Here is a 57,362-nt window from a genome sequence, read left to right as displayed (position 1 = left end):
TGCCAGCACGACGGCGAACCCGGCTGCGCGATCGAGGCGGCGGTGGCGGACGGGACCTTGGACGCCGACCGGTTGGCCTCGTGGCGCTCCCATGAACGCGAGGCCGCCCGGCAACGGGCACGGATGAGCGGGCGCCTCGCGCAGGAGATCAAGGCGCAGGGCAGGCAGCACGCGCGCCGGGTGCGCGACCTCAAGCGCGTCGGGAAGTTCCGCCGCTAGAGCCTTCGCGAGGTGGTTCTGCAGGTACCGCGAGGTGGTTCTGCAGGTACCGCGAGGTGGTTCTGCAGGTACCGCGAGGTGGTTCTGCAGGCCGCTGCTCCCCCTGGAACGTCCTCGTGGTGCGGGCGCAACGGCCTCGCGGTGTCAGGAGGCGGGGGTGGCGCTCTGGCTGATCATCTGGGCCTGCTTGCGCAGGTCCGCCGAGGCCGGCCCGTCGCCGTGCGGGAACAGCGCGGCCCGGTAGTAGCGCAGCTCATCGATGCTCTCGGCGATGTCCGCCAGCGCCCGGTGTCCGCCGTTCTTCTTGGGCGAGGCGTAGTAGGCGCGCGGGTACCAGCGCCGGGCGAGTTCCTTGATCGAGGAGACGTCGATGATCCGATAGTGCAGGTGCTCGATCACGGCGGGCATGTCCCGGTCCAGGAACACCTTGTCGGTGCCGACGGAGTTGCCGGCCAACGGCGCCTTCCCGGCCTCCGGCACGAACTCCCGCAGGTAGTCCAGCACCTGATCGGCGGCCTCGGCCATCGTCACGCCGTCCGGGAGCTCCTCCAGGAGCCCGGAGAGCGTGTGCATCTCCCGGACCACGTCGTTCATCCGCTCCACCGCGCCCTCCGGCGGTGCGATCACCACATCGAGTCCCGGTGCCACTGGCGTGAGTTCGGAGTCGGTGACGATCACCGCCACCTCGATGAGCGCGTCGTTGACGAAGTCGAGCCCCGTCATCTCGCAGTCGATCCACACGATGGGATCGGATGTTCGTGCAGCCACGTGTCTCTCTCGGGTCGGCGTTCGCTGGGGTATCAGGCGCCGGAGTCGTTGTTCGCGTCGGCGCCGTAGGCGACCTCGCGCAGCACCGCGCTCGCGAGGCGGTCCAGGGCGCCGGGTGCCAGGGCCGGGTAGAGCGCGGGCTCCACCGCCTCGAGTTCCATCAGCAGCGGCGGGCGCTCGCCGCGGACCACCAGGTCCACGCGCACGTACAGCAGGGGGCGCGACCCCATCGATCGCCCGGGGATGAGGCGCCGGACCTCGGAGACGAACCGCTGGGCGGTGTCGATCTCGAGCTGCGAGGGCTGCCAGGGCTCCATGACCTCCTTGACGTAGGCCTCGCCGTCGCCGGTGTCCTCGCTCTCCAGCATCCCGCCCTTGTGCACGGCGTGGGAGTACTGCCCGTGCAGGAAGACCAGGCCGGACTCACCGTAGGTGTCGATCTCCGGCATGTAGCGCTGCACCATCACCGAACGGCCCGCGCTCAGCAGCCGGTGAGCGTGCTTGATGGCCAGGCGGCGGGAGTCGGCGTCGGTGGCGGTGTAGCGACCGGTGTCCGCGGAGCCCGCGGAGACGGCGGGCTTGACCACGAAGTCCTCGCGAGCCGGGAAGCGATTGTGCAGGTCGCGCTTGTCGTAGGTGCGGTCAGGCTCGAGCCACTGGGTCTCGACCACGGGCAGACCGGCCTTGGCGAGCTCGGCGAGGTAGTGCTTGTCGCTGTTCCAGCGCACCACATTCGCGGGGTTGCGCAGGGTGGGGACCGTGGCGGCCCACGCCAGGAACTCCTCGCGGCGGGTGCTGTAGTCCCAGACGCTACGCAGCATCACGAGGTCGTAGGCGTGCCAGTCCACGCTCGGGTCGTCCCACACCGCGAAGTCGACCTGCGCGCCTCGCTCGGCGAGCGCGACCGCGAGCGCGCGATCGTCCGGCTCCCCACCGGCGAGTTCGGAGGAGGTCACGAGCGCAATGCGAGGTCCGGCGTTGGTCACGGGGACCACCGTAGCCCACCACCGCGTTGCAGTCGGAAGATCACGCGTGCGGACCCGGCACGTGCGAAGGCCCCGACGCTCCCGGGAATTTCCGGGCCTGTCGGGGCCTTCGGTGTCTGTACACCCCCTGGGACTCGAACCCAGAACCCACTGATTAAGAGTCAGTTGCTCTGCCAATTGAGCTAGAGGTGCATGCCAGCGGCGAGAAGAGACTCTAGCACTCTGCGCCGGTGACTCCAAACTCGGGCGGGCGGGGGCACCATGGGGTGATGAGCACCACATCGCTGTACACCTCGGGCCTGCCCGCGATCCTCGCGCACCGCGGCGGCGGGGATGAGGCCCCGGAGAACAGCCGCGAGGCGATCCGGGGCATGCTCGGCCACGGGGTGCGGGTGATGGAGACCGATGTCCGCCCCACGCGCGACGGCGTAGCCGTCCTCGCGCACGACCCCACACTGCAGCGCCGCTTCGGCGATCCCCGGCCGATCTCGGAGGTGACCTGGGCCGAGCTCGAGACGATGCGGGATGTGGACGGCGCCGCAGCGCTCACGCTTGCCGGCGCCCTGGAGGAGTTCCCACAGGTCGCCTTCAATCTCGATGCGAAGACCGACTCGATCATGCGGGAGGTCCTGCGTGCGGTGCGGGCCGCGGGTGCCGCCGATCGGGTGTGCCTGACGGCATTCGACTGCGGGCGGATCGACACGATGGCGCGGGTGACTCGTGCACGCACCGCGCTGGGCATGGGTATGCGCGACGTCGCAGCCCTGCGCGTGCGTTCCCTCGCGCCCCGGGCGGCGCGCGGTGCCGGGGCTGGGGCCCGTGCCGGAGTCGCCGCGGACGATCGCGCCCGCCCTGCGGCGGTGCCGCCCGGCCGCGCCGTGCAGGTCCCGCTGAGTTTTCGCGGGCTCCCGATCGTGACCCCCACCTTCCTGCGCCGCGCGCATGCGGAGGGTCACGTGGTCCATGTGTGGACCGTGAACGAGGCGGCGCAGATGCACCGCCTCCTGGACATGGGGGTCGACGGCGTGGTGACTGACGTGCCCTCGGTTGCGGCGGCCGTGTGGCGCGAGCGGGGGATCCCGCTCGGGTGAGTGCCGCACCCGGCGCGGGAGCGGGGCGCCCCGCACTCTCGGGTGCCGGCCCCACGCCAGGGCCGAAGGTCCCGCGACGGTGTGGGATAGCCCACACGACACACCAGATGTAGTGCCGTGACGGCGAGTGAACCCCTACATAGTGTGGTTGGTGTTCCGTACCCCCGACGCGGGCCCGAGCCCGTAGGAGACAGCCATGCCGCACGTCGACCCCGTCAGCACCATCCGCGAGTACCTCCAGCGCACCGACTGGAGGGTGAACGCGAACGCGAACCAGGGCTACTCGCTCGGCGGCATGATCTTGAACACCTCCGGGAAGATGGTCGCCAACTACTGGCTCGATGAGGTGTACGCCCCCGAGGCGGGCGAGGCGCACCGCAGCGGCGCCCTGCACATCCACGATCTCGACATGCTCGCCGGCTACTGCGCCGGCTGGAGCCTGCGCACCCTGATCGAGGAGGGTTTCGGTGGCGTGCCGGGCGCCATCTCCTCCCGACCCCCGCGCCACCTGTCCAGCGCCTGTGGCCAGATCGTCAACTTCCTCGGCACCCTGCAGAACGAGTGGGCCGGTGCCCAGGCCTTCAGCTCCTTCGACACCTACCTCGCGCCGTTCGTGCGCCTGGACACGATGACCTACGACCAGGTCCACCAGGTGCTGCAGGAGATGATCCACAACCTCAACGTCCCCTCCCGGTGGGGCACCCAGACCCCGTTCACCAACCTCACCTTCGACTGGACCGTGCCCGCCGACCTCGCCGAGCAGCACCCTCTGATCGCCGGGGAGGTCATGGAGTTCACCTACGGCGACCTGCAGGCCGAGATGGACCTCATCAACCGCGCCTACATCGACGTGATGACCCAGGGCGATGCGGACGGCCGGGTGTTCACCTTCCCCATCCCCACCTACAACATCACCGCCGACTTCCCCTGGGAGAGCGAGAACGCCGAGCGACTGTTCGCGATGACCGCGAAGTACGGACTGCCCTACTTCCAGAACTTCATCAACTCCGAGCTCGACCCCGGGATGATCCGCTCCATGTGCTGCCGCCTGCAACTGGACCTGCGGGAACTGCTCAAGCGCGGCAACGGGCTGTTCGGCTCCGCGGAGCAGACCGGTTCCATCGGCGTGGTCACGATCAACACCGCACGCCTGGGCTACCTGCACGCCCGGGACGAGCGTGGGCTGATCGCCGAGCTCGACGCCCTCCTGGAGATCGGACGGGACACGCTGGAGGCCAAGCGCGCCGTGGTCGCCGAGTTGCTGGAGGCCGGCCTGTACCCCTGGACCCGCCGCTACCTCGCCACGCTGGACAACCACTTCGCCACGCTCGGCGTCAACGGCATGAACGAGATGGTGCGCAACTTCTTCCCCAGCGGAGAGGGGGAGTCGGAGGAGGACATCACCACCCCGGCCGGGCGGGCGCTGGTGCTGCGGGTGCTCACCCACGTGCGCGAGCGTCTCGTGGAGTTCCAGGAGACCACCGGGCACCTGTACAACCTGGAGGCCACACCCGCGGAAGGGGCGACCTACCGGTTCGCGAAGGAGGACCGCCGCCGCTACCCAGGGATCCTGCAGGCCGGCACCGAGGCCAACCCGTACTACACCAACTCCTCCCAGCTGCCCGTGGACCACACCGCCGACCCGTTCGAGGCGCTGCAGGCGCAGGAGGAGATGCAGCGGCAGTACACCGGCGGCACCGTGCTGCACCTGTACCTGGGGGAGCAGGTGAGCTCCGCCGTCGCCTGCCGGGAACTCGTGCGGCGCTCGCTGACCCGGTTCTCCCTGCCCTACCTCACGATCACCCCGACTTTCTCCATCTGCCCCACGCACGGCTACCTGGCCGGGGAGCAGGTCACCTGCCCGCGGTGCGCCGGCGCCGGGCGGGAGCAGGAGTGCGAGGTGTGGACCCGGGTGATGGGCTACCACCGTCCCGTCAGCTCCTTCAACATCGGCAAGCGGGGCGAGTACGCGCAGCGGACGCCCTTCGTGGCGCCGGCCCCGGTGTGATGCCTACCGCTGCCACGCGCGATCCCGCCGATCCCGCCGGCCTCGTGATCGCGGGCATCGTGCCGTTCTCCACGGTCGACTGGCCCGGGCACCTGGTCGCGACGGTGTTCCTGCAGGGTTGCCCCTGGCGATGCTCCTACTGCCACAACCCCGACCTGCAGGAGGCCCGCGCGCCCGGTTCGCACACCTGGCAGGAGGTCCTGGCCCTGCTGCGCTCCCGGTCCGGCATGCTCGACGGCGTGGTCCTGACCGGCGGTGAGCCCACTCGTCAGGCCGCCGCGCTCGAGGCGGTGCGGTGGATCCGCGCGGCGGGGTTCGCCGTCGGCCTGCACACCGCGGGGGCCTACCCGGCGCGGCTGGCCGCGCTGCTGCCGCACCTGGACTGGGTGGGGCTGGACATGAAGGCCTCGGCCGGCTGCTACGACCGGGTGGCCGGGGCGGCGAACGCGGCGCGGCGGGCGACGGCGTCCCTCACCCTGGTCCTGCAGGCGGCCGCTGCGGGGCTCGACTACGAGGTGCGCACCACCGTGGCGCCAGGCATGGCAGAGGACACCTTGGAGCTCGCGCGGGAACTGCACGCCGCGGGGGTGCGCCACTACGCGCTGCAGCAGGCTCGCGCCGAGGGCACCCTGCACCTGCGCGAGGCCCACCCGCCGGGGTGGGACGAGGAGTTCGCGGCGCTCGCGGAGCAGGTCGGGGCGCTGGGCTTCGAGAAGTTCACCGTGCGATGAGCCCGTGGTGCCGCATGCGGTGAGCGACGCCACGGTCGCTGTCGGCGCGTCGGAGCGCGGCGTGTATCACGGGCGCGCCTCGCCCCTCCTGTGCGGGTGATGGGGATCGGCCCCTGGCGTCGTGACGGCGCTCCGGTCCCCGCGGGGAGAGGATCATGGCAACGACGCACGACGACCTCGAGACCACGCCGCTGGAGGACCAGCAGGTCCCCGATGGCGTGATACTCGAGTCCGGGGAGGACGACGGCCCCGATGACGACCAGGCCCTGAGCAACGTGGGCCACGCGCTGGCGGCCCCCGAGCTCGCCGAGACGGAGTCCTTCTCCGGGATGGAGCCGGACGACGGCGCCGCCGACCAGGTGGAAATCGGCAGCCCTCCCGTGACGGAGGTGGGAGCCGAGGTCAGCACGGGGATGGAGAGCACCCTGGTGGACCTGGACACCCTGCCGGACATCGCGTGGGCCAGCTACGGCGAGCCCGACACGGTGGGAGCGGAGAGCATTCAGGGCTCCGATGACCGGGTACAGATCACGAACACCGCCAGCTACCCGTGGCGGGTGCACTGCAGCCTGCTGATCACCGCCCGCGACGGGTCCAGGTGGATCGGGACCGGGTGGTTCATCGGCCCCAAGACGGTGATGACGGCCGGGCACTGCGTGTTCATCCGCTCCAGCAACCCGGCCCGTCACGGCTGGGTGCGCTCGGTGGAGGTGATCCCCGGCCAAAACGGTGCCGTGCGCCCCTACGGGTCGGTGACCAGTTCCAACCTGCGCAGCGTGACCGGGTGGGTCAACTCCGGCCGGCGGCGCTCGGACTACGGGGCAATCATCCTGCCCACCGAGCTCGGCAACTCCACCGGGTGGCTCGGATTCGGCAACTTCTCGTTGCCGACGATCATGTCGAGCACGGCGAACCTGTCCGGGTACCCGGGAGACAAGCCGGCCGGGACGCAGTGGTACCACGGCTCGAGCGTGGTGTTCGTCTCGCCCTTCCGGGTGTTCTACCGCACGGACACGATGGGTGGCCAGAGCGGCTCCGCCGTCTACCGCCTGCGCAACGGGGCACGACACGCGTTCGCAATCCACGCCTACGGCGGCACCGGCAGCAACAGTGGCGCACGGATCACCAAGGGTGTCTTCGACATCATGAAGTCCTGGAAGAACGTCTGAGATGAGTGCCGGCGCAACACCACGGATCCGCGGCCACGTCCATGCCCCGGGCGGAGGGCCGACGGCGGAGGCCAGCGTGATGGTAACACAGGCCCCGGCGCCGACTCCCGATGTGGCAGCGATGACGTCCCCGGAGGGCGCCTTCGAGTTGGAGACCGTGGGCCGCGGCTCCTACCGCGTGCTGGTGACCGACGGGCATTCTCGGGTCGAGGTGCCCGTCCAGGTCGAGGACGAGGACGTGGAGGTGGAGGTCGAGTTGCCGCAGGACGCATGAGGCGAGGCCGCGGCCCATTCGGTGATCCAGTGGCGGTGTCCGTCATCCGGGACGGGCGCCGCCGCTCGGCGTTGCCCCGCGCCGTCGCCTAGCCTGGGAGCGGATCGCACGACCACCCGCACGACCACCCGCACCGCCACCCGCAAGGAGCATCATGCCCGTCGCCGTCGATGGCAGCCAGGCGAAGTTCGCCGAGTACGCCCACCCGGAGCGATTGGTCAGCACCGCGTGGCTGGCCGAGCACCTGGAGGATCCCGGCCTGGTGGTGGTGGAGTCGGATGAGGACGTGCTGCTGTACGAGACCGGGCACATCCCCGGCGCCGTGAAAGTGGACTGGCACCTGGACCTGAACGACCCGGTGGTGCGCGACTACGTGGGGGGCGCCGCGTTCGCCCGGCTCATGGGAGCCAAGGGCATCAGCCGGGACAGCACGATCGTGGTCTACGGCGACAAGTCGAACTGGTGGGCCGCCTACGCGCTGTGGGTCTTCAGACTCTTCGGGCACGAGGACGTGCGCCTGCTGGACGGCGGCCGGGACAAGTGGATCGCCGAGGACCGGCCGCTCACGACCGATCATCCGACCCCCACCCCGGTGGACTACCCCGTGGTGGAGCGGGACGACTCCGGCATCCGGGCCTTCAAGGAGGACGTGCTCGCCCACATCGGCAAGCCCCTGATCGACATCCGCTCCCCGCAGGAGTACACGGGCGAGCGCCTGCACATGCCGGACTACCCCGAGGAGGGGGCGCTGCGAGGCGGGCACATCCCCACCGCCCGGAACGTGCCGTGGGCGCGCTCGGTCTGCGAGGACGGCTCCTTCCGCCCGCGTGCGGAGCTCGAGGCGATCTACGGGTCCGACGGCGTGGGGCTGCGCCCCGAGGACGAGGTCGTCACCTACTGCCGCATCGGGGAGCGCAGCAGCCACACCTGGTTCGTGCTGACCTACCTGCTCGGCTACGACGCGGTGCGCAACTACGACGGTTCCTGGACCGAGTGGGGCAACGCGGTGCGGGTGCCGATCGTGGCGGGGCCGGAGCCGGGGATGGCCGCCGTTCCCGCCTGAGCCCCCCCTGCTCGCCGGGTCGTGGGTTCAGGCTGGCAGGATGGAGGGCATGAGCGATGCCACCCCCGCCGACCTGCCCGAGACCCTCGCCGGGATCCGGGAGGACTTCGTGGCCCTGAGCGTGGCGGACCGGCTGCAGCTGCTGCTGGAGTTCGCCAACGACCTGCCCGATCTGCCGGCGCGGTACGCCGACCACCCCGAGCTCCTCGAGCCGGTTCCGGAGTGTCAGGCGCCGATCGCGTTCTTCACCGAGGTGACGCCCGACGACGAGGGCACGCCCCGGGTGCAGTTCTTCGCCTCGGCGCCGCCCAGCGCCCCGACCTCGCGCGGCTTCGCGGGGATCCTCGCCGAGGGACTGGCGAACCTGACCCCCGAGCAGGTGGCCGCCGTTCCGGGCGACTACCCGATGACCCTGGGTCTGGCGGAGGCGGTCTCCGCGCTGCGGTTGCGGGGGATGAGTGCGCTGCTCGCCCGGGCGAAGGCGCAGGTGGAGCAGCACTCGCGAGCCCGGTGACGCCTCGGCGTGGCGCACATGTCGACGTGATCTGAGTACGCTGACGCTTGCGCTCGTCCGGGCGTCAGTTCTTCGTGCCGAAAGGGACCGTCGTGCCTGCTGACGTCGTCGTCTCGCTCTCCCTCGTCGTCCTCATTGCGGTGATGGCCCCGATCCTCACCTCGCGGCTGCGGATGGTGCCCGAGGTGGTGCTGCTGCTGGTCGGCGGCATGGTGATCGGCCCCCACGTGATGGGCATCGCCACGGACGGCGAGGCGATCGACCTGCTCTCCGAACTGGGCCTGGGGATGCTCTTCCTCATCGCCGGCTACGAGATCGAAGTTCCCGAACTCACGGGGCGCCGGGGCAAGCGCGCCTGGGTGGCCTGGCTGGTCAGCCTGGCGCTGGCCATCGGGCTGGTGTCCGTGCTCGGCGTGATGGGCGATTCCGGCACCGCCGGACTCTCGGTCGCGATCGCGATGACCGCCACGGCGCTGGGGACCCTCCTGCCGATCCTGCACGAGGCCGGGCTGAAGAACACCGCCGTGGGCAGGTCCGTCACTGTGCACGGCGCCGTGGGGGAGCTGGGGCCGGTGCTGGCCATGGCGCTGCTGATCGGGACGCGCAACACCCTTGTCTCGCTCCTGGTCCTGCTGGCGTTCGCCGCCGTGGCCGTGGTCGCCGCCGTGATCCCGTTGCGCCTGCAGCGGGTGTCCACGCGGCTGAAGGAGCTCATCAGGTACAAGTCGGAGACCACCTCCCAGCTCGGCGTGCGCATCACCCTCCTGCTGCTGATCCTGCTGATCACGGTCGCCGCCTTGATGGACCTGGACATCATCCTGGGGGCCTTCGCCGCCGGCTTCATCCTGCGCCGTCTCCTGCCCCAGGGCGACGAGCGACTGGAGATGAAGCTCGATGCGATCGGATACGGGTTCCTCATCCCGATCTTCTTCGTGATCTCCGGCATGAGCATCTCCCCGGCGAGCGTGGCGGCCGACCCGACGCTGCTGATCGGCTTCCTCGTGGTGATGATCGTGGTGCGCGGCGTGCCGGTCTGGGTCGAGCTGCGGCTGGACCGGCGCAGCGATCTCACCCCGAACGGGAGGCTTCAGGTCGCGACCTACTCCGCGACCAGCCTGCCGATGATCGTGGCTGTGATGAGCGTGGCGGTCGCCGCCGAGGCCGTGCCCTCCGACATCGCGGGCGTGTTGGTGGCCGCCGGCGCGCTCAGCGTTCTCGTGATGCCGCTGATGGCGCAGGCCGTAGGGGCCTACGGCCGCCGCAACGGACTGCCGGACGAGGTGCCGGCCGAGAGGGGATAGCGCATGGCCGGGGGACTAGCCGCACTGCTGGACGACGTCGCGGCGATCGCGAAGATCGCCGCCGCCTCGGTGGACGACATCGGGGCCGCCGCGGGTCGCGCGAGCGCGAAGGCGGTCGGGGTGGTCGTCGACGACGCCGCCGTCACGCCGCGATTCGTGCACGGCGCGAAGCCGAACCGCGAGCTGCCGATCATCAGGAAGATCGCCATCGGATCGATCCGCAACAAGCTGCTGATCATTCTGCCGGCCGCGCTGCTGCTGAGTGAGTTCCTGCCCTGGCTGCTCACCCCGATCCTCATGCTGGGCGGCACCTACCTCGCCTACGAGGGCGCGGAGAAGATCTGGGAGAGGCTCGCCCACCACGAGACCACCCACCGCCCCGCCGTGGAGCAGGGGCCGGAGGCGGAGAAGGTGATGATCTCCGGGGCCATCCGCACCGACCTCGTGCTCTCCGCGGAGATCATGGTGATCTCACTCAACGAGGTCGCCGCGGAGACGTTCTGGATGCGCGCCGTCGTGCTTGTCGTGGTCGCGTTCGCCATCACCGCCCTGGTGTACGGGGTCGTGGCGCTGATCGTGAAGATGGACGACGTCGGGCTGCGGCTCGCGCAACGGGAGAACCAGGCCGTGGCTCGCCTGGGAGTGGGCCTGGTGCGTGCGATGCCCGCCGTGCTGGCAGCGCTGGCCACCGTGGGGATCGCCGCGATGCTGTGGGTCGGCGGGCACATCCTGCTGGTCGGCGCGGATGAACTCGGCTGGCACGCCCCCTACGAGCTGGTGCACCACACCGAGGAGTGGGTGCTGCACGCCACGGGCGCCCTCGGGGGCTTCCTCGGATGGCTGACCAACACGATCGGCTCCGCGATCGCCGGCGTGGTGGTGGGCGCCGTGGTGGTGGCCGTGGTCACCGGTATCGGCCGGCTGCGCCACGGCCCGGGGCACACCCCTCAGGCGTCGGCTGGGTCTGCTGGGTCGGCCGACCCGCCCGAGGAACCCTCGCCGTCGAACGGCTCGTAGCAGTCGTAGGTCTCGATCTGCGCGATCGCCCCGTCCCGGATGGTGACGAACTGCGCGAGGTGCGCCGTCAGGCGCTGACCGGCGCGGAAGGGCCCGGCGTCCACGGCGATCTCGGCGTTCCAGGTGGCCCGCGCGATCGCCGTCGGGCCGCTCTCGATCACGTCCCAGGTGCGGTACCGCTGCCAGGCCAGCAGGCCTGCGCCGGCGGCCGAGGCCGCCAGCATCGCCTCCAGCGGCGTGGTCGCCCCGCGGGGGTTGAGCAGGTTCGGGCGTTCCAGGGTCTGGGCATCGGGGGTGAACAGGTGGCGCAGTTGTTCACCGTGGTCGCCGGACTCCAGCGCGCGGTGCAGTTCGTGAAGGTGCTCTGCGGGTGTGCGGCTCATGCCCACGATGGTAGGGAAGACGACCCGGTACTCGCAGTACCGGGTACCGTGGGCGCGTGAACTCCCCGCAGCGCGCCCGGGTCGTGATGCCCGTGAGATGGTCCGACATCGACCTGTTCGGCCACGTGAACAATGCCGCGTTCCTGCGCTTCCTGGACGATGCGCGCTTCACCGCCTTCCCCTCGATGGGTGTGGACGCCGCCGGTCGCATCACCGACCGGGTGCTCGTGGTGGTCAAGCACGAGATCGACTACCAGGCCGCGATCCCCTTCACCGCAGACCCGGTGGCCGTGGAGGTGTGGGTCACCCGGATCGGGAGCTCCTCGGTCGACCTCGGCTACGAAGTCTCCTCCACCGGCGGCGACCGCACCTACCTGGTGGCGCGCTCCCGCATGGTGCAGGTGAACCAGGGCACCGGGCGCTCGCAGCCGTTCGACGACGCGGAGCGTGCCGAGTTCGAGCAGTACCTCGGCGAGGTCCCCGCGCTGCGCGGCTGGTAGCGCCGCGCAGCGCGGTCCTCGTCACCTCACAGGCGGGGATCCACCAGGATCTTCACCGCGGTCTCGTTGCGGTTGATGAGGGTGTCGAAACCCTTCTCCACGAGGTCGTCCAGCCCGATCGTGGCGGTGATGAACGGCTTGAGGTCCACCTTGCCGGACTTCACCAGAGCGATCGTCTCCGGGTGAGAGTTGACGTAGGCGATCGTGCCGCGCAGATCGACCTCCTTCAGCACCAGGTGCTGCATGTCCAGCGTGGCCGGCTTGCCCCAGATGGACACGACGACGATCACCCCGGTGGGCTTGACCGCCTCGAAGAGGGTGTCGAGCGCGGGCTGCACCGAGGTGCACTCGAAGGCGATGTCGGCGCCCCGACCGGTGAGCTCGCGGACCTTCGCCACGACGTCGACCTCGCGCGGGTCGAACACGTGGTCGGCCACGCCCGTCTCCAGCGCCTTGCTGCGGCGGAGCGGACTCGGTTCGGAGATCGCGACCGTGATGCCCTCGGCCTTCAGGACGGCGGCGGTCAGCAGGCCGATCGGCCCCGCGCCGGTGATCAGGGCGACGTCACCGGCCTTGCCGCCCGAGCGCTTGAAGGCGTGGTAGCCGACCGAGAGGGGCTCGATCAGTGCCGCCTCGTCCAGGGGGATGTCGCCCACCGGGTGGACCCAGCGTCGCTTCACCACGATCTTCTCCGACAGGCCGCCGCCTCCGCCGCCCAGGCCGATGAAGGTCATGTTCGGCGAGAGGTGGTAGGCATCGTTCTCGGTGCTGGTGTCGACGTCCTCGCCGAGAATGTAGGGCTCGACCACGACGCGGTCACCCACCGCGAGATCCGTCACACCCTCTCCGACGGCGTTGACCACACCGGACATCTCGTGGCCCATGGTCACCGGCGCCGACTCACCGGAGATCGGGTGCGGGTGACCCGCGGGCGGCACGAAGATCGGGCCCTCCAGGTACTCGTGCAGGTCGGAGCCGCAGATGCCGCAGTAGGCGATGTCGATGCCCACGGTGCCGGGCTCGAGTGTGGGCTCGGGGATGTCCTCGATGCGGATGTCGCCGCGGTCGTAGTATCGAGCAGCCTTCATGATCGCTCCTTCACGCGAGGGGCGAGGCAGGCGGTGTCTCGCCCGAACGGCCGATGGTGGACCCATCTCCTTCGACCGTAGGAGACCACTTTCTGCGCGGCGTGGGACGTTGGGCCCTTCCATCCGCGACAACGTGTGCCCCGTGCCGGTACCGTCGCACAGCATGAGCCCTCCTGGACGGATGTGGCATTTCACCAGCGCCTGGCCGCTGCCGGTGGACACCACCCGCGCCTGGGAGGTGCTCACCGACACCCCGTCCTGGCCCCACTGGTGGCCGGGGCTGCGCGTCGTCCCGATCCGCACCACCGAGCACGGCTGGATCGGTGCCCGCTCCGCGCTGGACTTCCGGGCACCCGGCTACCGGCTGCGGCTCGGGCTGGAGGTGAGCGAGGCCCAGCCACCGCAGCGCCCGGGGGAACCAGCCGCGGTGGTGCTGCGCGCCGTCGGGGACCTGCGGGGCGTGGCCCGTGCCCGCATCGAGCCCACCGGCGTTGCTGGGGCGGCTGCGCCGTCCTGCCTGGTCCGCATCGATTGGCGGGTGCGGACCGTGCGTCCGGCCCTGCGCGTGGGGGAGCGGCTTGCGCCCTGGGCACTCGCGGCCAGTCACGCCCACGTGATGAGCGCGGGGGAGCGCGGGCTGCGGACCTACCTTGAGACCCCCGGGCGCCCAACGAGGTGACCGGGCGCCCCGACCCTAGACTCGCCTGCGTGAGTGTCACCGCATCCGCGCCCCCGCAGCCCCTGCACCCGCTGGACATCGCGCCGTTCCCGCGCCCGGAGCGCTCGCGGGCGCTGCTGGCGGCGATGGCCACCCGGGTGGTGGTCGCCGACGGCGCGATGGGCACGATGATCCAGCGGCACGACCCGACGCTGGCGGACTACGCCGACCTGGAGGGCTGCAACGAGATCCTCACCCTCACCCGGCCCGACATCATCGCCGCCGTGCACGATTCCTTCCTCGCGGCCGGGTCGGACTGCATCGAGTCGAACACCTTCGGCGCGAACTACTCCAACCTCTCCGACTACGGCATCGCCGAGCGCATCACCGAACTGGCCCGCGCGGGCGCTGCCCTGGCGCGCGAACGCGTGGAGGCGGCGGCCGCCGAGGACGGCCGGATGCGGTGGGTGCTCGGCTCGATGGGTCCCGGCACCAAGCTGCCGAGCCTCGGGCACATCTCCTACGCCCAACTGCGGGACACCTTCGCCGAGGCCGCCACCGGACTGATCGAGGGCGGCGCCGACGCGTTCCTCGTGGAGACCTCCCAGGACCTGCTGCAGACGAAGGCCGCGGTGAACGGCTGCAAGGCCGCGATCGTGGCGGCGGGGGTGCGGCTGCCCATCTTCGTGGAGGTCACCGTGGAGACCACCGGCACCATGCTCGTGGGCTCGGAGATCACGGCCGCGCTGACCGCCCTGGAGGCCCTCGGAGTGGATGCCATCGGGCTGAACTGCGCGACCGGGCCCGCGGAGATGAGCGAGCACCTGCGGCAGCTCTCCCAGCGCTCCCGGGTGCCGATCGTGTGCATGCCGAACGCCGGACTGCCGGTGCTCGGCAAGGACGGCGCCGAGTACCCCCTGACCCCGGCCGAGCTCGCCAGCGCGCACGAGCAGTTCGTCAAGGAGTTCGGGATCTCCCTGGTGGGCGGATGCTGCGGCACCACGCCGGAGCACCTCGCGGCCGTGGTGGAGCGGGTGCGGGACCTGCCCCTGCCCGAGCGCACCCCCACCCCCGAGCCCGGGGTGGCGAGCCTGTACCAACACGTCCCCTTCGCCCAGGACGCCTCCTACCTCGCGATCGGGGAGCGCACCAACGCCAACGGCTCCAAGGCCTTCCGCGAGGCGATGCTGGAGGGCAACTGGGAGGAGTGCGTGCAGATCGCGCGCAACCAGATCCGGGTGGGTGCCCACCTGCTGGACGTGTGCGTGGACTACGTGGGGCGTGACGGCGTGGCGGACGTCAGCGAGGTCGTCGCCCGGTTCGCCTCGGCCTCCACCCTGCCGCTGGTGGTGGACTCCACCGAGCCGGCGGTGCTCGCCGCGGGGCTGGAGCGGATCGGCGGTCGGCCCGTGGTGAACTCCGTCAACTACGAGGACGGCGACGGCGAGGGCTCCCGGTTTGCACGCATCATGCCGCTGGTGCGCGAACACGGGGCGGCCGTGGTCGCCCTCACCATCGACGAGGAGGGGCAGGCCCGCACCGCCGAGCACAAGGTCGCGATCGCCACCCGGCTGATCACCGAGCTCACCCAGACCTGGGGGCTGGAGGTCTCCGACATCATCGTGGACTGCCTCACCTTCCCGATCGCCACCGGTCAGGAGGAGACCCGGCGGGACGCGATCGAGACCATCGAGGCGATCCGGCGCGTCACCGAGGCCTTCCCCGGCGTGCACACCACGCTCGGTGTCTCCAACGTCTCCTTCGGCCTCAACCCGGCCGCCCGCAGTGTACTGAACTCCGTGTTCCTGCACGAGGCCGTGCAGGCGGGCCTGGACTCCGCGATCGTGGACGCCGCGAAGATCGTGCCGCTGGCCTCCCTCACCCCCGAGCAGCGCGAGACGGCGCTGGACCTGGTGTGGGACCGACGCCGCTACGACGAGGATGGCACCCTGGTGGACGACCCGTTGACCCGGATGCTGGACCTGTTCGCGGGGGTGAACGCCCAGGCGCTGCGCGATGCCCGCGCCGCCGAGCTCGCCTCCCTGCCGGTCGGGGAGCGGCTGCAGCGCCGCATCATCGACGGCGAGTCCAAGGGGCTGGCCGACGACCTGACCGAGGCGATGGCCGGGGGCCTCTCGGCGCTGGACATCGTCAACGAGCACCTGCTGGCCGGCATGAAGGTGGTGGGGGAGCGGTTCGGCGCCGGGGAGATGCAGCTGCCGTTCGTGCTCACCAGCGCCGAGGTGATGAAGAGCGCCGTCGCACTCCTGGAACCCCACATGGAGCGCACCGACGAGGCCGGTAAGGGCACCATCGTGCTGGCGACCGTGCGCGGCGACGTGCACGACATCGGCAAGAACCTCGTGGACATCATCCTGACCAACAACGGCTACACCGTGGTCAACCTCGGCATCAAGCAGCCCATCGCGGACATCATCGCCGCCGCCGAGGAGCACCGGGCGGACGTGATCGGGATGTCCGGCCTGCTGGTCAAGTCGACCATGGTGATGAAGGAGAACCTCGCCGAGCTCACCGCCCGCGGCCTGGCCGAGCGCTGGCCCGTGCTGCTGGGCGGCGCCGCCCTGACCCGCCCCTTCGTGGAGGACGACCTGCAGGGGGAGTTCCCCGGCGTGGTGCGCTACGCCCGGGACGCCTTCGAGGGCCTCGCCCTCATGGAGCCGCTCGTGGCGATCGCCCGCGGCGCGGATGCGGACTCCGTGGGCCTGCCCGCGCTGCGCAAGCGCCGCACCGCCCGCAGCACCCTGAGCGTCACCGAACCCGAGGCGATGCCGCAGCGCTCCGACGTGGCCACCGACAACGCCGTACCCGCGCCCCCGTTCTGGGGCACCCGGATCGTGCGCGGGGTGCCACTGGCGGAGTTCTCCGCCTTCCTGGACGAGCGCGCCACCTTCATGGGGCAGTGGGGCCTCAAGCCCGGGCGCGGGGAGGGCGGCGCCTCCTACGAGGAGCTGGTCGCCACCGAGGGGAAGCCCCGGCTGCGGTACTGGCTGGACCGGATCCTCGCCGAGGGGATGCTGGATGCCTCGGTGGCCTACGGGTACTTCCCCGTGTACAGCGCGGGGAGCGAGGTGGTGGTGCTCCACCACGGCGACGACCCCACCGGCGTGCTCGGCACACCCGGGCTGCTCGCGCCCGACGGCGGCAGCGGCGGCGGGCTCGGGCTCGACGCCGAGCGGCTGCGCTTCACCTTCCCGCGTCAGCGCCGCGACCGGCACCTGTGCCTGGCGGACTTCGTGCGCTCCCGGGAGGCGGTGGAGGCGCAGGGGCGGGTGGACGTGCTGCCCATCCAGCTCGTCACGGCCGGGGCCCACGTGGATGAGGTGACGGCGCAGATGTTCGCGCAGGACTCCTATCGCGACTACCTCGAACTCAACGGCCTCGTGATGCAGCTGACCGAGGCGCTCGCGGAGTACTGGCACGCGCGCATCCGCGCCGACCTCGGCTTCGGCGACGAGGAGCCGGCGCAGAAGGAGGGCCTGTTCAAGCTGGAGTACCGCGGGGCGCGGTTCTCCCTGGGCTATCCCGCCTGCCCGGACATGGCCGACCGCCGCAAGGTGGTGGAACTGCTGCGCCCGGAGCGGATGGGCGTGCAGTTGAGCGAGGAGCTCCAGCTGCACCCCGAGCAGTCCACGGACGCGTTCGTGTTCCACCACCCGGAGGCCAAGTACTTCAGCGTCTGACCCTCCGCGAGGCACTCCCGTCCCGTCCGCGAGGCAGTTCTGCAGGCACCTCGAGGTGGTTCTGCAGGCACCAGCGTGGGCGGGTTCAGCCCAGGCGCGCCCGTCGCAGGGCCGCCAGCACCGCCGGTCCGGCGAGACACACCCCGACCACGGTGGTCACCGCGCGCACGAGGTCCCAGGTGAGGGTCGAGGTGACCAGGGAGTACGCCAGGAACGAGGCGAGGTTCGTGCCCAGGCCCGCATCGCCGTCGTAGCTGATGCTCGCCCCGGACCCGATCGCGAACGGCCAGAACCACAGGTTCATCGCCAGCCCGAAGCCGAAGGAGGCGAGCGCGCCGTAGGCCGCCAGCGCCGCGATCTCCGCGCGTCCGCGCAGGCGAGCGGGCAGGAGCCCCGCGCCAGCCCCCACCCATGCGCACGCCATCATCTGGAACGGTGTCCACGGCCCGAACCCGCTGACCAGCGAGGACACCGCGATCACCAGCACCCCCAGCAGGTAGGCGAAGCGCGCACCATAGGCCCGCCCGGCGAGGATCAGCACGATGAACACCAGCTCCACCCCGCCGGCGCCCGTGCCCGCGATCCGCACCGCCGCCCCCACCGCGGTCAGCGTGCCGAGCATGGCCAGGGTCCGGGCCGAGCGCAGAGAACCGTCCAGCATCACCACGGCGAGCAGCACCAGCAGCGGCACCAGCGCCAGGGCGGCGTAGGGGACGGCGGCGCGGGCCTGGGAGGGGGCGGCCGGCGCCAGTAGCGGCCACGCGAACGCGAGTGCCGCGATCAGGTTCGTCGTCGCGAGCGCCAGCACACCCGGCCATCGGCGGGCGCTGGCGCCCTGCGACGGCGCGGCCGGTGCGCTCGGCGCGCTCGGTGCGCTCACGCCGGCACCCCCGCGCGCAGCGACCCGTCCCGGATCCCGATCACCCGGTCGGCCAGCGCGACGAACACGGGATCGTGGCCGGCCAGGAGCACCCCGGTGCCCGACTCCGCCATTTCCCGCAGCGCCCGCCGCATCGCCGTGCTCGTGTGCGGATCCAGCCCGCGCCCCGGTTCGTCGATCAGCAGCACGCGGGGGCGCGCCGCGAGCTGGAGCGCGAGTGCCAGCACCCGGCGCTGCCCGTGCGAGAGGTCCCGGGGGTGCCGCTGCGCCACATCGGCGCCCAGCCAGGCCGTCAGGCGCTGCAACGTCTCCCCGGGCGTTCGCCGCCACCGCCGGTCGGCCCGCGCGCACTCCGCCGCCACGGTGAGGTGGAAGAACAGGTCCTCGCACGCATCGGGCACCAGGGCGATCGCGCGGGGGCGATCCCGGCCCGACGGCGCCGGCTCACCCTCGATGCTCACCGGCACCTCCCCGAGGGCGAGGGCCAGCAGCAGGCTGGTCTTGCCTGACCCGACCGCGCCGGTGAGCGCCACTATCTCCTGCCCGACGGCGATTCGGCCGCCGCGGATCACGCTCACGGTGCCGCGGGTCACCTCGAGCGCGGGCGCCACGAGGATCGGGGCGTCGGGCTCGCCCGAGTTCGCGGTCGGGGTCGCGGCGGGGTCCACGCTCGGCGCGGCGGCGCACCGAGCCGAAGCGTCCGCGCCGTCGTCCGTGCCGTCGTCCGTGCCGTCGTCCGTGCCGTCGTCAGTGCCGTCGTCCGCGTGCACGGAGCCGTCCGCGATGGCCAGCATGTGCACGCCCGGGCGGACCAGGGGCCCGGGCCGGTGCTCGGCCACGAGGACCGCGGTGCCGGAGGCGGCCACCGCGCGCAGCGCCGCCGCGACGCGCTCGGCGCTCGCGGCGTCCAGGTCCGCCAGCGGCTCATCGGCGAGCAGCAGTGCCGGACCGTGTGCGCTCGCCGCGGCGATCGCGACGAGCTGGGCCTGCCCGGCGGAGAGGCTCGCGGTGCGGCGGGGGAGCAGGGCGGTGATGGCGAGGGCCTGCGCGATCCTTGCCACGCGGCGATCGAGGTCGCCCGCGCCCAGGGTGCGTGAGGCCAGGCCGATCTCCTCCGCCACCGTCTCGGTCGCGAAGGACAACCGGGGCTCCTGCGCCACGTACCCGATCAGGCCGGTGGCGGTCTCGGCCGGCACGCCCGCGATCCGCACCACGGAGGCGGACTCGGCCTCGGTGGCGAGGCTCCCATCGCTCGGGGCGAGGCCGGCGGCCGCGCGCAGCAGCGTGGTCTTCCCGGAGCCGGTCGGGCCCGTCAGCACGGCGAACCCACCCGGCGGCAGGTCGAGGTCGGCCCGCAGGTGCCAGTGGTCGTAGGCCAGGTCGGCGTGCAGCGACAGGGCGGGCGCCGCCGTGTCAGCGGCGGCGACGGCGCGCCCCCCGAAACCGCGCAGGTGCATGGAGGTGCCGAGCGTCACCGCCCGTTCCACGGTGCGTTCCAGCACCGGCACGAGCAGGGCCGCCGGCCCGCCCTCACCACGCAGCCGGCGGGCGCGGGAGACCTCCCGCACGCTGTGCGCGAGCGCGGGTGCCGTGGCCCACGCGATCACGAGGGCCTGGGCCACCCCGCCGAAGGGTCCACGCCCGCTGAGGCGGGCGCACACCGCCGGCACGTCCACTACGGCGGCGACCGCGCCGAACGCGAGGATCAGCCCGGCGATCGGGAGCGCCGAGGTTGCTGCCGCCGTCACGCCGTCGAGCGTCACGTCGCCCAGCAGCACCACGTGGTCCACCGGTGAGGGCAGCCGCACCTGCGGGAGGGACAGCAGGAGCGGCCCCTCGCCGTCGAGCCCCGCGAAGATTCCCCGGTAGACCACCCGCAGCAGCACGAAGGCCACGGCCGCCAGTGCGGCGGCCAGCAGCGGTGCGGGGCGGAACCGGATCACTCGCTAGAGGCTCTCGGGCTGCCCGTTCAGCACGAACAGCAGGCCGAGGGCGGAACCGGGCTCGACCTGCAGGGTGTCCACACCCTCCGGGGCGTACTCCCATGCGCCATCCGTCTGCAGCCACAGCGACCAGTACGCATCAGCCGAGGGCATGCCCTCGCAGGTCTCCACGATCTCGCTGCCGTCGTCGGCGAGCAGGGTGGTGTCCTCGGCCGGGACGCCGTTGACCCGGCAGACCACGGCGTCGCCGAACTCCTGGGTGCCCTCCGTCTCGACGCCCGCCTGCGCGAGCACCTCGGTGGCGGCGATCGCGGCGTCCGCCTCGATGCACCAGGTGCCCGCGACGCCCGTGTCGGGCATGTCGCCGGTGTCGACCACGAGGGCGACCCCGCTGCACTCGGCGGGGTCCGCTGTCGCGATGTCGGAGGAGGTGGCGGAGTCCGTCGAGTCGGCGTCGCCGTCGGAGTCGGCTCCGCTGCACGCGGTGAGCAGCGGCAGAGCGAGCAGGGCGGGCGCGAGGGAACGGGTCCAGGTCATGGGCACAAGGGTGCCACGCGGGCACGACGGCGCAGGCTGCCAAACGCTGCCGTCTCACCGCACAGGACGGCAGGTGGGCCCGGGCGATACCGGGGGCGTGAGCCGCGCCACGCGCGGGTCGGGACCTTCTCCCCGCGAATCGCGGGCCCACCCTCGGGAGGATCGTGGGGTGCTCACCCTCCCCGCGACCGTCGATGTCCAGCTCGAGCAGGCCCGCCACAAGGTGGCCGGCACCCACAGGCCGCTGCGCTACCTCGTGTCCGCGATGCTCGCGGGGATGTTCATCGGGGTGGGGGTGGTCCTCATGGTCTCCACCGCCGGGCCCTTCCTCGCGGACGGCGATCCGGCGGCGAAGCTCGTCTCCGGGGCGGTGTTCAGCGTGGCTCTCACCCTGGTGGTGTTCTGCGGGGGCGAGTTGGTCACCAGCGCCATGATGATCCTCACCCAGGGCGCCGTGACGCGCCGGATCGGTGCGCTCGCGGCCTTGGGCACGCTGGTCTTCTGCTTCCTGGGGAACCTGCTCGGCTCGATGGCCTTCGGCTGGGCGGTGGTGCACTCCGGCGTGCTGCACTCCAACGCCGCGGCGGGGGGCATGGTGGCGGACATGCTCGCCGCGAAGGCGGGGGAGGGTGCGGGTGAACTGTTCCTGCGCGGCGTGCTGTGCAACGTGCTGGTGTGCCTGGCGATCTGGGGAGCGAACCGGCTGCGCAGCGAGGCCGGCAAGGCGATCGTGATCTTCTGGGCGATCTTCGCGTTCATCTCCAGCGGCTTCGAGCACGTGGTGGCGAACATGACCACGTTCTCCCTGGGTCTGTTCTCCGGGGAGGAACTCACCACGTGGGGCGAGTTCGGGCGCAACATGCTGTTCGTCGGCACCGGGAACCTGGTGGGCGGCGCGGTGGTGGTGGGCCTGGGGTACCTCGTGGCCTCGGGGTGGTTCTCCTCGCCGTCGGCGGTGGCCGCGGGAGTCGGCGTGCGTGGTGGCGCGGACGAGGGCGGTGCTGACCGGGGGCGCGCCGGCGGTGACGGCGGTGTCACGCGCGCGGGCGCCGAGGAGCCGGGTTCGCCAGTCCCGGCGCCCGAGGCAGATGAAGCGCACGAGCGCGTGACCGCGCCGCGCTGACCTGCGCTGACCTGCGTCAGGCTGCGCTGACCCGCGACGGGCGTGCCGGCGGACCGCCGCGAGCGGCGCGAGGCGCCGGGCCGGCCACGACCCGGGGCGGGGGACCCGGCGAGCTGGCGTCCGCACGCGCCCGGGCGACCGCAGCGCTCTCCGCGGGCGGTGGAAGCGATACCAAACCGTTATCCCCCGGGCGCCCCGTGTGATTGACGGCACATGGGAGCGCGGCCATACTGGAACCACATTGGGAGCGCTTCCACACCCGAGCAACGACGTCCGGGTCCCCCCGGGCGATCACCGTAGGTCACGAGCAAGACCTCGGGACGCGCAGTGTGGAAGCGGTTCCACTCGGCGGCTCAAGGATGGTCCGCCACCAGGGTCGGGTACCCCCAACCAGCCCGATCGCGACGAAGGAGTCATTGTGCGCACGAACACCAGAAGGGGCGCGGTCTTCGCGGCCGGCGTCGTCTCGCTGTCCATGGTCCTGGCCGCCTGCGGGAGCGATTCCTCCAGCGACACGGAGTCGGAGGACGCCGGCAGCGACACCTCCGAGGAGACCGAGGGCTCGGACGAGGCGGCCTCCGACGAGCAGATCGAGCTCACCGTCACCGTCTTCGGTAACGGCGGCTACGAGGGCGACGCGGACGGGAACAACAACCTCTTCCGTCTCTACGAGGAGACCCACCCCAACGTCACCATCAAGGAGACCAACGCCGGTCAGGGCGGCGACGCGCTGACCGCGCTCCTGAACGCCATCGGCGCCGGCGGCGTGGGCCTCCCGGACGTCCAGATGATCGAGGAGGGCTGGCGCGGCCAGATGGACGAGCTCAGCGGCTCGTTCGTCGACCTGACCGAGTACGGCGCCGAGGACATCAAGGACCGCTGGGTCGACTGGAAGTTCGAGCAGGCCGTCTCCTCCGACGGCAAGGTCTGGGGCTACGGCACCGACATCGGCCCGCAGGGCCTGTGCTACGACGCCACCCTGCTGGAGGAGTCCGGCATCGCCAGCAGCCGCGAGGAGTTCGCTGAGGCCCTCGGCGGCGCCGACGCCACCTGGGACGACTTCTGGAGCGTGGGTGAGGAGTTCACCTCCGCGACCGGTGTGCCGTGGCTCGGGGTCTCCTCCTTCGCGATGAACTCCTTCGTGAACCAGCAGGAGGAGGGCTACTACACCGCCGACGGTGAGCTCAACACGGACAACCCGGAGATCCAGGCGTTCCTCACCCAGATCGTGAACGCCACCAACGACGGGCTGACCGCGAAGATCGACGCCTGGACCTGGAACAACGAGGACTTCCACGGCAACTTCGGCGTGCACGTGTGCCCGGGCTGGATGCTCGGCGCGATCACCGAGGCCGTGAGCACCGGTGACCACCAGTGGGACTTCGCTGACGTGTTCCCCGGCGGCGCGACCAACTGGGGCGGATCCTTCTTCGGCGTGACCACCGAGGCGGAGAACCCCACCGCCGCGGCCGAGCTCGCCGACTGGCTGACCGCTCCGGAGCAGCAGATCATCGCCTTCCAGAACGCCGGTGCCTACCCGAGCCAGGTGGAGGCGCAGACCGACGTGGCCGTCACCGAGCTGACCAACGAGGTCTTCAACGAGGCTCCGGTCGGTGAGATCCTCTCCAGCCGCGCCGAGGGTGTGGTGGCCCAATACAAGGGCCCGCAGGACTCGGTCATCCAGGACACCGTGATGGGTGGCGTGATCTCCGAGCTCAACGCCGGTCAGATCTCCACTCCCGAGGAGGCCTGGGAGCGGTTCCAGGCGCTGCTGGCGGAGAACGGGATCGAGTGATCGAACCCCCCTCCCCATCAGCCCCACGCTGACGGAGGTGTCGGCCGTCGGTGCGCAGCCCCCCGCGCATCGGCGGCCGGCCCCGCCGCCACCCAGGAAGTGAGACCCATGACCGACCTCGCAACGCGCGACGGCGAGAGCACCGCCACCCCGGATGCTCTGCGGGAGGAGCGTCGCCGCCGGATGAGCCCGCGCGACAAGTGGCGGCGCTTCACCTACCGCTTCACGCCGTACCTGTACATCTCCCCGTTCTTCATCATCTTCGCCGTCGTGGGCCTCTTCCCCCTGGCGTTCACCGCATTCGTCTCCTTCTACGACTGGCGGCTGACCACCCAGAGCGTGGACGACGCCACGTTCATCGGCCTGCAGAACTACTCCGACGTGCTCTTTGGCAACGCGGTGTTCTGGACCTCCCTGGCCAACACGTTCTCGATCTTCCTGATCTCCACCATCCCGCAGATCATCATCGCGACCTTCATCGCGGTGATGCTGGACCGCAACCTGCGCGCCAAGACGTTCTGGCGGATGGGTGTGCTGCTGCCCTACGTGGTGGCGCCCGTGGCCATTGCCATCATCTTCTCCGCGATCTTCCGTGATCCCACGCAGGGCGGACTGATGAACTCCCTGCTGGAGTTGGTGGGCCTGGACCCGGTGAACTGGAAATCGGACCGCATCCCCTCGCACATCGCGATCGCCCTCATGGTGAACTTCCGCTGGACGGGCTACAACGCCCTGATCCTGCTGGCCGCCATGCAGGCTGTGCCGCGCGACCTGTACGAGGCCGCAGCCCTGGACGGCGCGGGAGCCATGCGACGGTTCTTCAGCGTCACGCTGCCCTCCATCCGCGGCACGATGATCTTCGTGGTCATCACCGCCACCATGGGCGGACTGCGCATCTTCGACGAGGTGCGGATGTACGACCCCCGCCCCGGGTCCGTGGGCGGCCCCGGCGGCATCTTCCGCACCGTGGTGCTGTACATGTACGACACGGGCTTCAACGGCGCCAAGGGTGATCTTGGCAAGGCCTCCGCGATCGCCTGGCTGTTGTTCTTCATCATCCTGATCTTCGCCGGCCTCAACTTCTGGCTCTCGGGTCGGATCGCCACCGACGGCAGTGGCAAGAAGGTCAGCAAGCGCCAACTGCGCCGTGAGGCCGCCGCCATCGTCAACGAGCAGGAGGGTGCGCGATGAGCGCCGTCGGATCCCTGGAGACCACCGGGAAGCGCACCCCGGACAAGGCGCTGCGCAAGCCGCGCCGCACGATGCTCGTGGAGCGTCCCCGGTGGTGGGTCTACGCCATCCTCGGTGCCATCGTGGCGGGCTCACTGTTCCCGCTGTACTGGTCCTACGTCATCGCGTCCACCACCTCCGGGAACGCGAACGCGCGCATCCCCGTGCTGGTGCCGGGCGGGAACTTCCTCTCCAACGCCGCCCGGGTGATCGACACCATCCCGTTCTGGGGTGCACTGGCCAACTCGTTGTTCATCTCGGTGGTCGTCACCGCCTCCACGCTGTTCTTCTGCACCCTGGCCGGGTACGCCTTCGCCAAGCTCCCGTTCAAGGGCAGCAAGTGGCTCTCGGCGTTCGTGGTGCTCACCCTCGCCGTGCCGCCGCAGCTCGGCGCGGTCGGCCTGTACCGCCTGATGGCGGACTGGGGCTGGACCGGCACGATCGGCGCGGTGATCTTCCCCGTGCTCGTCAGTGCGTTCGGGGTGTTTTTCATGCGCCAGTACCTGGAGGGCGTGATCCCCACCGAGCTCATCGAGGCCGCCCGGATGGACGGCGCCGGTCAGTTCCGCACCTTCATGACGGTGGCGGTCCCCGCCGCGCGGCCGGCCGCCGCGGTGCTGGGCCTGTTCACCTTCATCACCACCTGGACGGACTTCTTCTGGCCGTTCCTGGTGCTGCGGGACCCGGACGTGCAGACCCTGCAGACCGCGCTCGCTCAGCTGTGGGCCAGCTCGGGGAACAACCCGGACATGTCCCTGATCCTCACCGGCTCGCTGATGTCGATCATCCCGCTGCTGATCCTGTTCGTGATCGCCGGCAAGCAGCTGGTGGCCGGCATTATGTCGGGCGCCGTGAAGAGCTGACGCACCGACCCAGCGATCGGCCGTCAATCGAGGCCGACGACGACGAGGCTCACCTCGGCGTCGTCGGCCTCGCTCAGTTTCTCGGCGGTGCGCACGGCCTTCTTCACCGGCAGCACGTAGGACCCGGCCTCGGTGCTGGGGAACAGTGAGGTGTCCCAGGTGCTCGAGCCGATCGTCACCCGCACCTTCACGGAGCCGAACCCGCCCTGCAGGCCCGTGGTGCGGGCGTCGATCTCGTCCGCCATCGCCTCGGGCAGGGTGAGGAAGAACCAGCTCGTGTCGCTCTCACCCATCCTGGTGCGCCACAGCGGGGCCGTGAAGGTGTACGCCATGGCGCCCAGCGTAGGGCGGCACTGGGCCGGGTGGGCGGACGGTCGACGCCCGGGCCGATCGACTGGGCGGGGCGCGAGTCATGGCCGACGGCGTAGGCTCGCTAGTCTGGTACCGCCGCCCTCGTAGCTCAATGGATAGAGCAACGGCCTTCTAATCCGTAGGTTGCAGGTTCGAGTCCTGCCGGGGGCACCATTCCTCGCGGTGGGCGGGTGGTCCCTCGCTGAGGGCGGTGCACCGGGGGTCGGCGCGAATTCCCACCACCGGGTGTAGGTGTTTGACCTGCGGCGATGCGTGGGCACGCTCACACCGTGCCCCAGTGCACCGCCCGCAGCGAGGGGTACACCGCCCATGGCGAGACGGCGTCGTCCGCTACCCCAGCGCGAGGCGCTCGCTCTGCCACCCGCGCCGCAACCACGCGTCGTGGGAGGCGATGACGACGGCGCCCGGGTACTGGGGGAGCAGCGCCTCGAGCTGGGTGGCCAGCACCAGGGAGAGGTGGTTGGTCGGCTCATCCAGCAGCAGCACATCGGGCGCCTGCGCCAGCAGCACCGCCAAGGCCACCCGCCGTTGCTGCCCGACGCTCAGCGCCGCGAGGGGTCGCGGCAGGTCCCGCCCCGCGACCAGGCCGAACGAGGCGAGCGGCACCCGCTCCGCACGCTCCGGGTCCACGAGGTCGGCGTACGCCTGCGCCACGGTGCGCCCCGGACCCCGCCCGGCGACGTCCGGTAGGTCGCCGTCCTGCGTCAGCAGTCCCACCGTCCCCGCCCGCACGACCGAGCCGGACCCGGCCGCCACCTGCCCCGCCAGCACCCCCAGCAGCGTGGACTTCCCGGAGCCGTTCGCCCCCGTGATCAGCCATCGTTCACCCGCCGAGACGCTGAGATCCACCGCGCCCAGTCGCCCGGGCACGGCGACCCCGGCGGCGACCAGCACCGGCCCGTGCGCCGGCGCCGCGGATCGTCGGCGCACGAACCCCGCGAAGCTCAGCTCCGGCGGTGGCTTGCGCACCTGCGCCGCCTCGAGATCCGCCAGTCGGCGCTGCGCGTCGACGACGCGGCGGGAGACGACGGTGGCGTTGCGGTCGGAGTAGAACTTCTTCGCCCCGCGGGCCTCGCTCCTCGGCTCGGCCCCCGGGTGCCCCACCACGTGGGAGTCGCGCACCTGCACGCGCAGCCGCTTCAGCTCTTCCTGCTCCGCGGCGTACTGCGCCTCCCACCGCTCCCGCGCATCCAACCGGGCGTGCAGGTAGCTGGTGTACCCGCCGGTGTAGCGGGTCAGACCGATCCCGCCCCCGGCGTCGGAGGCGTCGGACACCTGGGAGGCGACGGCGTGGGGCACCGGGGCGGGGTCGAGGTCCACCAGGGCGGTGGCCGCCTCGTCCAGGAAGGCGCGGTCGTGGCCGGCCAGCAGCACCGGCCCCCGCCAGCTGCGCAACACCCCCGCCAGGTAGGCGATCGCGGCATCGTCCAGGTGGTTGGTGGGCTCATCCAGCAGCAGCACGTCCACCTCGCGCAGCAGCAGCCACGCCAGCGCGAGGCGGGAGCGCTGCCCGCCGGAGAGCTGCGCCGTCGGGCGATCCCGGGGCAGGGCGGCCAGCCCGAGGCCCGCGAGGACCTCACCGATGCGGGCGTCGGTGCGCCAGGCGTCCAGGCGTTCGGCGCGCTCGAGGGCGTCGGCGTAGGCCGCCGCCGGATCGTCCGCACCCGTTGCCTCCCGCTCGCCGGCCCCGGCCAGCGCACTCGCGGCGGCATCCAGCGCGGCCACCGCCGCCCGGGCCGGCGCCACCGCGGCCTCGAGCGCCTCGGCGACCGTGTCGTTCGCCGCGAACGGCGGCTCCTGGTGCAGCAGGCCGATGCTGGGCGCCCAGCCGGGCGCCGTCGCGGACACGGTTCCCGCGTCGGGCGGCACCAGGCCGGCGGCGATGCGCAGCAGTGTGGACTTCCCGGAGCCGTTCTCCCCGATGAGGGCCAGCACATCGCCGGCCGCGGCGACCAGCGAGACATCGGTGAGGACCCGGCGGTCGGGGTAGGAGAAGGAGACGCCGTCCAGGCGCAGGTGCGCGGTGGCGTCGGGGGAGGGGAGCGGTGAGGTCATGCGGGATCCTTCGGTGGCGCGGCAGACCCGCCGGGCAGTGCCGTCCAGGGACGGCGGCCTCGGGCGCGGGTGGGTCGGCTCGGATCACTTCACGCTCGTCAAACTACCGGTGCCGTCAACGCCATTTCTCCGCTAGGTTCGGCGAATGGGCAAGAAGAAGCACGGTGGAGTGCGCAAGATCGACAACGACACCTACGAGTCCGAACTGTTCCGGCTCCAGACCGAACTCGTGACCCTCCAGGAGTGGGTGAAGGCCACGGGGCAGCGGGTGGTGGTGATCTTCGAGGGCCGCGACGCCGCCGGTAAGGGCGGCGCGATCAAGCGCATCACGGAGTACCTCTCCCCGCGCGTCGCGCGGATCGCCGCGCTGCCCGCGCCCACCGAGCGGGAGAAGACCCAGTGGTACTTCCAGCGGTACGTGCAGCACCTGCCGGCCGCCGGGGAAATCGTGCTGTTCGACCGCTCCTGGTACAACCGCGCCGGCGTGGAACGCGTGATGGGGTTCTGCACCCCCGCGGAGTACGCGCGGTTCCTGCGTCAGACCCCGATCTTCGAGCAGATGCTCATCAACGACGGGATCCTGCTGCGCAAGTACTGGTTCTCGGTCTCCGACGAGGAACAACTCAAGCGCTTCCGCTCCCGGTTGAATGACCCGGTCCGCCGCTGGAAGCTCTCACCGATGGACCTGGAGTCCATCAACCGGTGGGAGGACTACTCGCGGGCGAAGGACGACATGTTCGTGCACACCGACACCCCGGCCTCGCCGTGGTTCGTGGTGGAGTCCGACATCAAGAAGCACGCGCGGCTGAACATGATCCACCATCTGCTCTCCACGCTGCCCTACCACTCGGTGCCGCAGGAGAAGGTCGAGCTGCCCAAGCGACCGACCTCTTCGGGCACGTACAAGCGCCCGCCGCGGGAACTGTCCACCTACGTTCCCAACCACGTGGCGGACGTGATGGGGGATCCGGAAGCCGACATGTAGGAAGCGCCGGCTCCTACCGCGTTCCCTCGCCGACGTAGCGCGCCAGGTGCTCCCCGGTCAGCGTGGCCCGCTGGGCCACGAGCTCGGCCGGCGTGCCGGTGAAGACGATCGTGCCGCCGTCGTGCCCCGCGCCCGGGCCCAGGTCGATCACCCAGTCCGCGTGAGCGACCACGGCCTGGTGGTGCTCGACCACGATCACCGACTTGCCCGAGTCCACCAGATGGTCCAGAAGGGCGAGCAACTGCTCCACGTCCGCGAGGTGCAGGCCGGTGGTCGGCTCGTCCAGCACGACGATGCCGCCCTTGTCACCCAGGTGGGCGGCCAGCCGCAGCCGCTGGCGCTCGCCGCCCGAGAGCGTGGTCAGGGGCTGGCCCAGAGTCAGGTAGCCGAGGCCCACCCGCACCAGGTGACCCGCGATGGTGGCGGCCGCGGGCACCTTCGAGGATGACTCAGCGAAGAACTCCGCCGCCTGCTGCGCGGACATCGCGAGCACGTCCACGATGCTGCGCCCTCCGAGGGTGTACTGCAGCACCTCGTCGTTGAATCGGCGTCCCTCGCACACCTCGCACACGGTGGCGACGGTCGCCATCGGGCCGAGGTCCGTGAACGTCATCCCGGCGCCCTTGCACTCCGGGCAGGCGCCGGCGGAGTTGGCGCTGAACAGGGCGGGCTTGACCCCGTTGGCCTTCGCGAAGGCCTTGCGGATCGGCTCCAGCAGGCCGGAGTAGGTGGCCGGGTTGGAGCGGCGCGAACCCTTGATCGCCCCCTGGTCGATGGAGATCACCTGCTGATCGGCGGCCAGCGCGCCGGGCAGGGACCCGTGCACCAGGGAACTCTTGCCCGAGCCGGCCACGCCGGTGACGGCTACCAGCACGCCGAGCGGCACATCGACGTCGACCGATCGCAGGTTGTGGGTGCTCGCCCCCCGGATCTGTATCGCGCCGCTGGGGGCGCGCACCGCGTCCTTCACCGCAGTGCGGTCGCCCAGGTGGCGGCCGGTGAGGGTGTCGGAGGCCCGCAAGGCCGCCACCGTGCCCTCGAAACAGATCGTGCCGCCCGCGCTCCCGGCACCCGGCCCGAGGTCGACCACGTGGTCGGCCACCGCGATCGCCTCCGGCTTGTGCTCGACCACGAGCACGGTGTTGCCCTTGTCCCGCAGCCGCAGCAGCAACTCGTTCATCCGGGCGATGTCGTGCGGGTGCAGGCCGGAGGTGGGCTCGTCGAACACGTAGGTGACGTCGGTGAGCGCTGAGCCGAGATGACGCACCATCTTCACGCGCTGCGCCTCCCCTCCCGAGAGCGTGCCGGCGGCCCGGTCCAGGGACAGGTAACCCAGGCCGATCTCCACCAGCGAGTCCAGCATCTCCCGCAGCCCCGTCAGCAGGGGCGCCACCCCGGGTGCCTCGATCTGCCCCAGCCAGGTGGCGACGTCGGACACCTGCATGGCACTGACCTCGGCGATGCTGCGCCCCGCCACCAGCGCGGTGCGCGCGGGCGCCGACAGGCGGGTGCCGTCGCACTCCGGGCATGTGGTGAAGGTGACCGCGCGCTCCACGAACGCGCGGATGTGCGGCTGCATCGACTCCACGTCCTTGGACAGCAGCGACTTCTGGATCTTGGGGATCAGGCCCTCGTAGGTCATGTTGACGCCGCCGACCTTGACCTTCACCGGCTCCTTGTACAGGAAGTCATCACGCATCCGCTTGGAGAAGTCCCGGATCGGCTTGTCGCCGTCCACGAACCCGGACTCGGTGTAGATCTTCACGTACCAGCCGTCCGCGGTGTACCCCGGAATCGTCAGGGCGCCCTCGCGCAGCGACTTGGACTCGTCGAAGAGCTGGGTCAGGTCGATGTCGTTGACCACGCCCATGCCCTCACAGCGCGGACACATCCCGCCGGTCAGCGAGAAGGACGCCTTCTCGTTCACCGTGGTGCCGTCCGGTCGGGTGATGGTCTTCATGCCCGAGCCCGAGGCGCTGGCCACATTGAAGGAGAACGCCTGCGGCCCACCGATCTGCGGCTCGCTCAACCGGGAGAACAGGATCCGCAGCAGGGTGCCCACATCGGTGGCGGTGCCCAGCGTGGAGCGCGCGTTCGCGCCCATCCGTTCCTGGTCCACCACGATCGCCGTGGTGAGGTTCTCCAGCCGGTCCACGTCCGGCCGCGCCTGGCTGGGCATGAACCCCTGCAGGAACGCGGAGTAGGTCTCGTTGATCAGCCGCTGACTCTCCGCGGCGATCGTCCCGAACACCAGCGAGCTCTTCCCCGAGCCGGAGACGCCGGTGAACACCGTGAGGCGGCGCTTGGGGATCTCCACGTCGATGCCGCGCAGGTTGTTCTCCCGTGCCCCGACGACGCGGATCACCTCGTGGGCATCGGCAATCGGCTGGGTGGTGCGCTCGGCGGTCATGTCACTCCCTCGCGGGGACGGCCCTCGGCCCCTCGAGGCGCGAGTCTAGGGGGTGAGCGCGGCGAGGCGCTGCCTGCGCCTGAGGGGCGGCCTGCGAGCGAGAGGTCGATCAACGCCTCCACCGATTCCGGCAATTGGTGCTCGACGGCGTGCTGCGTGGTGGTGACGACGACCTCCATGCGTTGCGCCATGTCTGGCCAGAACGAGCCGCCGCCCGTGCGCCGCCCGCGGTCCACCGGACCGCGGGGCAAGGCCGGGCGACGGCTCGTGCGTCGATCAGGGGTAGAGGCCGCGCAGGCGGTGCGCCTCGGTGACGCGGGCGACGGCCAGACAGGTCGCCGACTCCCGCAGCGACATCTCGTGCGCGTGGCTGTAGTCGAGCACATTGCGCCACGCGTCCGTCATCCGCTCGGTCAGGCGCTCGTTCACCTCGTGCTCCCGCCACCAGTAGGCCTGGTTCGCCTGCACCCACTCGAAGTAGGAGACGATCACGCCTCCGGCGTTGGCAAGGATGTCGGGCACCACGAGGATGTCGCGGTCGGCCAGCACGGCGTCGGCGGCCTCCGTGGTGGGGCCGTTCGCGCCCTCCACCACGATGCCGGCCTTCACCCGGGGAGCATTCTCTGCCGTGATGACGCCCTCGATGGCGGCGGGGACCAGGGCATCGACCTCCAGCTCCAGGAGCTCGCTCCCGTCGATCGGCTCGCCGCCGCTGAACCCGTGCACGCTGCCCGTGGCATCGACGTGGGCGGCCAGTTCCGAGACGTCGATCCCGGAGGAGTTCCAGATGGCACCGTCCACATCGCTGATGGCCTGCACCCGGACCCCGGCATCCGCGAGCAGGCGCGCGGCGTCCCGACCCACCTTGCCGAATCCCTGCACGGCGGCCGTGCTGCGCTCGGCCATGTGCCCGCGATGCTCGAGCGCGAGCAGCGTCGTGTGCGCGACGCCCCGCGAGGTCGCCGCGGCCCGGCCCAGAGACCCACCCAGGCTGATCGGCTTTCCGGTGACGACTCCCGGCACGGTGTGACCCACCGAGACCGAGTAGGTGTCCATCATCCAGGCCATCGTCTGCTCGTTCGTGCCGATGTCCGGCGCCGGAATGTCCTGCTCCGGACCGATCATCGGCAGGATCTCGCTCGTGTAGCGGCGCGTGATCCGCTCGAGCTCGAACTGACTGTAGGCGCGCGGATCCACCGTCACGCCACCCTTGGCCCCGCCGTACGGGACGTCCACCAGGGCGCACTTCCACGTCATCCACATCGCCAGCGCGCGCACCTCGTCCAGGTCCACGGCGGCGGAGAAACGCAGGCCGCCCTTCGCGGGCCCCCGGGAGAAGTTGTGCTGCACGCGGTGTCCGATCAATACCTCCGAGCTGCCGTCGTCCCGGCGCAGCGGGATGCTGACGGTCATCTCACGGCGCGGGGTCGCGAGCATCGCGTGGGTGCCTGCGTCCAACCCGAGATGCTCGATCGCGGCCGCGAGCTGGGCGCGGGCATCATCCAGCGGCCCCGCCTGGTGTCCCGGTGGGACGCTGGCCGAAGGTACCGCCGTTGCGCTGCCGGTCATGTCTGTGATCTCCCCTCCGCGGGCCTTGTGGGCCCACCGGATGTCGGTGCCTCCTCGAGGGGCCTCGTCGCCCGCTCGCCAGGCCAAGGTAGCGGCTGATGGAAGAGGCGACGCAAATTGACCCCCGCGCGGCGCGCACGTTTTGCGTCAGGCGTTGCCTAGGGCAGTCTTCACAGCGTGACCACCGATTTCCCTCCTGCGCGCGGCCGCGAGACGCCCGGCCGTTCCAGTGGCCCGGCGCTGGATGCCGTGCGCTCACTGCGCGCCGAGCTCGAGAGTGTGTCCTTCCCCCTGGAACTGGACGGTGCGGAGCGCGCCCGGGAGCTCCGCGAGAGGGTCCTGGTGCAACTCGGTAGCCACCTGGAGCCGCGGCTGGTCTCGGCCGCGCTGCCCGCCGTCGTGGTGGTCGGGGGGCCGACCGGTGCCGGGAAGTCGACTCTGGTGAACTCGATCGCCGGTGAGGAGGTCTCCCCGGCGGGTGTGCTTCGACCGACCACCCGGGAACCGGTGCTCGTGGTGCACCCCGACGATGAGGCCCTCATGGCGCAGCATCCGCTCGCTACGACGTGCCGCCTCGCGGTGGCGCCCGGGATGCCAGCCGGGATCGCGTTGCTCGATGCTCCCGACCTGGATTCCGTGGACGCCGAGAACCGGCGCCTCGGCCTGGAACTCGTGGAAGCGGCGGACGTCTGGCTGTTCGTGACCACGGCGAACCGCTACGGCGATGCCCTGCCGTGGGAGGTCCTCGACGACGTCCGACGCCGAGGCATCACGGTGGGTGTGGTCCTGGACCGTGTCACCCCGGCTGCGCGGGACACCGTGCGCCACGACCTCCTCACCCGGCTGCAGTCGAGCGGTTTCTCCAGCGCACCGCTGTTCCTCGTGCCGGATGCCGGGCCCGTGACGGGCCGGCTCGAGCCGGGCCTGGTGCAGGATCTCGCCACCTGGCTGCGGCTTCTCGGCTCGCGTGCCACCTCACGCGAGATCGTGGCGCGGACACTGCGCGGAGTCTGGGAGCCATTGCGCGGCGACGTGCGAGAGCTGGTGGACGCGCTCGTGCGCCAGGTCGATTCCGCCGGTGAACTCGCTGAGCTCGCACACGAGCCCGTGCGTGGTGTCGCCGCCGATCTCGCCGAGGTGCTTCGCTCCGGCGGACTGGTCGAGGGAGCGGTGACCTCGCGCTGGACCGCCGCCGCCAGTTCGGGGGGTGTCCTGGAGCCGCTCGGGCACGAGGTCACCGGGTTCTTCGCGCGACGCCGTGCACTCAAGCAGGGCCCCGCACGCTCGCAGACCCTGGGCGCGCTGCTCGACCTCGTGCACGGCTCGTTCGCGGACGTGGTCGGCCACGCCGCGGCTCGCGCCGACTCGAGCCTGCGGACCGCGTGGCGCGATCATGACGCAGCAGGCGCCGCGCTCGCGGCGACCCGGGAGGCAGCGGATGCCGACACCCCCCGCAGTGACCGGGTGGCCCGCGCGTGGCAGGCCTGGATGGCGGCGCTCGCCCAGGCGAGCCAGTCGATCGGTCCGGCCTCGCACCCGGACCTGGTCACGGCGTCCGACGCCGAGGCGCTCCTGGCGCTGGCGGCCGCCGGGTCGGCCGGAGCGCAGGCAGCGGTGGCGCGACTGTGGCCCGAGACCGACGGCCTGATCGAGGCGGTCCTGGATGAACTCCTCGCGCGCGCACAGGAGGTCCTCGCCGGGGAGGTCCGGGACGCCACGGCCGTCCTGACCGGGACGCTCGCGCCGGAGCACGCGGTCGCGCTACGGGTCCGAGCCGGCGAACTTCAGCAATTGGCACAGGAGGCACAGTGAGCGCACCCATCGCCGGATCGCGCCGGGCGGCACGAGCCATGGCGGGCTCCGCAGATTCGGTCAGCGAGGTGCAGGTCCGTGAGGAAGGGCGCCTGGAGATCCTGGCGCGACTCGTGGACGACCTGGGCGCGCTGCTTCCCGCTCCGGTCCGCGACGCCGCACGGGAGCACCTCGGCGCCGTGGAGCAGCGCCTGGCGATGGGACTGAACCACACCGTGGTCGCCTTCGTGGGTGGCACCGGGTCGGGTAAGTCCTCGCTCTTCAACGCGGTGACGGCGCTGGATGTCGCAGAGGTCGGCGTGCGCCGGCCCACCACCTCGCGCCCCTCGGCCTGTGTGTGGGGTTCGGATGCGACGTCGTTCCTCGATCACCTCGGGGTGGCGCCCGCTGCGCGGGTGCGGGGGGAGACGGCGCTGGAAGGTCCGGATCCGCGGGAGCTGGCCGGGGTCATCCTGTTGGACGTGCCGGACCACGACTCGGTCGAACTGGAACACCGTGACCTGGTGAACAAGCTGGTCCCGTTCGTGGACCTGCTCGTGTGGGTCCTGGACCCGCAGAAGTACGCCGATCACCGGCTGCACGCGGACTATCTGCGCGCGCTGTCGGGGCGCCAGGACGGCATGCTCGTGGTGCTCAATCAGGTCGACACCCTCACACCGCAGGGCACGGAACAGGTGCTGGCCGATGTGCGCGAACTCCTGGTGGCGGACGGTCTGGACGAGGTCGGCATCCTTCCTGCCTCGGCCACCTCCGGGGTGGGCGTGCAGGAACTGCGCGGCGCGCTGGTGGCGGGGGCTCAGCGAGCCAGCGTGAATCGCACCGCGGTCCGCGACGAGCTCGACGGCGTGGCCCGTGCCCTCGAGGATGCCCTCGGCCCGCCGCCGGGTCACGGCCAGAGCGGTGGCGACGCGGTGCAACGGCTGTGGGACATGACCGGTGCCCGGTCGGCCGCGGATTCCTACGCCGCGGCCGTGAGGGGCGAGGGATCGGTGACCGTGGAGTTGCGCGAGCCGACGCCCGCGCGACTCGAGGCCTTGCGCCAGGGATGGGTGGCGGCGGAGTGCCGAGGCCTTCCTGCGCAGTGGCACCGTGGCGTCGGTGACGCCCTGCCCTCGGCCGAGACGATCGGGGAGCGTGCGATGGCTGCCGTTCGCTCGGTCCCGGCGCCACCGGTGCGGACCCCGGGCGCCTTCCGGAAGATGCGGCGAGCGAGCCTGGAAGCGGAGGCGGACCGGGTGCGCGCCCAGTACGCGGCGGATGTCACGCAACGGCTGCAGGACGTGGTGCTGGACATTCTCGGTCCCTCCCGCGCGGTCCGGGCGCGGCTGACATCGGCCCACGAGCGGCTGGCACAGGTGCGTTCGGTCTGAGGGCGCGCGATCGGCGAAGCCGCGCGGTTCCCGGCTGTCCCCAGGCGAGCGTTCGCGAGCCTGCGGGCTGTTGTGCACACCCGGCCCACGGCGCTGGGCCCGAGTGATCCACCGTGGTGGTGCCGGAGCGCGTCCGGCTGCCGACCACGGAGGAGAAGCCGATGAGCAACGAGACGACCCTGACGGTGCGTGGCATCGCCGGGACCACCCCACAACTGGCTCGGACGAACGACCACGGCGCCTGGACCCGGTTCCGGCTGGCGTGCACCCGATCCCGCCGCGGCGAGGACGGCTCCTGGGAGGACGCCGAGACGCTCTGGTTCACGGTGCGCGCCTACCGCCACCTGGCCGCACGGGTCGCGCAGAGCGTGCGTGCCGGTTACCCGCTCCTGGTGCGGGGCCGGCTCGTCGACGACAGCTACGTCGATCGCGACGGCGTGGCGCACCACGGCACCGCCATCCACGCGGAGGCCGTCGCCATCGACATCGCGGCCTACGGCGTCGTGACCTTCGACCGCGGCACACGCGCGGACGGCGCACCTGGCGATGCCACACCGTCCGGGGCCACGCACGCGCAGCGCCCCACCACGGACGGATGGGGCGGCATGAGCCAGGGCATCACCACCGGGCCCAGCGAGCCGGCCCCCGATCACACGGTGGACGTCACCGCACTGGAGGAACGGCCGGGGGACGCCCTGGTCGGCGACGATCCGGAGGGACCGCGCGAGGACGAGGCGCGCGAGGACGGCCCGCTCGGCCTCGCACCCGCAGGGACCCCGGCGCAGGGTGAGGATCCCGGGGGTGTGGCGGCCGCCGGCGTCCCGTCCACCGCCTAGGTGGGGCGCGCCGGGGTGGCCCGGTGGGTGCCACGCCCCAGGTGCTCGCGGTGCACGCGGCTGGCGTAGGCTGGGCGCCGAGAATCCACCCACCTGCCTAGGAGAACTGTGGCCGAGTACATCTACTCGATGGTCCGCGCGCGCAAGGCGCACGGGGACAAGGTCATCCTCGACGACGTCACGATGGCATTCCTTCCCGGAGCCAAGATCGGCATGGTCGGCCCGAACGGTGCCGGTAAGTCCACCATCCTGAAGATCATGGCGGGCCTGGACACCCCCTCCAACGGTGAGGCGCGGCTCTCGCCGGGCTACAGCGTCGGGATCCTGCAGCAGGAGCCCCCGCTGAACGAGGAGAAGACAGTCCTCGGCAACGTGCAGGAGGCCGTCGGTGACCTGCTCGCGAAGAAGGACCGCTTCGAGGCGATCGCCGAGGAGTTCGCCGACCCGGACGCCGACTACGAGGCGTTGACCGAGGAGATGGGCAAGCTCCAGGAGGAGATCGACGCCGCGAACGGATGGGACATCGACGCCCGCCTGGAGCAGGCGATGGATGCCCTGCGCTGCCCGCCGCCGGATGCGGACGTCTCGGTGCTCTCCGGAGGTGAGAGGCGCCGCGTGGCGCTGTGCAAACTGCTCCTGGAGGCCCCGGACCTGCTCCTCCTGGACGAGCCCACCAACCACCTGGACGCCGAGAGCGTGCAGTGGCTCGAGCAGCACCTGGCTCGCTACGCCGGCGCTGTCATCGCGATCACCCACGACCGGTACTTCCTGGACAACGTGGCGGAGTGGATCGCCGAGGTCGACCGCGGTCGCCTGTACCCCTACGAGGGGAACTACTCCACCTACCTGGAGAAGAAGCAGGAACGCCTGCAGATCCAGGGCAAGAAGGACGCCAAGCTCGCCAAGCGGCTCGCTACCGAGTTGGAGTGGGTCCGCTCGAACGCCAAGGGGCGCCAGGCCAAGAGCAAGGCACGCCTCGCCCGGTACGAGGAGATGGCGGCGGAGGCGGAGCGCACCCGCAAGTTGGACTTCGAGGAGATCCAGATCCCGCCGGGGCCACGGCTGGGCAGTGTGGTCATCGAGGCCAAGGACATCGTCAAGGGCTTCGGCGACCGCACCCTGATCGAGGGTCTCTCCTTCGACCTGCCGCGCAATGGCATCGTCGGGGTGATCGGCCCCAACGGGGTCGGGAAGACGACCCTGTTCAAGACCATCGTGGGCCTGGAGCCGCTGGACGCCGGCGAGGTCAAGGTGGGCGAGACCGTCAAGATCTCCTACGTGGACCAGTCCCGTGCGGGTCTGGACCCGAAGAAGACCCTGTGGGAGGTCGTCTCCGACGGGCTGGACTTTATCCAGGTCGGCAACGTCGAGATCCCCTCCCGCGCCTATGTCTCGCAGTTCGGCTTCAAGGGCCCGGACCAGCAGAAGCCCGCAGGGGTGCTCTCCGGTGGAGAGCGAAACCGTCTGAACCTCGCCCTGACCCTCAAGCAGGGCGGGAACCTGCTGTTGCTGGACGAGCCCACGAACGACCTCGACGTGGAGACCCTGGGGAGCCTGGAGAACGCGCTGCTGGAGTTCCCCGGGTGCGCCGTGGTCGTCTCGCACGACCGGTGGTTCCTCGACCGTGTCGCCACGCACATCCTCGCCTACGAGGGAACCGAGGAGAACCCCGCCTCCTGGCACTGGTTCGAGGGCAACTTCGCAGCCTACGAGGAGAACAAGATCGAGCGGCTGGGGCCTGAGGCGGCTCGCCCGCACCGGGTCACCTACCGCAAGCTCACGCGGGACTGACAGTCCCGCTCGATCGATGACGGACGGGCGCTCCGGCACACTGCCGTGCCGGAGCGCTCGGCAGGAGGGTGAGGCACGTGCAGGGAGAGCCGACGGCGAGGGCGCCGATCGCACGGGCAGCGCTGCTCGCAGCGCTGGAGAACCTGAGTGACGAACTCTCCACGCTGCCACTGCCGTTGCGCGCGCGCCAGGTGGAAGCACGGCGCCGGGAGCGTGCCGAATTGCTCGCGCAACTCGAGGACTACCTGCTTCCCCGACTGCGCGCCGAGGGTGCACCCCTGCTGGTCGTGGTGGGTGGCTCGACGGGCGCCGGGAAGTCGACTCTCGTCAACAGCCTCCTGGGGGCACCGCTGACGACCCCAGGCGTGCTTCGCCCCACCACGCGCTCACCGGTGCTGGTACACAACCCCCAGGACGCCGACTGGTTCGGCCACGAGCGCCTGCTGCCGCACCTCGTGCGGTCCCACGCCCGCGCCGTCGCGGGCGACGACGCCACCGCCCAGGAGTTGCCGCACCCCCCGACAGGTGCGGCGCCCGACGCCGCGGCGCACCGGTCGCTGCGACTGGCACCGTCCCGGCGGATCCCGCGAGGACTGGCCCTGCTGGACGCCCCGGACATCGACTCCGTGGAGCAGGCGAACCGGGAACTCGCGCAGCAGTTGATGGCCGCCGCCGACCTGTGGTTGTTCGTCACCACACCGGCGCGGTATGCCGACGCGGTCCCCTGGTCGTTGCTTCACGCCGCCTCCCAGCGGCGCACCCAGGTGGCCATCGTCCTCGACCGCCTGGATGCCGCCACACGTGATGTCCCCGAGGACCTGCGCGGTCACATGGTCCGTGCGGGTCTGGAGCACGCTCGACTGTTCGAGATCCCCGAGACGGGGCTGGACGACGAGGGCCTGTTGCCGGAGGCAGCCGTGGCCCAGCTCGCGGGGTGGTTGTCCGACGTCGCCGCAGACGGGGTCGAGCGTGAGAGCATCGCCCACGCCACACGCGATGGTGCATTGGACGCCGTGGTCGCGGGGGTACGCGCGCTCGCGGAGGCCGCGCAGGACCAGGCGCGCGCCGAGGAGCGACTCCTGGTCACGGTCGAGCTGGCCTACGGCACGGCCGCGGAGACGGTGATCGCTGCCACCAAGGACGGCGGACTGCTCCGTGGGGAGGTGCTCGCCCGATGGCAGGACGTGGTGGGCACCAGCGACATGATGCGGGCGATCGAACGTGGGGTCGGCCGCACCCGGGACCGGGTCACGGCATTCCTGCGCGGAGGGTCCGCATCCGCGCACCAGGCCGAGGTGGCGATTGCGCACGGACTCGCGGCGGTGGCACTCGACGCCGTCGAAGGAGCGCGGGAGGCGGTGCGGACCGGATGGCGCGTCGACCCCGCGGGCGCGGACCTCCTGGACGCGATCGAGCACGGCACCTCCCTTACCCCGGCCGGTAGCGCCGAGTTGCGCGAGCGCATCGAGCGGGAGATCCGGGAGTGGCAGGGTGAGGTCCTCGACCTGGTGCGCGAGCAGGGATCGAGCAGGCGCGGTCTCGCCCGAGCCCTGAGCTTCGGGGTGAACGGGCTCGGCGTGGCGCTGATGCTCCTGGTGTTCGCGGGTACCGGTGGACTCACCGGCGCAGAGGTCGGGATCGCTGGTGGCACCGCCGTGTTGGCGCAGAAGGTGCTCGAGGCGGCGTTCGGAGACGACGCCGTACGCCGACTCACCGCGACGGCGCAGGCGAGCCTGGACCGTCGCCTGGTGGGTCTGATCGCCGCCGATGCGGATGCTGTGGAGGCGATCGTCCGCCGTGAACAGGTGGATGCGGATGCTCCCGAGCGACTCCGCCTGGTGGCCGCAGAGATCGCCTCCGCGCTGCAGGGCGACCGCCGGGAGTCGGCGGCCGCCAGGGTCGACGCGGGCAGCGAGCCCCGGCCGGCAGAGTCAGGCGAGGTCACCCGGTTGCGCGGCGCGGGTGCGCGCGGTGCCGTTGCTCCGCCCGCTCCCGCGATGCCCGGCCGGGCCGCGTCAGATCCGGCGCCCAGGCGCGGTTGGTTCGCTCGACTGTTCGGCAGGGGAGGCCGGGGATGAGACGACGAAAGGTACCCCTGGCGGAGCGCGTCGACGCGTTGGCCCAGGCCGTGGACCTCGCGCGCGGCCGATTGCGCCCCGAGGTGGTCCAACACGCGGCGACGGCGCTCGAGCGGGTACGCGAGCGCGCGGCGCTGTCGGCAGAGCACACCGTGGTGGCCGTCGCAGGCGCTACCGGGGTCGGGAAGTCGTCCGTGTTCAACGCTCTCGCCGGGAGCGACCTCGCGCGGACCGGCACGATGCGGCCCACCACCTCCCACGCGATGGCGCTGGTCAGCGAGGTCGCCGACCTGTCCGCGGGGTCCACAGCCCTGTTGGAGTGGCTCGGCGTGCCCGACCGGCACGAGCGCCCGGTCACAGCAGCCAGCCCGGACGGACTGATCCTCCTGGATCTCCCGGATCACGATTCGGTGGTCGCCGAGCATCGCGAGCGTGCCGACCACATCACCGACCGCGCGGACCTGCTCGTGTGGGTGACGAGCCCGCAGAAGTACGCCGACGACGTGCTGCACACGCGCTACCTGAAGCCGTTGGCGGGTTCGGACACCCGGGTGGTGGTCCTCCTGAACCAGAGCGACCGATTGAGTCCGGACCAGGCTCGTGAATGCCGCGAGGACCTCGAGCGCCTGGTGCGTGCGGACGGCGTGGACGCGCGCGTGCTGACCGGGTCGGCGCTGGACGGCGACGGCATGGACTCACTGGCCCAGGACGTGGCGAGGGCGGTGCGCTCCCGGGAGACGGCCCGGCTACGCGCCACGGGCGAGGTCGCCACTGCGGCACGATCGCTGCTCGGGGAACTCCCGAGCCTGGTCGAGGGAGCCGCGGCGGCACAGCACGCCCGCGAGCACCTGGTGGAGGTCCTCGAGGAAGCTGCCGGCATCCCCCGTGTCGTGGATGCGGTGGGGGCTGCGACGGTGAGGGATGCCGCGCGCGCCACCGGGTGGCCGCCCACCCGGTGGATCCAGCGATTCCGGTCCGACCCGCTGCGTACGCTCGGGTTGCGCGGGGGGAGCGGGGGCGAGTCCGGCGGCGCGCGGACCGAGGCCGACCCGGCCACGGATGTGCCGCGCCGTACCTCCCTTCCTCCGGCCACGCCGCAGTCGCGGGCCAAGGTGACCAGCGCGACCCGGGCGTATGTGCACGCCGCGGCCTCCGCGCTCCCGCCGGCCTGGGGCGATGCCGTCAGCGCACGCGTCGTCTCGGGTGCCGCCGACCTCGCGGACTCCCTCGACCAGGAGATTGCACGCGGGGTCAGTGTGCAGCGGCCCGCGTGGTGGCGCTGGGTGGGCACGGTGCAGTGGGTGCTGATGCTGACCCTGCTGGCGGGCCTCGCCTGGCTCCTGGCACTGGCCGTCATCGACTTCCTGCAGCTCCCGCAGTGGCCCGTGCCGGTGCTGAGCCTCGGGGAGGTGCGTTGGCCATGGCCGAGCCTGTTGGCGATCGGCGGCGCAGTCCTGGGCATCGCGTTGGCCGCGCTCGCCCGGCTCGCCGCGCGGCGATCGGCGGCCCGGCGGATGCGGCAGGTACGCGCCAGGCTGCGGCGCGCGGTCGAGCGCCATGCCTCCGACCGGGTGCTCGCGGTGGTCGACGGCGAACTCGCGGCGAGCGAGGCGCTGCGCACGGCCGCCGTCCGCGCCGGTGCCTGAGCGCGCCGTGCACGATGACGCGGCGCCGGTCACGCCACGGCCGCCTGGTCGCTAGCGTCGGTGCCGGAACCGAGCCGGCGGCTCGACGAAGGGCTCCCACGCCTCGCGCTGGGCGCGCGTGATCCGGGTGGGGGCACCGGTGGCGGTCGTGACCATCACCAGCGTGGTCGCGGCGACGGCGTATGTGGGGGTGTCCAGGGCGTCCCCGATGCGTGCGGCATCGGCATCGGCCTCGTGCACCGAGTAGCACACCTCCAGCGAGGACCCGCCCATGTGCCCGATCCACAGTTGGACCAGCAGCCCGGTCCGCGCGAACGGGATCGGACGGTGGTACTCGATCTCCTGACGCGCGACCAGGGTCTGGGTGGCCGTGCCCGTACCCATGGCGAGTATCGCCGTCGGCCACGCCTCGGAGGCGCCGGAATCGGCCCAGAACGCCCGGATCCGCGCCTCCTCCAGCAGGGTGAAGGCCGCGGCGTTGTTCACGTGGCCGTAGGCGTCCAGATCGGCCCAGCGCACCTCCACGGGGATTCGCAGTCGCATCGAGGGGCCTCCTGTCGGGGTACGTGTGCCCGCGTCACGCTAGCGCGCTGCCGGCCCACGCGCCTGCCCGGATCACTCGGCGGGAGGGTGGCTCCCACGCACTAGGCTCGAGTCATGCACCTGGGAATCGACCTCGGCACGACCCGCACCGTGGTGGCGCGGGTGGATCGCGGGAACTACCCCGTGCTGGCCTTCCTGGACACGGTCGGCGACCCCCACGAGTTCATGCCCTCGGTGGCGGCCGATCGTGACGGCGACCTCGTCTTCGGGTTCGACGCCCTCGCCGCGGCCGAGGAGGGAGCGCCACTGCTGCGCTCGTTCAAGCGGCTGATGGGGGACGCCGAGGCCTCCCCGACCTCGAGGGTGTCGATCGGTGAACGCGAGCACCTCCTGCTCGACGTCGTGACGGGGTTCCTGCATGCCCTGCGGGAGGCGATCGACGACTCCCCGGCCATCGGCGCACCGTCGCGGGCGGGTCGGCCGCATCAGGTGGTGGTGTCCGTTCCGGCGCACGCGCCCACCGTGCAACGGTTCCTCACGTTGGAGGCCTTCCGGGGCGCGGGGTTCGAGGTCCTCGCCCTGATGAACGAGCCCTCCGCGGCCGGCTTCGAGTACACCCACCGCAGGCCACGCACGCTGTCCTCCAAACGCACCCGCATCCTCGTGTACGACCTCGGCGGCGGCACCTTCGATGCCTCCCTCGTGAGCGCCGAGGCGAGCCGGCACGAGGTGCTCGGATCGGTGGGGGTCAACCGGTTGGGGGGTGATGACGTCGACGTGCTGCTCGCACAGACGGCGCTGCGCTCGGCCGGCGAGCCGAACCTCACCCGCGCGCAGTGGCGACGGCTCCTCGCGGAGTGCCGGGACGCGAAGGAACGACTGACCCCGCAGTCACGGCGCCTGGTGGTGGACCTGGACGGCGATCCCGTGCTCATCGAGGTCGACGAGGTGTACCGCCACGTCACACCCCTCATCGAGCAGTCCGTCACCGCGATGGAGCCCCTGGTGGGGCGCCTGGAGGCGGACGAGGTCGCGGAGTCGCTGGCCGAGGTCGCCGGCGTCTATCTCGTGGGAGGGGCCAGCGGCCTACCGCTCGTGCCGCGGGTGCTGCGTCAGCGCTTCGGCCGCCGTGTGTTCCGGTCGCCCTACCCCGCGGCCGCCACGGCGATCGGCCTGGCGATCGCCGCCGACCCGGAGTCGGACTTCACGATGCGCGATCGCCTCTCGCGCAGTTTCGGGGTCTTCCGTGAGCAATCGGCGGGATCGGCGCTGGGATTCGACGAGATCCTCTCACCGGACGCGTCCTTGCCCAGCACCGGGGACGCCGTGCTCACCCGCCGCTACCGCGCGGCACACAACGTGGGCTGGTTCCGCTATGTCGAGTACCCCGGGCGGGACATCCTGGGGGAGCCGAGTGGCGAACTCACCCCGTTCGCCGAGGTGCTCTTCCCCTTCGATCCCGCGCTGCGCGAGGTCGAGGACCTCACCGCTGTCCCGATCCGACGCACGGGTGACGGGCCCGAGGTGGAGGAGCGGTACGCGATCGACAGCGATGGACTGGTGCACGTCACGATCACCGTGCTGGAGGACGGATACAGCCGCAGCTTCGGTCTGCGCTGAGCTGGTGCCTCACGACCTCGGGGGCGTGCGGACCAGGCCCTCCTGAGCGATGCTCGCCACCAGCGTGCCGTCCCGGGTGTAGACCCGGGCCGTGCCGAGACCCCGGGCCCCGATGGCGGCGGGGGAGTCCTGCACGAACAGCAGCCACTGTGTGACGTCCACCTCCCGGTGCCACCACATCGCGTGGTCGATGCTCGCCACCGACAGGTCCGGGCTGCTCCAGGACAATCCGTGCGCGCGCAGCACCGGCTCCAGGAGAGCCTGGTCGCAGGCATAGGCGAGCAGCGCGGCCTTGAGGTTGCGGTCGGCGTGGGAGGGCAGCGCGCCGGTGGCGCGCAACCACATCGCCTGGTTGTCGCGCCGCTGCGGGTCGGGTGCGGTGTACAGGGCGGGTTCCACGTGTCGCACATCGAATGCGCCCCCGGGGGCGGCGTACTCCGCCGGCATCCGCAACGCCGGGAAGAGGTCCGTGCTGGAGGCGAGACCCTCGGGCGGCGGCACCTGCGGAGGAGCCTCCTGGATGTGCTCCAACCCTGGCTGTTCCTCCTGGAAGGAGACGATGAGGGAGAGGATCGGCACGCCGTCCTGCAGCGCATGGGTGCGGCGGGCGGAGAAGGAGCGACCATCGCGCAGTTCCTCGACCGCCAGGGTGATCGGTACATCCAGATTGCCCGGGCGCAGGAAGTAGCCGTGCACCGAGTGCGCGAAGCGGCCGGCCGGCACGGTGCGCGAGGCGGCGACGATCGACTGCGCGAGCACCTGACCGCCGTAGATGCGGCGGTTGAAGTGCGGGAGCGAACCGGCGGTGTAGGTGTCGGGTGCGATCTCCTCGACGTCGATCACATCGAGGATCGAGGCGAACACGTCCTCTCCGGTCCGGGTGGGTCGTGCGGGTCGGGCTGTCACGAGTCCTCCTGTCGGGTCGTGAGGGGGAGTGAGGCGGAGGGGTGGGGAGGGAGTGCCGGGTCCTGGTCGACCGAGCGCCCGTGGCTGTTGACCATGGCATGGGCTGCCCGCTCGAGGTAGTCCCACAGCGTCGCCTCGGCGAGTGGGGCGAGCTCGAGGGAGAGCAGGGCGGTGCGCATGTGCAGCAGCCATCGGTCCCGCGCGGCGGGGGTGACGGCGAAGGGTGCGTGACGCATCCGCAGCCGGGGGTGCCCCCGCTGCTCGGAGTAGGTGGTGGGCCCGCCCCAGTACTGCTCCAGGAAGGTCCGCAGGCGCCACTGGGCACCCTCGAAGTCCTCGGCGGGGTACATCGGCGCCAGCAGGTCGTCCGTGCGCACACCCTCGTAGAAGCGCTCCGTCAGTGCCGTGAAGGTCGCCTCACCGCCGACCTGCTCGTAGAACTCGGGGGTCGGGCGAGGGAACGGGCCTGCGGTGCTCACCCCGCGAGCCTAAGCCCCGCACGGCGTGCGGCGCCCGATACGGTGACGGTGTTCCGGCGAATCCCGCCGGGTGGGTACAGTGACGAGGACGTCGGTTGACGTCCTGGCGACGGTTTGAGAGAAGGGGTGTCGGGATGGCCAAGGAACTGGACTTCCTCGCGGATCTGGGTGGCTCCGAGAACGTCATCGAGGTGGAGCCGTGCATCACGCGCCTGCGCGTGGAGGTCGTGGACCCCGAACTCGTCAACGACGCCGCACTGAAGTCCCACGGGGCGTTCGGCGTGGTGCGCACCGGCCGCGTGGTGCAGGTGGTGGTGGGCCCGGAGGCGGACTCCCTCGCGGCCCTGTTGAACAACGCGCGATAACAACCTGAGGTCCTCGGGGCGTCACCGGGTGCATTCGCTGTCGTGTCTGCAAGGATCGAAGCAGTCACCCACGAAAGGACCCTGATGAGCAGCCTCGACAGCGCGCCGGCGCCGGAGCTGGTAGCCCTCGCCGAGGGCTACGGCATTGCCACCCAGTACCACTCCTTCTTCGGCGACCTCGTCCAGGTGCCCGAGACCACGCTACGGCGGATCCTCGAGGCGATGGGGGTGGCCACCTTCACCGCCGAACAGGTGGAGCGGGAGCGGGCCGAGCTGGCAGCGCGACCCTGGCGCGAACTCGTCCCACCCTCGCTGGTGGTCAGGCAGGGCGACTCCGTGTCCGTTCCGGTCACCACCCGTGAGGGGCGCTCGCCCGTGCTCGAACTGGTGCTGGAGGACGGCACTCGCCGGCCACTCCCGGTGCCCAGCGACCTGCCGGCGCAGGAGCAGGAGGTGGAGGGCGTGCCCTTCCGCCGGGTCACCCTCACCCTGCCGGGGGATCTCCCGTTGGGCTGGCACACGGTCGAGGCCACGGAGACGCGGACGGGCGAGAGCGCGCCGGCACGCGCGGCCTCCTGCGTGCTGGCCGTTGTCCCGCAGCGATTGGAGATGCCCGAGCTGCGGCCGGACAAGGGCGGTCGTGGCTGGGGCCTGATGACCCAGTTGTACTCCGTGCGTTCCCGTGCCTCGTGGGGCATCGGCGACTTCGCGGACCTCGCAGACATCGCCGATCTCACGGGCACCCGCGGCGGGGACTTCGTGCTGGTCAACCCGGTGCACGCCGGCGAGGTCACCGGCCACATCGAGCCCTCGCCCTACCTGCCGGCCTCACGGCGTTTCGTCTCCCCGCTGTACATCCGGCCGGAGGACATCGCCGAGGCCGCCTACCTCCCCAGTTCCCAGCGTGCCCTGGTGGAGTGGGCACAGGAGTCCGTGGCCGCGAGCAATACCGATGCGCGTCACCTGGACCGGGATGCCTCGTGGGCGGCCAAGCGTTCCGCGCTGGAGGTGATCTTCCAGGCACCTCGATCCGCCCGGCGTCAGCGCTCCTTCGAGGCGTTCCGGGCGCGGGAGGGCCGCGTGCTGGAGGACTTCGCCCTGTGGTGCGCCATCCAGGAACACTACGAGGGGCCAGACGGCGCCGCTGTCCCGGACGGATCGGCTGGCCCCGCCGAGCTCGACGACGCCACCTCGCCCCTGGTGTCGCGGCTACGCAGCGAGTTGGCCTCCCGGGTGGAGTTCTACTCCTGGATCCAGTGGGTGGCTGACGAGCAGCTCGAGCGCGCCCAGCGCGCCGGTCTGGAGGCCGGGATGTCGCTCGGGGTCATGCACGACCTCGCGGTCGGGGTGCACCCGCAGGGCGCCGACGCGTGGTCGATGCGCCGATTCTTCGCGCCGGGGATCTCCGTGGGAGCCCCGCCGGACATGTACAACCAGCAGGGACAGGACTGGTCCCAGCCCCCGTGGCGACCGGAGGAACTGCGCCGCTCGGGGTACCGCCCGCTGCGCGAGATGGTCCGCGCACTGCTGCGCCATGCGGGTGCGCTGCGAATCGACCACATCATCGGGTTCTTCCGCCTGTGGTGGATCCCGCAAGGCCTCGGCGCCGGCGCGGGCACCTATGTGCGTTACGACCACGAGGCGATGATCGGGGTGCTGCTGCTGGAGGCCCAGCGTGCCGGGGCGGTCGTGATCGGTGAGGACCTCGGGAACGTGGAGCCGTGGGTGCGCGACTACCTGTCCTCGCGCGGGGTGCTGGGCACCTCGGTGCTCTGGTTCGAGTACGAGGGCGACCAGCCCAAGCCGCCGGAGCACTACCGCAAGCTCCTGCTCGCCACGGTCAACACGCACGACCTGCCGCCGACCGCCGGGTACCTCGCGGACGAGCACGTGGACCTTCGCGAGCGCCTCGGTCTGCTCACCGAGCCCGTGGAGCAGGTGCGGGCCGCGGCTGACCACGAGCGCGAGCGGATCCTGGGGATCCTGCGCGAGCGTGGTCTCATCTCCGCCCATCCCACGGAACGGGAGATCGTCGAGGCGCTGCACCTGCACCTGGTGGCTGCCGAGTCGGTGCTGCTCGGCGTGGCGTTGGTGGACGCGGTCGGGGAACGACGCACCCAGAATCAGCCCGGTACCTTCGAGGAGTACCCGAACTGGCAGGTGCCGCTGGCGAACTCCTCCGAGGAAGCGGTGCTGGTGGAGGACCTCGCCGGCGTGAGCCGATTCGAGTCGCTGACCTCGGTGATCGACGGCGCACTGCGAGCCCAGGCAGCCGAACGCGCCTGAGCGCGACGACACACGAGAGCGCCCCGGGGAGTCACTCCCCGGGGCGCTCGTCGTCGGGCGTGCCTCAGCCGGCGGCGCGGTCCACCTGCTGCACCCGCAACTGGCGGCGCACACCGTCGGCGAGTTCCACCACGAGGCGTCGCAGCGCCGGGGTGCGGTCGCCGAGGGAGTCCAGCCAGTCCTGCGTCATCTCGAGCACGTCGACGCCCAGGCTCGCGTCGATGTCAGCGAGCGACCCGGGGTAGAGCCCGAGCACGATGTTCTGTGCCATCTCGTTGGTGCGCTCGGACCAGACACCCTCCAGTGCGGCGAAATAGCGCTCCGCGAACGGCACCAGGACGCTCGGGTCCAGCGACCGGGAGAACCCGGCGATCGCGGCGGTCTGCAGGGAGTTGGACAGGTCGTCGGACTCGACGATGCGGTCCCAGACCTCTTCCTTGGCCGCCTGGGTGGGCAGTGCGGCGCGGGCGGTGGCCGCGGCCTGGGCACCGCTGGCGGTGGCGTCGGCTTCCTGCGCCGTCGCGATCTCCCGCTCGCCGACGCGCCCGGCGGCGGCCAACGCGGTCAGCATCGCCCAGTCCAGGTCCACGTCCACGGTCAGGCCCTCGATGGTGCGCTCCCCGGATCGCACCCAGGCCACGGCGTCGAGCTGGTCGTCGCTGCTGGCCAGCCGCGCGAAGGTGGAGGCGAACTGGAACTGGGTGTCCGAGCCGGGCTCCGCGGCCAGCAGCAGGTCCCACAGGCGGCCCGCCGCGGCCTCCCGGATCGGGCCGCGCACGGCCGGGTCCACGTAGTTCTCCACCGCCAGCACGAGTTGGCGCAACAGCACCAGCACCATGGAGGAACTGGCGATTGCGCCGACGGTGCCGAGCACCATGTCCACGAACGCGCGGGCGGGCCACTCCCCGTCGCGGGTGGCGTCCCAGGCTGCGGAGAGCACCAGGGCCTGCGGCAGCGGGTCGGTGAAGGCGGCCGCGTTCAGCCGGGCGGTGGCCAGGGAGTCCACGTCGAGCCGGATCTTGGCGTAGGCCAGGTCATCGTCGTTGATCAGGAGCAGGTCGGGCGCGCGTTCGCCGGCGAGCTGCGGCACCTCGGTGAGCTCGCCGTCCACGTCCAGCTCGATCCGCAGGCGGCGCTCCAGACGCCCGTCCACGAGGTCGTAGCCGCCCACCGCGAGCCGGTGCGGACGCAGGGTGGGCCACTGCTGCGGGGCCTGCTGGCGGATCGCGAAGGAGGTGATCCGGCGTCCCTCGGCCTCGTCGGAGACCTCGAGCTCGGGCAGCAGGGTGTTCACGCCCGCGGTCTCCAGCCACAGCCCGGACCACGCCGAGAGGTCGCGTCCCGAGGTCGCCTCGAGGTGGCGCAGCAGGTCAGGCAACTCGGTGTTGCCCCAGGCGTGCTCGGCGAAGTACGCCGCGACACCGCGCAGGAACTCCTCCTTGCCGACCCACGCCACTAGTTGGCGCAGTACGGAGGCACCCTTGGCGTAGGTGATGCCGTCGAAGTTGACCTCCACGTCCTCCAGGTCGCGGATCTCCGCGACGATCGGGTGCGTGGAGGGCAACTGGTCCTGGCGATAGGCCCAGGACTTCTCCACCCCGTTGAACGTGGTCCACGCGTCGCTCCACCGGGTGGCCTCCGCGGTCGCGAGCGTGGAGGCGTACTCGGCGAAGGACTCGTTCAGCCACAGGTCGTTCCACCAACGCATCGTCACCAGGTCGCCGAACCACATGTGCGCGAGCTCGTGCAGGATCGTGGTGACGCGTCGCTCGCGGGTCGCCTCGGGCACCCGGGAGCGGAAGACGTAGTTCTCCAGGAACGTCACGGCGCCGGCATTCTCCATCGCCCCGGCGTTGAAGTCCGGTACGAAGATCTGGTCGTACTTGCGGTACGGGTAGGGGGAGTCGAAGGCCTGCTCGTAGAAGGCGAAGCCGTCGCGGGTCACCTCGAGGATGTCCTCGACGTCCAGGTGCTCGGCGAGGCTGGCGCGGCAGTACACCCCGAGCGGGATGGTGCGCCCGTCGCTGCTGGTCAGCTCGCCCTCGCCGCCGGCGTACGGACCCGCGATCAGGGCCGTCACGTAGCAGGGCAGCACCTCGGTGGGCGAGAACGCCCAGGTGGCGGCACCCTCCTGGCCACCGAGCGGCGCGGTGGGCTCGGGCGTGGGGGAGTTGGAGATCACCCGCCACGTCTGCGGTGCGGTGACGGTGAAGGCAAACGTGGCCTTGAGGTCGGGCTGCTCGAAGACGGCGAACATGCGGCGGGTGTCGGCCACCTCGAACTGGGTGTAGAGGTAGACCTCACCGTCGACCGGGTCGACGAACCGGTGCAGGCCCTCGCCGGTGTGCATGTAGGCGCAACTCGCCTCGACCACGAGTTCGTTGTGCTCGGCGAGGTCGGCCAGCTGGATGCGGGAGTCGGCGAAGACCTCCGCCACCTCCAGTGCGCGGCCGTTCAGCGTGACGGCGTGCACCTCGGGAGCGATGAGGTCGATGAACGTGCTCGCACCGGGGGCGGCGTCGAAGTGGACGGTGCTGCGTGAGCCGAACACCTTCTCACCGCGGGTGAGGTCGAGCTCGACCTCGTAGCGGTGGGTGGTGAGGACGGCGGCGCGCTGCTGCGCCTCCTTGCGCGTGAGGTTCTCCCCGGGCACTGATGCTCCTTGTTCGGACGGGTTCCGCGCGGTCGGCGCGGGCCTTCCCATCCTGTCACCCTTCGCCGATCACGCCAGCGCCGCGAGGAAGGCGCGCACGTCGGCCAGCTCGCGGCCGTCGACGGCGTGCGGCAGGCCTGGGTAGTCGCGCTCGGTGAGCGTGGTGTGCTCACGAAGCCATGCCGCGGTCAGCGCCGTGACCTCGGTCGGGATGATCGGGTCGGCGTCCCCGTGGCCGAAGAAGGCCGGGGTGGCGCATCCGGCCAGTGCACTGTCGCCGTCGTGGGTGGCGGGGGAGACGAAGCCGGACAGCACGACCACGCCCGCGAACGCCGAGGGCTGGGTGCGCAAGGCCTGCAGCACCACGGTGGAACCCTGGGAGAAGCCCAGACCGATCACGGTGCGCCCCGGATGGTGCTCGGCCAGCCACGCCAGCACCGCATCGGCGGCCGCCTGCACGGCGGCGGGGTCGGGGCGTGCGATATCCAGGATCGGGAACCAGGCGCGTTGGTCGGGGCCGAGGGCCAGCGGTGCGCGCAGGAACGCGGTGGGTCCGGTGTGGCCGAGGTACTCGGCCAGCGGCAGGAGGTCCCGCTCGTTCGCTCCGAAGCCGTGCAACACGAGAAGGAGCGGTGTCTCGGCGTCGGGGTCCGTGCCGGCGCCCGAGGCGGGCAGCATGATGGTGGCGTCATGGTCGATCCGCATGTCCCCAGCCTGCCACTGCCCGAGCCGATCCCCGTGCGCCTCAGCCCGGGGCGACCGCGATGACCGAGCCCCAGGGGTCCCGTACCCGCAGCGCATGGCCGTCGTCCTGCACCTCGTGGCCGTGATCACGCAGACGCTGCGCGGTGCGCTCCACCTCCTCACGCGTGGGCACCGAGATCGCGACCTCGCCCAGGCCGAGTGTGGCGGCGCGAGCGGGCGCGCCGGGGGAGTTCCACACGTTCATCGCCATGTGGTGGTGGTATCCGCCGGCGGAGACGAACAGCGCACCGGGGTAGCGCACCGTGATCTCGAACCCGAGGGCATCCACGAAGAACCGCTGCGCGGTGGTCAGGTCCCCGACCTGGAGGTGGACGTGCCCGACGGCGCCCCGTGCCTGGGTGAGGTGGTCCAGTCCCTGATCGCTCAGGTGGGTGCGTAGGTAGATGGTCGGATCCAGGTGCCGGGTGGTCATGTGGATCGACTCCTGGCCGAGAGACCACGCATCACGGGGACGGTCCCAGTACAGCTCGATGCCGTTGCCCTCCGGGTCGGTGAAGTAGAAGGCCTCGGAGACGTGGTGGTCCGAGGCGCCGACGAATCGTGAGCGCGGTTCGTGGGCGGCGGTCGCGACGGTGGCCGCGAGCGACTCCTGGGTGTCGAAGAGCAGAGCGGTGTGGAAGAGGCCGGCCTGGTCGCGTCCCGGTGTGGGTAGTCCGGGGGTGTGCACCAGTCGGATGAGGCCCTCGGTGGGCGTGCTGCCGCGACCGAGCACGACCTCCCCGGCGCCGGCATGCACCGGGGTGAGGCCGAGGGCGCGCGCGTAGTAGGTCTCCATTCCTGCGAGGTCGTCCACATGCAGGGTGAGAGTGGCCATGTGCGTGGCCGGATCGAACACGTCGGCTGGCATCGGATCCCCTCAGAAGATTGAACGTGCAACTAAACTACTCGCGGTATAGTTGTGCTGTCAACTAACGAGGGAGGGCACGATGGCCACCGACGCACAGCCGAAATGGCTGACGCCGACCGAGCGCCGGGCGTGGCTCGCGCTGCTCGCCGTGGTGGAACTCCTGCCTGGCGCGTTGGACCACCAGTTGCGACGCGAGTCCGGGTTGACCCACTTCGACTACCAGACGCTGGCGATGCTCTCGGAGACACCCGCCCGCACGCTGCGGATGACAAAGCTCGCCGAGCGGACCAACGCCACGTTGCCCCGGCTCAGCCACGTGGTCACCAGGCTCGGTGACCGCGGTCTGGTCCGCCGCGTCGCCTGCCCGCAGGACGGCCGCGCCACCGATGTGGAGCTCACCGATGCCGGCTGGGAGGCCATCGTGGCCGCGGCACCCGGGCACGTGGCGCGAGCTCGTTCCGCGGTGTTCGATGCGCTCAGCGAGGACCAGGTGAGTCAACTCGCTGACATCTCCGAGGCGGTCCTGCGGCTCCTGGACCCCGAGGGCAAGATGTCGAACGACCCCGCCGCGCCGTCTCTCTCACGCTCCGAGTGAATCCCACCGCAACCCGCACGGCACGTCCCCGTAGTGGCAGGATGAAACGTCACGTTCTAGAGCACGAGGAGACCACACGGTGACCGACACCCCCCGCGTCGACTTCTGGTTCGATCCTGTCTGCCCCTGGGCATGGATGACCTCCCGCTGGATGCACGAGGTGGCAGCCCAACGCGAGATCGACCTGCACTGGCACATCATGTCCCTGTCCGTGCTCAACGAGGACAGGGACCTCCCCGAGGACTACCGCGCCGCGATGGACCGCGCATGGGGCCCCGCACGCGTGGTGAACGCCGCCCGCGAGCGCGCCGGCGACGCTGTCCTCGGCGACCTGTACACCGCACTCGGCACCCGCATCCATCGAGAGAAGATGGACCACACCGAGGCCATCGAGCAGGCGCTTGCTGAGGTCGGCCTCGAGGCGGACCTCGCCGCCTTCGCCACGAGCGACGAGTTCGACGAGTCCCTGCGGGCCTCCCACGCCGAGGGGATCGGCATGGTCGGCCAGGACGTCGGCACTCCCGTGGTGGCCATCAACGGCACCGGGTACTTCGGCCCGGTCGTCACGCCCGCGCCCACCGGTGACGCGGCGCTGCGACTGTTCGACGGTCTGGTGCTGATGACCTCCGTGGAAGGCATGTACGAACTCAAGCGCACCCGGACCTCCGGGCCCATACTCTGAGGCCCGGCGGCCGATGACGCCCGAGGTCAAGCGCTGGATCATCGCCCTGGCGGTGCTCGACGTCGTGCTCCTGGTGGCCTTCGCGGTCATCCTGGTGGCCGGTGGCCCCGCGACGAGCGAACGCGAGCGCACGCCCTCCACGGCGGCCTCGTCCGCGGGTGAGGCGGGGTCGCAGGCGCAGACCGACGGGGCGACGACGCAGAGCCCCTCGGCCGAGCCCAGCGGTGCCCAGAGCCCGAGCTACGGTGCGGCGCCGGCGTCCGCCTTGGACCTCCCCCAGTTCCAGCTGCCTTCCGGCAACATCTACTGCTCGCTCACCGAGGACTCGGCTCGGTGCACCATCGCCGATCGCGACTACGAGACACCGCCGGGGCAGGAGTGCGAGTGGCGCGGCAACGTGGTGGTGCTCGCCGCGGACGGCGTCACCCTGCCGTGCCCGACCTCGCAGCCCACGACGGCCTCCGCGCAGATGACCGTGTTGGAGTACGGCCAGGCCGCCACCGTCGGGCCGTGGGTGTGCGAGTCCAACCAGTCCGGGCTCGATTGCTTCTCGCTGATCGACGGCACCGGCTTCGCCCTGGCTCGCGCCAGCCTGACCAGCTACGGACCCGGCGCTCTGGCCTCCTGAGACCGGCCCACGTCGCGTTCCGCCACCGGTGCGGGCCGTGGCCTCCGATAATGCCTGGCCGGGTGGCGTGCCTGGCCCTACTGTGTGCGCCATGACCACCATGAACACTGGGCCCACGCCGTCGCCCGCCCTCCTCCCGCTGCGTGAGCGCATCGCGGCGCCCGCTGCCCCGGTCCCCGCGCACCCCGACGTCGCGGTGTGGCGAGCGGCGCGGCTCGAGGACGCGGCGGCGGTCACCGCGGCGATCAAGGCGATGGACGCCGTCGACCACCCGGATTGGTCCACACCGCAGGAGGACGTCGTGGACGAGCTGACCAGTGCGCGTCTGGACCTGGCCACGGACTCGCTGGTGGCCGTGGACGCGCAGGGTGCGGTGCTGGCCGTGGGGCTGGTGCCGCTGCACCCGGGCACGGACCGGGTGCAGGTGCGGCTCTCCGGGGGTGTGATCCCCGCCGCGCGGCGGCGCGGCATCGGCACGGCGCTAGGACGGTGGCAGGTGGCGCGGGCGCTCGAGCGGCTCGCCCAGCGCGAGGAGGCCGTGCCGGCCTGGATCCGGTTGACCACCGAGGAGCGCACGCCCGGGTGGCGGGCCCTGCCGACGACGCTCGGCTTCCAGATCGCGCGGTGGTTCACCTCGATGGATCGCGACCTGGCGGATCCGCCGCCTCCCGCCCGTGTGCCCGAGGGTGTGCGCCTGGTCCCCCTCACCCCACAGAACGATGCGGCCACGATGGCCGCTGTCGTGGCGGCCTTCCAGGATCACTGGGGATCGGCACCGATCGACGCCGCGGAGTGGCATCAGACGGTCCGGGGGGAGTTCTTCCGCGACGACCTCACGTTCGTGGCCGTTCCGGCCGATGCCGGGCCCGCCGGGCCGGTGCTCGGCGCCGCGATCACGATCGTGACGCCGGAGGACTTCCCGCTGCAGGGCTACACCTCCAGCTACCTGGCGACCCTGGGCGTGACCCGGCAGGCGCGCGGGAAGGGGGTGGCGTCCGCACTGCTCGCGGCCGTGCTGGGCGCCACCGCCGAGGCCGGGCTCGAACGCGTGGTGCTCGACGTGGACACCGACTCACCCACCGGTGCGCTGGGACTGTACGAGCGCGCGGGCTTCGTGGCCAGTTCCCGCTCGGCCACCTGGGTGCTGGAGGTGTGACACCCGTGGCCCCGCCTCAGCGGCGGGGCCACCCGGGCATCTTCGAGGACTTACCAGATGCTGACGCGCTGATCGGGCTCGAGCCACATGGCATCGCCGGGAGTGAGGTCGAAGACCTCGGCGAAGACGTCGAGGTTGCGCAGCACACCGTTGGCGCGGAACTCCTCCGGGGAGTGCGGGTCGATGGTGAGCAACTGGATGACGCGCTCATCGCGGGCCTTGGACCGCCAGATGATCGCCCAGTTCGTGAGCAGCTCCCGCAGCTGCGCGCGGCGCTCGTCCTGGCTCGCGAAGCCGCCGTCGGCCTCCCGCGCCGCGATGAAGGCCTTGACCGCGATGCCGAGGCCACCGAGGTCGCCGATGTTCTCCCCGATCGTCAGCGCGCCGTTGACGTGGTGGCTCCCGTCGAGCTGGGCGGGGGAGTAGGCGTTGTACTGCTCGATGAGCGCCGCCGTCCGCTTCTCGAACTCCTCCCGGTCCTGCGTGCTCCACCAGTCCACGAGGCGCCCGGTGCCATCCGTGCGGCTGCCCTGATCGTCGAAGCCGTGCCCGATCTCGTGGCCGATGACCGCCCCGATGCCGCCGAAGTTCGCGGCGTCGGAGGCCTCCGGGTCGAAGAAGGGTGGGCGCAGGATGGCGGCCGGGAAGACGATCTCGTTCATCCCCGGGTTGTAGTACGCGTTCACCGTTTGGGGGGTCATGTGCCACTCGTCGCGGTCCACCGGGCCGCCGAGCTTGCCGAGCTCGCGTGCGGACTCCACGCGGTTGGCCGCCCGGACGTTGCCCAGCAGGTCATGGCCGAGCTCCAGGGCGTCGTAGGACCGCCACCGCACCGGGTAGCCGATCTTGGGCGTGAACGCCTCCAGTTTCTCCAACGCCCGGGCGCGCGTCTCGGGCGTCATCCAGGTCAGCGAGGAGATCGAGTCCCGGTAGGCGGCGATGAGGTCCGCTACCAGTTCGTCCATGCGCTGCTTGCTCTCGGGCGGGAAGTGGCGCGCCACGTACAGGCGGCCCACGGCGTCGCCGAGGGCGCCCTCGACCAGGGCGACCCCACGCTTCCATCGTTCGCGC

The 57,362-nt window shown here is 71.3% G+C and carries 49 protein-coding genes and 2 tRNA genes (2 of these 51 cut by a window edge); 32 read left to right on the top strand and 19 right to left on the bottom strand.

Going from position 1 to position 57,362, the window contains the following annotated elements:
• Positions 1-219, top strand: partial view of a ribosome small subunit-dependent GTPase A gene (gene rsgA, locus ATL40_RS07705; protein ID WP_098469032.1) — the final stretch only. The gene continues 798 nt to the left of window position 1, outside the view; 219 of the gene's 1,017 nt are visible here — the last part of the coding sequence; its start codon lies off the left edge, out of view; the stop codon is at positions 217-219.
• 144 nt (positions 220-363) lie between these two features.
• Here the strand turns inward: rsgA and orn are convergent, their stop codons facing one another.
• The 3 genes from orn to ATL40_RS07690 all read right to left on the bottom strand — a co-directional run bounded on the left by orn (position 364) and on the right by ATL40_RS07690 (position 2,165).
• Positions 364-942, bottom strand: coding sequence for an oligoribonuclease (orn, locus tag ATL40_RS07700; protein ID WP_098470360.1), 579 nt, complete (start codon positions 940-942; stop codon positions 364-366).
• Between the two features lie 77 nt (positions 943-1,019).
• Entirely contained in the window at positions 1,020-1,973 is a 954-nt protein-coding gene (locus ATL40_RS07695; RefSeq protein ID WP_098469031.1) for an ATP-grasp domain-containing protein, read from the bottom strand.
• A 119-nt stretch (positions 1,974-2,092) separates the two neighbouring features.
• A tRNA-Lys gene (locus ATL40_RS07690) sits at positions 2,093-2,165 on the bottom strand.
• A 77-nt stretch (positions 2,166-2,242) separates the two neighbouring features.
• Between ATL40_RS07690 and ATL40_RS07685 the strand changes: the two genes are divergently transcribed.
• The 9 genes from ATL40_RS07685 (at position 2,243) to ATL40_RS07645 (ending at position 11,141) form a co-directional block, all read left to right on the top strand.
• Positions 2,243-3,064 carry a glycerophosphodiester phosphodiesterase family protein gene (locus tag ATL40_RS07685; RefSeq protein ID WP_098469030.1) on the top strand — a complete coding sequence of 274 codons (822 nt, stop codon included), beginning with the start codon at positions 2,243-2,245 and terminating at the stop codon, positions 3,062-3,064.
• Positions 3,065-3,260: 196 nt separating this feature from the next.
• Entirely contained in the window at positions 3,261-5,072 is a 1,812-nt protein-coding gene (locus ATL40_RS07680; protein ID WP_098469029.1) for a ribonucleoside triphosphate reductase, read from the top strand.
• Entirely contained in the window at positions 5,072-5,803 is a 732-nt protein-coding gene (locus tag ATL40_RS07675) for an anaerobic ribonucleoside-triphosphate reductase activating protein (RefSeq protein ID WP_098469028.1), read from the top strand. Before ATL40_RS07680 ends, ATL40_RS07675 begins: the two co-directional genes overlap by 1 nt.
• Positions 5,804-5,958: 155 nt before the next feature.
• Positions 5,959-6,972 carry a trypsin-like serine peptidase gene (locus ATL40_RS07670; protein WP_211283083.1) on the top strand — a complete coding sequence of 338 codons (1,014 nt, stop codon included), beginning with the start codon at positions 5,959-5,961 and terminating at the stop codon, positions 6,970-6,972.
• Position 6,973: 1 nt separating this feature from the next.
• On the top strand, positions 6,974-7,246 hold the full coding sequence (locus tag ATL40_RS07665; protein WP_098469027.1) for a carboxypeptidase regulatory-like domain-containing protein: 273 nt from the start codon (positions 6,974-6,976) through the stop codon (positions 7,244-7,246).
• A gap of 154 nt (positions 7,247-7,400) precedes the next feature.
• Positions 7,401-8,309, top strand: coding sequence for a sulfurtransferase (locus tag ATL40_RS07660; protein WP_098469026.1), 909 nt, complete (start codon positions 7,401-7,403; stop codon positions 8,307-8,309).
• 49 nt (positions 8,310-8,358) lie between these two features.
• Positions 8,359-8,823 carry a SufE family protein gene (locus ATL40_RS07655; RefSeq protein ID WP_098469025.1) on the top strand — a complete coding sequence of 155 codons (465 nt, stop codon included), beginning with the start codon at positions 8,359-8,361 and terminating at the stop codon, positions 8,821-8,823.
• Positions 8,824-8,915: 92 nt separating this feature from the next.
• A complete protein-coding gene (locus tag ATL40_RS07650) occupies positions 8,916-10,124 on the top strand; it encodes a cation:proton antiporter (protein ID WP_098469024.1) in 1,209 nt (402 codons plus the stop codon).
• Positions 10,125-10,127: 3 nt separating this feature from the next.
• The gene (locus ATL40_RS07645; protein ID WP_098469023.1) at positions 10,128-11,141 is read left to right on the top strand and encodes a DUF808 domain-containing protein; all 1,014 of its coding nucleotides are present in this window, start codon (positions 10,128-10,130) and stop codon (positions 11,139-11,141) included.
• Here ATL40_RS07645 and ATL40_RS07640 read toward each other — a convergent pair.
• Positions 11,072-11,524, bottom strand: a complete 453-nt coding sequence (locus ATL40_RS07640; protein ID WP_098469022.1) for a nuclear transport factor 2 family protein — start codon at positions 11,522-11,524, stop codon at positions 11,072-11,074. The genes ATL40_RS07645 and ATL40_RS07640 overlap by 70 nt on opposite strands.
• A gap of 56 nt (positions 11,525-11,580) precedes the next feature.
• Between ATL40_RS07640 and ATL40_RS07635 the strand changes: the two genes are divergently transcribed.
• The gene (locus tag ATL40_RS07635; RefSeq protein ID WP_245866872.1) at positions 11,581-12,024 is read left to right on the top strand and encodes an acyl-CoA thioesterase; all 444 of its coding nucleotides are present in this window, start codon (positions 11,581-11,583) and stop codon (positions 12,022-12,024) included.
• Between the two features lie 26 nt (positions 12,025-12,050).
• Here ATL40_RS07635 and ATL40_RS07630 read toward each other — a convergent pair whose 3' ends face one another.
• Positions 12,051-13,112 carry a 2,3-butanediol dehydrogenase gene (locus ATL40_RS07630; RefSeq protein ID WP_098469021.1) on the bottom strand — a complete coding sequence of 354 codons (1,062 nt, stop codon included), beginning with the start codon at positions 13,110-13,112 and terminating at the stop codon, positions 12,051-12,053.
• Between the two features lie 163 nt (positions 13,113-13,275).
• Here ATL40_RS07630 and ATL40_RS07625 point away from each other — a divergent pair, with 163 nt between their 5' ends.
• Positions 13,276-13,791 (top strand): SRPBCC family protein, encoded by a 516-nt coding sequence (locus ATL40_RS07625; RefSeq protein WP_143556900.1) that lies wholly within the window; start codon positions 13,276-13,278, stop codon positions 13,789-13,791.
• Between the two features lie 125 nt (positions 13,792-13,916).
• The gene (gene metH, locus ATL40_RS07620) at positions 13,917-17,471 is read left to right on the top strand and encodes a methionine synthase (protein WP_098470357.1); all 3,555 of its coding nucleotides are present in this window, start codon (positions 13,917-13,919) and stop codon (positions 17,469-17,471) included.
• 85 nt (positions 17,472-17,556) lie between these two features.
• Here the strand turns inward: metH and ATL40_RS07615 are convergent, their stop codons facing one another.
• From ATL40_RS07615 to ATL40_RS07605, 3 genes are read right to left on the bottom strand one after another with little or no spacing between them, the layout of a single operon-like run.
• Positions 17,557-18,351 (bottom strand): ECF transporter S component, encoded by a 795-nt coding sequence (locus ATL40_RS07615; protein WP_098469019.1) that lies wholly within the window; start codon positions 18,349-18,351, stop codon positions 17,557-17,559.
• Complete coding sequence (locus ATL40_RS07610; protein ID WP_098469018.1) at positions 18,348-20,294, bottom strand: ATP-binding cassette domain-containing protein; 1,947 nt, start codon at positions 20,292-20,294, stop codon at positions 18,348-18,350. Before ATL40_RS07610 ends, ATL40_RS07615 begins: the two co-directional genes overlap by 4 nt.
• A 3-nt stretch (positions 20,295-20,297) precedes the next feature.
• Entirely contained in the window at positions 20,298-20,831 is a 534-nt protein-coding gene (locus ATL40_RS07605) for a hypothetical protein (RefSeq protein ID WP_098469017.1), read from the bottom strand.
• Between the two features lie 169 nt (positions 20,832-21,000).
• Here ATL40_RS07605 and ATL40_RS07600 point away from each other — a divergent pair, with 169 nt between their 5' ends.
• The 4 genes from ATL40_RS07600 to ATL40_RS07585 all read left to right on the top strand — a co-directional run bounded on the left by ATL40_RS07600 (position 21,001) and on the right by ATL40_RS07585 (position 25,842).
• Complete coding sequence (locus ATL40_RS07600; protein ID WP_098469016.1) at positions 21,001-21,954, top strand: formate/nitrite transporter family protein; 954 nt, start codon at positions 21,001-21,003, stop codon at positions 21,952-21,954.
• Positions 21,955-22,372: 418 nt separating this feature from the next.
• Complete coding sequence (locus tag ATL40_RS07595) at positions 22,373-23,749, top strand: ABC transporter substrate-binding protein (RefSeq protein WP_098469015.1); 1,377 nt, start codon at positions 22,373-22,375, stop codon at positions 23,747-23,749.
• Positions 23,750-23,857: 108 nt separating this feature from the next.
• A complete protein-coding gene (locus ATL40_RS07590; RefSeq protein ID WP_098469014.1) occupies positions 23,858-24,940 on the top strand; it encodes a carbohydrate ABC transporter permease in 1,083 nt (360 codons plus the stop codon).
• Positions 24,937-25,842: a carbohydrate ABC transporter permease gene (locus ATL40_RS07585; protein ID WP_098469013.1), complete on the top strand. Its 906-nt coding sequence runs from the start codon at positions 24,937-24,939 to the stop codon at positions 25,840-25,842. Before ATL40_RS07590 ends, ATL40_RS07585 begins: the two co-directional genes overlap by 4 nt.
• 23 nt (positions 25,843-25,865) lie before the next feature.
• Here ATL40_RS07585 and ATL40_RS07580 read toward each other — a convergent pair whose 3' ends face one another.
• A complete protein-coding gene (locus ATL40_RS07580) occupies positions 25,866-26,174 on the bottom strand; it encodes a DUF1905 domain-containing protein (protein WP_098469012.1) in 309 nt (102 codons plus the stop codon).
• Between the two features lie 117 nt (positions 26,175-26,291).
• Here ATL40_RS07580 and ATL40_RS07575 point away from each other — a divergent pair.
• Positions 26,292-26,367: transfer RNA gene (locus ATL40_RS07575), tRNA-Arg, on the top strand.
• 177 nt (positions 26,368-26,544) lie between these two features.
• Here the strand turns inward: ATL40_RS07575 and ATL40_RS07570 are convergent.
• Positions 26,545-28,269, bottom strand: a complete 1,725-nt coding sequence (locus tag ATL40_RS07570) for an ABC-F family ATP-binding cassette domain-containing protein (RefSeq protein ID WP_098469011.1) — start codon at positions 28,267-28,269, stop codon at positions 26,545-26,547.
• 145 nt (positions 28,270-28,414) lie between these two features.
• On the opposite strand from ATL40_RS07570, the gene ppk2 reads away from it, so the two are divergent.
• Positions 28,415-29,254 carry a polyphosphate kinase 2 gene (ppk2, locus tag ATL40_RS07565; RefSeq protein ID WP_098469010.1) on the top strand — a complete coding sequence of 280 codons (840 nt, stop codon included), beginning with the start codon at positions 28,415-28,417 and terminating at the stop codon, positions 29,252-29,254.
• Positions 29,255-29,267: 13 nt separating this feature from the next.
• On the opposite strand, the gene ATL40_RS07560 is transcribed toward ppk2, so the two are convergent.
• Complete coding sequence (locus ATL40_RS07560) at positions 29,268-31,664, bottom strand: ATP-binding cassette domain-containing protein (RefSeq protein WP_098469009.1); 2,397 nt, start codon at positions 31,662-31,664, stop codon at positions 29,268-29,270.
• 276 nt (positions 31,665-31,940) lie between these two features.
• Positions 31,941-33,233, bottom strand: coding sequence for a Glu/Leu/Phe/Val family dehydrogenase (locus tag ATL40_RS07555; RefSeq protein ID WP_098469008.1), 1,293 nt, complete (start codon positions 33,231-33,233; stop codon positions 31,941-31,943).
• Between the two features lie 177 nt (positions 33,234-33,410).
• Here ATL40_RS07555 and ATL40_RS07550 point away from each other — a divergent pair, with 177 nt between their 5' ends.
• The 6 genes from ATL40_RS07550 (at position 33,411) to ATL40_RS07525 (ending at position 42,766) form a co-directional block, all read left to right on the top strand.
• Entirely contained in the window at positions 33,411-35,045 is a 1,635-nt protein-coding gene (locus tag ATL40_RS07550; RefSeq protein WP_098469007.1) for a dynamin family protein, read from the top strand.
• Positions 35,042-36,415 carry a GTPase gene (locus ATL40_RS07545; protein ID WP_098469006.1) on the top strand — a complete coding sequence of 458 codons (1,374 nt, stop codon included), beginning with the start codon at positions 35,042-35,044 and terminating at the stop codon, positions 36,413-36,415. Before ATL40_RS07550 ends, ATL40_RS07545 begins: the two co-directional genes overlap by 4 nt.
• A 161-nt stretch (positions 36,416-36,576) precedes the next feature.
• Positions 36,577-37,251, top strand: a complete 675-nt coding sequence (locus ATL40_RS07540; protein WP_143556899.1) for a single-stranded DNA-binding protein — start codon at positions 36,577-36,579, stop codon at positions 37,249-37,251.
• Between the two features lie 108 nt (positions 37,252-37,359).
• Positions 37,360-39,042, top strand: a complete 1,683-nt coding sequence (gene ettA, locus ATL40_RS07535; RefSeq protein ID WP_098469004.1) for an energy-dependent translational throttle protein EttA — start codon at positions 37,360-37,362, stop codon at positions 39,040-39,042.
• Between the two features lie 77 nt (positions 39,043-39,119).
• The gene (locus ATL40_RS07530; protein WP_245866869.1) at positions 39,120-41,120 is read left to right on the top strand and encodes a dynamin family protein; all 2,001 of its coding nucleotides are present in this window, start codon (positions 39,120-39,122) and stop codon (positions 41,118-41,120) included.
• Positions 41,117-42,766, top strand: coding sequence for a GTPase family protein (locus ATL40_RS07525; RefSeq protein WP_098469002.1), 1,650 nt, complete (start codon positions 41,117-41,119; stop codon positions 42,764-42,766). The genes ATL40_RS07530 and ATL40_RS07525 overlap by 4 nt, the downstream gene beginning before the upstream one ends.
• 51 nt (positions 42,767-42,817) lie before the next feature.
• On the opposite strand, the gene ATL40_RS07520 is transcribed toward ATL40_RS07525, so the two are convergent.
• Positions 42,818-43,309, bottom strand: a complete 492-nt coding sequence (locus ATL40_RS07520; RefSeq protein ID WP_098469001.1) for an acyl-CoA thioesterase — start codon at positions 43,307-43,309, stop codon at positions 42,818-42,820.
• Between the two features lie 114 nt (positions 43,310-43,423).
• On the opposite strand from ATL40_RS07520, the gene ATL40_RS07515 reads away from it, so the two are divergent.
• The gene (locus ATL40_RS07515) at positions 43,424-44,929 is read left to right on the top strand and encodes an Hsp70 family protein (protein WP_098469000.1); all 1,506 of its coding nucleotides are present in this window, start codon (positions 43,424-43,426) and stop codon (positions 44,927-44,929) included.
• Between the two features lie 9 nt (positions 44,930-44,938).
• Here the strand turns inward: ATL40_RS07515 and ATL40_RS07510 are convergent, their stop codons facing one another.
• Positions 44,939-45,835, bottom strand: a complete 897-nt coding sequence (locus ATL40_RS07510; protein WP_169925830.1) for an acyl-CoA thioesterase — start codon at positions 45,833-45,835, stop codon at positions 44,939-44,941.
• On the bottom strand, positions 45,832-46,314 hold the full coding sequence (locus ATL40_RS07505) for a globin (RefSeq protein WP_098468998.1): 483 nt from the start codon (positions 46,312-46,314) through the stop codon (positions 45,832-45,834). Before ATL40_RS07505 ends, ATL40_RS07510 begins: the two co-directional genes overlap by 4 nt.
• A gap of 134 nt (positions 46,315-46,448) precedes the next feature.
• Here ATL40_RS07505 and ATL40_RS07500 point away from each other — a divergent pair, with 134 nt between their 5' ends.
• Together ATL40_RS07500 and malQ are read left to right on the top strand one after the other, a co-directional pair.
• The gene (locus ATL40_RS07500; protein ID WP_098468997.1) at positions 46,449-46,679 is read left to right on the top strand and encodes a PTS sugar transporter subunit IIB; all 231 of its coding nucleotides are present in this window, start codon (positions 46,449-46,451) and stop codon (positions 46,677-46,679) included.
• Positions 46,680-46,763: 84 nt separating this feature from the next.
• On the top strand, positions 46,764-48,965 hold the full coding sequence (gene malQ / locus ATL40_RS07495; RefSeq protein WP_098468996.1) for a 4-alpha-glucanotransferase: 2,202 nt from the start codon (positions 46,764-46,766) through the stop codon (positions 48,963-48,965).
• Positions 48,966-49,029: 64 nt separating this feature from the next.
• Here malQ and pepN read toward each other — a convergent pair whose 3' ends face one another.
• The 3 genes from pepN to ATL40_RS07480 all read right to left on the bottom strand — a co-directional run bounded on the left by pepN (position 49,030) and on the right by ATL40_RS07480 (position 53,230).
• The gene (pepN, locus tag ATL40_RS07490; RefSeq protein WP_098468995.1) at positions 49,030-51,618 is read right to left on the bottom strand and encodes an aminopeptidase N; all 2,589 of its coding nucleotides are present in this window, start codon (positions 51,616-51,618) and stop codon (positions 49,030-49,032) included.
• A 69-nt stretch (positions 51,619-51,687) separates the two neighbouring features.
• Positions 51,688-52,323, bottom strand: coding sequence for an alpha/beta hydrolase (locus ATL40_RS07485; protein ID WP_169925908.1), 636 nt, complete (start codon positions 52,321-52,323; stop codon positions 51,688-51,690).
• 40 nt (positions 52,324-52,363) lie between these two features.
• Positions 52,364-53,230 (bottom strand): VOC family protein, encoded by an 867-nt coding sequence (locus tag ATL40_RS07480; protein ID WP_098468993.1) that lies wholly within the window; start codon positions 53,228-53,230, stop codon positions 52,364-52,366.
• A gap of 79 nt (positions 53,231-53,309) precedes the next feature.
• Here ATL40_RS07480 and ATL40_RS07475 point away from each other — a divergent pair, with 79 nt between their 5' ends.
• The 4 genes from ATL40_RS07475 to ATL40_RS07460 all read left to right on the top strand — a co-directional run bounded on the left by ATL40_RS07475 (position 53,310) and on the right by ATL40_RS07460 (position 56,291).
• Positions 53,310-53,825 (top strand): MarR family winged helix-turn-helix transcriptional regulator, encoded by a 516-nt coding sequence (locus ATL40_RS07475; RefSeq protein ID WP_098468992.1) that lies wholly within the window; start codon positions 53,310-53,312, stop codon positions 53,823-53,825.
• A 79-nt stretch (positions 53,826-53,904) separates the two neighbouring features.
• Positions 53,905-54,507 carry a mycothiol-dependent nitroreductase Rv2466c family protein gene (locus ATL40_RS07470; protein ID WP_098468991.1) on the top strand — a complete coding sequence of 201 codons (603 nt, stop codon included), beginning with the start codon at positions 53,905-53,907 and terminating at the stop codon, positions 54,505-54,507.
• A 13-nt stretch (positions 54,508-54,520) separates the two neighbouring features.
• Complete coding sequence (locus tag ATL40_RS07465; RefSeq protein ID WP_098468990.1) at positions 54,521-55,135, top strand: hypothetical protein; 615 nt, start codon at positions 54,521-54,523, stop codon at positions 55,133-55,135.
• A 91-nt stretch (positions 55,136-55,226) separates the two neighbouring features.
• A complete protein-coding gene (locus tag ATL40_RS07460) occupies positions 55,227-56,291 on the top strand; it encodes a GNAT family N-acetyltransferase (protein ID WP_098468989.1) in 1,065 nt (354 codons plus the stop codon).
• Between the two features lie 50 nt (positions 56,292-56,341).
• Here the strand turns inward: ATL40_RS07460 and ATL40_RS07455 are convergent, their stop codons facing one another.
• On the bottom strand, positions 56,342-57,362 hold the 3' portion of the coding sequence (locus tag ATL40_RS07455) for a M13 family metallopeptidase (RefSeq protein WP_098468988.1). The gene runs 983 nt beyond the window's last position; the window shows 1,021 of its 2,004 coding nt (coding positions 984-2,004); the start codon falls outside the window, past its right edge; the stop codon is at positions 56,342-56,344.

Origin of the sequence: Serinibacter salmoneus (genome assembly GCF_002563925.1) — a bacterium.
Lineage (GTDB): Bacteria > Actinomycetota > Actinomycetes > Actinomycetales > Beutenbergiaceae > Serinibacter > Serinibacter salmoneus.
The sequence above is the reverse complement of the archived record's forward strand: the minus strand, read 5'-3'. Positions and strand labels throughout refer to the sequence as shown.

Excerpts from the sequence above, each read along its gene's own strand:
- ATL40_RS07570 (WP_098469011.1), bottom strand. The coding sequence starts at position 28,269 with ATGACCTCACCGCTCCCCTCCCCCGACGCCACCGCGCACCTGCGCCTG.
- ATL40_RS07460 (WP_098468989.1), top strand. The coding sequence starts at position 55,227 with ATGACCACCATGAACACTGGGCCCACGCCGTCGCCCGCCCTCCTCCCG.
- ATL40_RS07665 (WP_098469027.1), top strand. The coding sequence starts at position 6,974 with ATGAGTGCCGGCGCAACACCACGGATCCGCGGCCACGTCCATGCCCCG.
- ATL40_RS07625 (WP_143556900.1), top strand. The coding sequence starts at position 13,276 with ATGAGCCCTCCTGGACGGATGTGGCATTTCACCAGCGCCTGGCCGCTG.
- metH (WP_098470357.1), top strand. The coding sequence starts at position 13,917 with ATGGCCACCCGGGTGGTGGTCGCCGACGGCGCGATGGGCACGATGATC.
- ATL40_RS07660 (WP_098469026.1), top strand. The coding sequence starts at position 7,401 with ATGCCCGTCGCCGTCGATGGCAGCCAGGCGAAGTTCGCCGAGTACGCC.
- ATL40_RS07640 (WP_098469022.1), bottom strand. The coding sequence starts at position 11,524 with ATGAGCCGCACACCCGCAGAGCACCTTCACGAACTGCACCGCGCGCTG.
- ATL40_RS07680 (WP_098469029.1), top strand. The coding sequence starts at position 3,261 with ATGCCGCACGTCGACCCCGTCAGCACCATCCGCGAGTACCTCCAGCGC.
- ATL40_RS07525 (WP_098469002.1), top strand. The coding sequence starts at position 41,117 with ATGAGACGACGAAAGGTACCCCTGGCGGAGCGCGTCGACGCGTTGGCC.
- ATL40_RS07555 (WP_098469008.1), bottom strand. The coding sequence starts at position 33,233 with ATGACCGGCAGCGCAACGGCGGTACCTTCGGCCAGCGTCCCACCGGGA.
- ATL40_RS07585 (WP_098469013.1), top strand. The coding sequence starts at position 24,937 with ATGAGCGCCGTCGGATCCCTGGAGACCACCGGGAAGCGCACCCCGGAC.
- ATL40_RS07465 (WP_098468990.1), top strand. The coding sequence starts at position 54,521 with ATGACGCCCGAGGTCAAGCGCTGGATCATCGCCCTGGCGGTGCTCGAC.
- ATL40_RS07515 (WP_098469000.1), top strand. The coding sequence starts at position 43,424 with ATGCACCTGGGAATCGACCTCGGCACGACCCGCACCGTGGTGGCGCGG.
- orn (WP_098470360.1), bottom strand. The coding sequence starts at position 942 with ATGACGGGGCTCGACTTCGTCAACGACGCGCTCATCGAGGTGGCGGTG.
- ATL40_RS07485 (WP_169925908.1), bottom strand. The coding sequence starts at position 52,323 with ATGCGGATCGACCATGACGCCACCATCATGCTGCCCGCCTCGGGCGCC.
- ATL40_RS07520 (WP_098469001.1), bottom strand. The coding sequence starts at position 43,309 with ATGCGACTGCGAATCCCCGTGGAGGTGCGCTGGGCCGATCTGGACGCC.
- ATL40_RS07580 (WP_098469012.1), bottom strand. The coding sequence starts at position 26,174 with ATGGCGTACACCTTCACGGCCCCGCTGTGGCGCACCAGGATGGGTGAG.
- ATL40_RS07675 (WP_098469028.1), top strand. The coding sequence starts at position 5,072 with ATGCCTACCGCTGCCACGCGCGATCCCGCCGATCCCGCCGGCCTCGTG.
- ppk2 (WP_098469010.1), top strand. The coding sequence starts at position 28,415 with ATGGGCAAGAAGAAGCACGGTGGAGTGCGCAAGATCGACAACGACACC.
- ATL40_RS07605 (WP_098469017.1), bottom strand. The coding sequence starts at position 20,831 with ATGACCTGGACCCGTTCCCTCGCGCCCGCCCTGCTCGCTCTGCCGCTG.
- ATL40_RS07655 (WP_098469025.1), top strand. The coding sequence starts at position 8,359 with ATGAGCGATGCCACCCCCGCCGACCTGCCCGAGACCCTCGCCGGGATC.
- ATL40_RS07685 (WP_098469030.1), top strand. The coding sequence starts at position 2,243 with ATGAGCACCACATCGCTGTACACCTCGGGCCTGCCCGCGATCCTCGCG.
- ATL40_RS07540 (WP_143556899.1), top strand. The coding sequence starts at position 36,577 with ATGAGCAACGAGACGACCCTGACGGTGCGTGGCATCGCCGGGACCACC.
- ATL40_RS07645 (WP_098469023.1), top strand. The coding sequence starts at position 10,128 with ATGGCCGGGGGACTAGCCGCACTGCTGGACGACGTCGCGGCGATCGCG.
- ATL40_RS07475 (WP_098468992.1), top strand. The coding sequence starts at position 53,310 with ATGGCCACCGACGCACAGCCGAAATGGCTGACGCCGACCGAGCGCCGG.
- ATL40_RS07500 (WP_098468997.1), top strand. The coding sequence starts at position 46,449 with ATGGCCAAGGAACTGGACTTCCTCGCGGATCTGGGTGGCTCCGAGAAC.
- ATL40_RS07630 (WP_098469021.1), bottom strand. The coding sequence starts at position 13,112 with ATGAAGGCTGCTCGATACTACGACCGCGGCGACATCCGCATCGAGGAC.
- ATL40_RS07480 (WP_098468993.1), bottom strand. The coding sequence starts at position 53,230 with ATGCCAGCCGACGTGTTCGATCCGGCCACGCACATGGCCACTCTCACC.
- ATL40_RS07590 (WP_098469014.1), top strand. The coding sequence starts at position 23,858 with ATGACCGACCTCGCAACGCGCGACGGCGAGAGCACCGCCACCCCGGAT.
- ATL40_RS07560 (WP_098469009.1), bottom strand. The coding sequence starts at position 31,664 with ATGACCGCCGAGCGCACCACCCAGCCGATTGCCGATGCCCACGAGGTG.
- ATL40_RS07670 (WP_211283083.1), top strand. The coding sequence starts at position 5,959 with ATGGCAACGACGCACGACGACCTCGAGACCACGCCGCTGGAGGACCAG.
- malQ (WP_098468996.1), top strand. The coding sequence starts at position 46,764 with ATGAGCAGCCTCGACAGCGCGCCGGCGCCGGAGCTGGTAGCCCTCGCC.